General features: G+C 53.8%; 54 protein-coding genes and 1 pseudogene (2 of these 55 running past the window's edge). 21 read left to right on the forward strand and 34 right to left on the reverse strand.

Annotation, left to right across the window (positions count from 1 at the left end; genetic code table 11):
• A protein-coding gene (locus tag NC856_RS04575) for an ABC transporter permease (RefSeq protein ID WP_264089245.1) crosses the window boundary here: on the forward strand, window positions 1-952 show its 3' portion. Its footprint begins 737 nt before the window's first position; 952 of the gene's 1,689 nt are visible here — the last part of the coding sequence; its start codon lies beyond the left edge, outside the window; its stop codon occupies window positions 950-952.
• A 12-nt stretch (window positions 953-964) separates the two neighbouring features.
• Window positions 965-1,654, forward strand: coding sequence for an ABC transporter ATP-binding protein (locus tag NC856_RS04580; protein WP_264089367.1), 690 nt, complete (start codon window positions 965-967; stop codon window positions 1,652-1,654).
• 240 nt (window positions 1,655-1,894) lie between these two features.
• Here NC856_RS04580 and ypfM read toward each other — a convergent pair whose 3' ends face one another.
• Window positions 1,895-1,954 carry a protein YpfM gene (gene ypfM, locus NC856_RS04585; RefSeq protein ID WP_264089368.1) on the reverse strand — a complete coding sequence of 20 codons (60 nt, stop codon included), beginning with the start codon at window positions 1,952-1,954 and terminating at the stop codon, window positions 1,895-1,897.
• A 233-nt stretch (window positions 1,955-2,187) separates the two neighbouring features.
• Here ypfM and NC856_RS04590 point away from each other — a divergent pair, with 233 nt between their 5' ends.
• The 4 genes from NC856_RS04590 to NC856_RS04605 are packed head-to-tail and all read left to right on the forward strand — an operon-like array spanning window position 2,188 to window position 4,559.
• Window positions 2,188-2,565, forward strand: coding sequence for an ArsC family reductase (locus NC856_RS04590; protein ID WP_264089246.1), 378 nt, complete (start codon window positions 2,188-2,190; stop codon window positions 2,563-2,565).
• Window position 2,566: 1 nt separating this feature from the next.
• Complete coding sequence (gene dapE, locus NC856_RS04595; RefSeq protein ID WP_264089247.1) at window positions 2,567-3,694, forward strand: succinyl-diaminopimelate desuccinylase; 1,128 nt, start codon at window positions 2,567-2,569, stop codon at window positions 3,692-3,694.
• The gene (locus NC856_RS04600; RefSeq protein ID WP_264089248.1) at window positions 3,691-4,365 is read left to right on the forward strand and encodes a M15 family metallopeptidase; all 675 of its coding nucleotides are present in this window, start codon (window positions 3,691-3,693) and stop codon (window positions 4,363-4,365) included. Before dapE ends, NC856_RS04600 begins: the two co-directional genes overlap by 4 nt.
• A gap of 2 nt (window positions 4,366-4,367) precedes the next feature.
• On the forward strand, window positions 4,368-4,559 hold the full coding sequence (locus NC856_RS04605) for a YpfN family protein (protein WP_264089249.1): 192 nt from the start codon (window positions 4,368-4,370) through the stop codon (window positions 4,557-4,559).
• A gap of 42 nt (window positions 4,560-4,601) precedes the next feature.
• Here NC856_RS04605 and ypfH read toward each other — a convergent pair whose 3' ends face one another.
• The 13 genes from ypfH to dapA form a co-directional block, all read right to left on the reverse strand.
• Window positions 4,602-5,234 carry an esterase gene (ypfH, locus tag NC856_RS04610; protein WP_264089250.1) on the reverse strand — a complete coding sequence of 211 codons (633 nt, stop codon included), beginning with the start codon at window positions 5,232-5,234 and terminating at the stop codon, window positions 4,602-4,604.
• 196 nt (window positions 5,235-5,430) lie between these two features.
• The gene (locus NC856_RS04615; protein ID WP_264089251.1) at window positions 5,431-7,491 is read right to left on the reverse strand and encodes a tRNA(Met) cytidine acetyltransferase TmcA; all 2,061 of its coding nucleotides are present in this window, start codon (window positions 7,489-7,491) and stop codon (window positions 5,431-5,433) included.
• Window positions 7,492-7,507: 16 nt separating this feature from the next.
• Window positions 7,508-7,960 (reverse strand): DUF441 domain-containing protein, encoded by a 453-nt coding sequence (locus tag NC856_RS04620; protein WP_264089252.1) that lies wholly within the window; start codon window positions 7,958-7,960, stop codon window positions 7,508-7,510.
• A gap of 20 nt (window positions 7,961-7,980) precedes the next feature.
• Entirely contained in the window at window positions 7,981-9,183 is a 1,203-nt protein-coding gene (locus NC856_RS04625) for an amino acid deaminase (protein ID WP_264089253.1), read from the reverse strand.
• Between the two features lie 82 nt (window positions 9,184-9,265).
• Window positions 9,266-10,042, reverse strand: a complete 777-nt coding sequence (locus NC856_RS04630; protein ID WP_264089254.1) for an IclR family transcriptional regulator — start codon at window positions 10,040-10,042, stop codon at window positions 9,266-9,268.
• 36 nt (window positions 10,043-10,078) lie between these two features.
• Window positions 10,079-10,462: a RidA family protein gene (locus tag NC856_RS04635; protein ID WP_264089255.1), complete on the reverse strand. Its 384-nt coding sequence runs from the start codon at window positions 10,460-10,462 to the stop codon at window positions 10,079-10,081.
• Window positions 10,463-10,495: 33 nt separating this feature from the next.
• On the reverse strand, window positions 10,496-11,287 hold the full coding sequence (locus NC856_RS04640) for an amino acid ABC transporter ATP-binding protein (RefSeq protein ID WP_264089256.1): 792 nt from the start codon (window positions 11,285-11,287) through the stop codon (window positions 10,496-10,498).
• The gene (locus tag NC856_RS04645) at window positions 11,284-11,946 is read right to left on the reverse strand and encodes an amino acid ABC transporter permease (RefSeq protein ID WP_264089257.1); all 663 of its coding nucleotides are present in this window, start codon (window positions 11,944-11,946) and stop codon (window positions 11,284-11,286) included. The genes NC856_RS04640 and NC856_RS04645 overlap by 4 nt, the downstream gene beginning before the upstream one ends.
• Window positions 11,947-11,955: 9 nt before the next feature.
• Window positions 11,956-12,618: an amino acid ABC transporter permease gene (locus tag NC856_RS04650; RefSeq protein WP_264089258.1), complete on the reverse strand. Its 663-nt coding sequence runs from the start codon at window positions 12,616-12,618 to the stop codon at window positions 11,956-11,958.
• Between the two features lie 49 nt (window positions 12,619-12,667).
• Window positions 12,668-13,525: a transporter substrate-binding domain-containing protein gene (locus tag NC856_RS04655; protein ID WP_264089259.1), complete on the reverse strand. Its 858-nt coding sequence runs from the start codon at window positions 13,523-13,525 to the stop codon at window positions 12,668-12,670.
• Between the two features lie 393 nt (window positions 13,526-13,918).
• Window positions 13,919-14,632, reverse strand: a complete 714-nt coding sequence (purC, locus tag NC856_RS04660) for a phosphoribosylaminoimidazolesuccinocarboxamide synthase (protein WP_264089260.1) — start codon at window positions 14,630-14,632, stop codon at window positions 13,919-13,921.
• A 229-nt stretch (window positions 14,633-14,861) separates the two neighbouring features.
• Window positions 14,862-15,896 carry an outer membrane protein assembly factor BamC gene (gene bamC, locus NC856_RS04665; protein WP_264089261.1) on the reverse strand — a complete coding sequence of 345 codons (1,035 nt, stop codon included), beginning with the start codon at window positions 15,894-15,896 and terminating at the stop codon, window positions 14,862-14,864.
• A gap of 16 nt (window positions 15,897-15,912) precedes the next feature.
• Entirely contained in the window at window positions 15,913-16,791 is an 879-nt protein-coding gene (dapA, locus tag NC856_RS04670) for a 4-hydroxy-tetrahydrodipicolinate synthase (protein WP_264089262.1), read from the reverse strand.
• 232 nt (window positions 16,792-17,023) lie between these two features.
• Between dapA and NC856_RS04675 the strand changes: the two are divergent.
• From NC856_RS04675 to arsC, 4 genes and pseudogenes are all read left to right on the forward strand, one after another.
• Window positions 17,024-17,584, forward strand: a pseudogene (locus NC856_RS04675) (glycine cleavage system transcriptional repressor); the annotation flags it as partial.
• A 15-nt stretch (window positions 17,585-17,599) separates the two neighbouring features.
• On the forward strand, window positions 17,600-18,067 hold the full coding sequence (gene bcp / locus NC856_RS04680) for a thioredoxin-dependent thiol peroxidase (RefSeq protein ID WP_264089369.1): 468 nt from the start codon (window positions 17,600-17,602) through the stop codon (window positions 18,065-18,067).
• Between the two features lie 188 nt (window positions 18,068-18,255).
• Complete coding sequence (gene bepA / locus NC856_RS04685) at window positions 18,256-19,719, forward strand: beta-barrel assembly-enhancing protease (protein ID WP_264089263.1); 1,464 nt, start codon at window positions 18,256-18,258, stop codon at window positions 19,717-19,719.
• Between the two features lie 29 nt (window positions 19,720-19,748).
• Complete coding sequence (gene arsC, locus NC856_RS04690) at window positions 19,749-20,105, forward strand: arsenate reductase (glutaredoxin) (RefSeq protein ID WP_264089264.1); 357 nt, start codon at window positions 19,749-19,751, stop codon at window positions 20,103-20,105.
• Window position 20,106: 1 nt separating this feature from the next.
• On the opposite strand, the gene hda is transcribed toward arsC, so the two are convergent.
• From hda to upp, 3 genes are all read right to left on the reverse strand, one after another.
• Complete coding sequence (gene hda, locus NC856_RS04695; RefSeq protein WP_318841722.1) at window positions 20,107-20,814, reverse strand: DnaA inactivator Hda; 708 nt, start codon at window positions 20,812-20,814, stop codon at window positions 20,107-20,109.
• 112 nt (window positions 20,815-20,926) lie between these two features.
• Window positions 20,927-22,219 (reverse strand): uracil permease, encoded by a 1,293-nt coding sequence (uraA, locus tag NC856_RS04700; RefSeq protein ID WP_264089265.1) that lies wholly within the window; start codon window positions 22,217-22,219, stop codon window positions 20,927-20,929.
• Window positions 22,220-22,385: 166 nt separating this feature from the next.
• On the reverse strand, window positions 22,386-23,012 hold the full coding sequence (upp, locus tag NC856_RS04705) for a uracil phosphoribosyltransferase (RefSeq protein WP_264089371.1): 627 nt from the start codon (window positions 23,010-23,012) through the stop codon (window positions 22,386-22,388).
• 322 nt (window positions 23,013-23,334) lie between these two features.
• Between upp and purM the strand changes: the two genes are divergently transcribed.
• From purM to NC856_RS04725, 4 genes are all read left to right on the forward strand, one after another.
• Window positions 23,335-24,372, forward strand: coding sequence for a phosphoribosylformylglycinamidine cyclo-ligase (purM, locus tag NC856_RS04710; protein WP_264089266.1), 1,038 nt, complete (start codon window positions 23,335-23,337; stop codon window positions 24,370-24,372).
• Window positions 24,372-25,010 carry a phosphoribosylglycinamide formyltransferase gene (gene purN / locus NC856_RS04715; protein ID WP_264089267.1) on the forward strand — a complete coding sequence of 213 codons (639 nt, stop codon included), beginning with the start codon at window positions 24,372-24,374 and terminating at the stop codon, window positions 25,008-25,010. The genes purM and purN overlap by 1 nt, the downstream gene beginning before the upstream one ends.
• 252 nt (window positions 25,011-25,262) lie before the next feature.
• Window positions 25,263-26,369 carry an ABC transporter substrate-binding protein gene (locus tag NC856_RS04720; protein ID WP_264089268.1) on the forward strand — a complete coding sequence of 369 codons (1,107 nt, stop codon included), beginning with the start codon at window positions 25,263-25,265 and terminating at the stop codon, window positions 26,367-26,369.
• A complete protein-coding gene (locus NC856_RS04725; RefSeq protein WP_264089269.1) occupies window positions 26,362-28,479 on the forward strand; it encodes a TonB-dependent siderophore receptor in 2,118 nt (705 codons plus the stop codon). The genes NC856_RS04720 and NC856_RS04725 overlap by 8 nt, the downstream gene beginning before the upstream one ends.
• Window positions 28,480-28,578: 99 nt before the next feature.
• On the opposite strand, the gene NC856_RS04730 is transcribed toward NC856_RS04725, so the two are convergent.
• The 4 genes from NC856_RS04730 to NC856_RS04745 all read right to left on the reverse strand — a co-directional run bounded on the left by NC856_RS04730 (window position 28,579) and on the right by NC856_RS04745 (window position 33,687).
• Window positions 28,579-29,928 (reverse strand): GntP family permease, encoded by a 1,350-nt coding sequence (locus NC856_RS04730; RefSeq protein ID WP_264089270.1) that lies wholly within the window; start codon window positions 29,926-29,928, stop codon window positions 28,579-28,581.
• A gap of 95 nt (window positions 29,929-30,023) precedes the next feature.
• The gene (locus tag NC856_RS04735) at window positions 30,024-31,979 is read right to left on the reverse strand and encodes a YjhG/YagF family D-xylonate dehydratase (protein WP_264089271.1); all 1,956 of its coding nucleotides are present in this window, start codon (window positions 31,977-31,979) and stop codon (window positions 30,024-30,026) included.
• Window positions 31,980-31,988: 9 nt separating this feature from the next.
• A complete protein-coding gene (locus NC856_RS04740) occupies window positions 31,989-32,894 on the reverse strand; it encodes a dihydrodipicolinate synthase family protein (RefSeq protein WP_264089272.1) in 906 nt (301 codons plus the stop codon).
• 4 nt (window positions 32,895-32,898) lie between these two features.
• A complete protein-coding gene (locus NC856_RS04745) occupies window positions 32,899-33,687 on the reverse strand; it encodes an IclR family transcriptional regulator (RefSeq protein ID WP_264089273.1) in 789 nt (262 codons plus the stop codon).
• Window positions 33,688-33,955: 268 nt separating this feature from the next.
• Here NC856_RS04745 and speG point away from each other — a divergent pair, with 268 nt between their 5' ends.
• Window positions 33,956-34,531: a spermidine N1-acetyltransferase gene (gene speG / locus NC856_RS04750; protein WP_264089274.1), complete on the forward strand. Its 576-nt coding sequence runs from the start codon at window positions 33,956-33,958 to the stop codon at window positions 34,529-34,531.
• A 36-nt stretch (window positions 34,532-34,567) separates the two neighbouring features.
• On the opposite strand, the gene ybbP is transcribed toward speG, so the two are convergent.
• Entirely contained in the window at window positions 34,568-36,997 is a 2,430-nt protein-coding gene (ybbP, locus tag NC856_RS04755) for a putative ABC transporter permease subunit YbbP (protein WP_264089275.1), read from the reverse strand.
• Complete coding sequence (gene ybbA, locus NC856_RS04760; protein WP_264089276.1) at window positions 36,994-37,695, reverse strand: putative ABC transporter ATP-binding protein YbbA; 702 nt, start codon at window positions 37,693-37,695, stop codon at window positions 36,994-36,996. Before ybbA ends, ybbP begins: the two co-directional genes overlap by 4 nt.
• Between ybbA and tesA the strand changes: the two genes are divergently transcribed.
• The 3 genes from tesA (at window position 37,651) to NC856_RS04775 (ending at window position 40,068) form a co-directional block, all read left to right on the forward strand.
• On the forward strand, window positions 37,651-38,331 hold the full coding sequence (gene tesA / locus NC856_RS04765) for a multifunctional acyl-CoA thioesterase I/protease I/lysophospholipase L1 (protein WP_264089372.1): 681 nt from the start codon (window positions 37,651-37,653) through the stop codon (window positions 38,329-38,331). The genes ybbA and tesA overlap by 45 nt on opposite strands.
• Before the next feature lie 29 nt (window positions 38,332-38,360).
• Window positions 38,361-39,137, forward strand: coding sequence for an SDR family oxidoreductase (locus tag NC856_RS04770; RefSeq protein WP_264089277.1), 777 nt, complete (start codon window positions 38,361-38,363; stop codon window positions 39,135-39,137).
• A 70-nt stretch (window positions 39,138-39,207) separates the two neighbouring features.
• Window positions 39,208-40,068, forward strand: a complete 861-nt coding sequence (locus NC856_RS04775; protein WP_264089278.1) for a thioredoxin family protein — start codon at window positions 39,208-39,210, stop codon at window positions 40,066-40,068.
• Between the two features lie 71 nt (window positions 40,069-40,139).
• Here the strand turns inward: NC856_RS04775 and copD are convergent, their stop codons facing one another.
• The 10 genes from copD to menF all read right to left on the reverse strand — a co-directional run bounded on the left by copD (window position 40,140) and on the right by menF (window position 50,656).
• Window positions 40,140-41,024 carry a copper homeostasis membrane protein CopD gene (gene copD / locus NC856_RS04780; protein WP_264089279.1) on the reverse strand — a complete coding sequence of 295 codons (885 nt, stop codon included), beginning with the start codon at window positions 41,022-41,024 and terminating at the stop codon, window positions 40,140-40,142.
• Window positions 41,025-41,027: 3 nt separating this feature from the next.
• Entirely contained in the window at window positions 41,028-41,405 is a 378-nt protein-coding gene (copC, locus tag NC856_RS04785) for a copper homeostasis periplasmic binding protein CopC (RefSeq protein WP_264089280.1), read from the reverse strand.
• A 79-nt stretch (window positions 41,406-41,484) separates the two neighbouring features.
• Window positions 41,485-42,681, reverse strand: coding sequence for a nicotinamide mononucleotide deamidase-related protein YfaY (locus NC856_RS04790; protein WP_264089281.1), 1,197 nt, complete (start codon window positions 42,679-42,681; stop codon window positions 41,485-41,487).
• Between the two features lie 164 nt (window positions 42,682-42,845).
• Window positions 42,846-43,388, reverse strand: a complete 543-nt coding sequence (locus NC856_RS04795) for a YfaZ family protein (protein ID WP_264089282.1) — start codon at window positions 43,386-43,388, stop codon at window positions 42,846-42,848.
• 163 nt (window positions 43,389-43,551) lie between these two features.
• A complete protein-coding gene (gene menE / locus NC856_RS04800) occupies window positions 43,552-44,943 on the reverse strand; it encodes an o-succinylbenzoate--CoA ligase (RefSeq protein WP_264089283.1) in 1,392 nt (463 codons plus the stop codon).
• Entirely contained in the window at window positions 44,931-45,902 is a 972-nt protein-coding gene (gene menC / locus NC856_RS04805; protein ID WP_264089284.1) for an o-succinylbenzoate synthase, read from the reverse strand. The genes menE and menC overlap by 13 nt, the downstream gene beginning before the upstream one ends.
• Window positions 45,902-46,759, reverse strand: a complete 858-nt coding sequence (menB, locus tag NC856_RS04810; protein ID WP_264089285.1) for a 1,4-dihydroxy-2-naphthoyl-CoA synthase — start codon at window positions 46,757-46,759, stop codon at window positions 45,902-45,904. The genes menC and menB overlap by 1 nt, the downstream gene beginning before the upstream one ends.
• Before the next feature lie 5 nt (window positions 46,760-46,764).
• The gene (menH, locus tag NC856_RS04815; RefSeq protein WP_264089286.1) at window positions 46,765-47,550 is read right to left on the reverse strand and encodes a 2-succinyl-6-hydroxy-2,4-cyclohexadiene-1-carboxylate synthase; all 786 of its coding nucleotides are present in this window, start codon (window positions 47,548-47,550) and stop codon (window positions 46,765-46,767) included.
• Window positions 47,538-49,220 (reverse strand): 2-succinyl-5-enolpyruvyl-6-hydroxy-3-cyclohexene-1-carboxylic-acid synthase, encoded by a 1,683-nt coding sequence (menD, locus tag NC856_RS04820; protein WP_264089287.1) that lies wholly within the window; start codon window positions 49,218-49,220, stop codon window positions 47,538-47,540. The genes menH and menD overlap by 13 nt, the downstream gene beginning before the upstream one ends.
• A gap of 107 nt (window positions 49,221-49,327) precedes the next feature.
• Window positions 49,328-50,656 (reverse strand): isochorismate synthase MenF, encoded by a 1,329-nt coding sequence (gene menF / locus NC856_RS04825; protein WP_264089288.1) that lies wholly within the window; start codon window positions 50,654-50,656, stop codon window positions 49,328-49,330.
• A gap of 930 nt (window positions 50,657-51,586) precedes the next feature.
• Between menF and NC856_RS04830 the strand changes: the two genes are divergently transcribed.
• The 3 genes from NC856_RS04830 to rcsB are packed head-to-tail and all read left to right on the forward strand — an operon-like array spanning window position 51,587 to window position 56,100.
• Window positions 51,587-52,765 (forward strand): MFS transporter, encoded by a 1,179-nt coding sequence (locus NC856_RS04830; RefSeq protein ID WP_264089289.1) that lies wholly within the window; start codon window positions 51,587-51,589, stop codon window positions 52,763-52,765.
• Between the two features lie 3 nt (window positions 52,766-52,768).
• On the forward strand, window positions 52,769-55,432 hold the full coding sequence (gene rcsD, locus NC856_RS04835) for a phosphotransferase RcsD (protein WP_264089290.1): 2,664 nt from the start codon (window positions 52,769-52,771) through the stop codon (window positions 55,430-55,432).
• Window positions 55,433-55,440: 8 nt separating this feature from the next.
• Window positions 55,441-56,100 carry a response regulator transcription factor RcsB gene (gene rcsB, locus NC856_RS04840; protein ID WP_264089291.1) on the forward strand — a complete coding sequence of 220 codons (660 nt, stop codon included), beginning with the start codon at window positions 55,441-55,443 and terminating at the stop codon, window positions 56,098-56,100.
• 91 nt (window positions 56,101-56,191) lie between these two features.
• On the opposite strand, the gene rcsC is transcribed toward rcsB, so the two are convergent.
• Window positions 56,192-57,671, reverse strand: the 3' portion of a protein-coding gene (gene rcsC, locus NC856_RS04845) for a two-component system sensor histidine kinase RcsC (protein ID WP_264089292.1). Its footprint extends 1,382 nt past the window's final position; 1,480 of the gene's 2,862 nt are visible here — the last part of the coding sequence; its start codon lies off the right edge, out of view; the stop codon is at window positions 56,192-56,194.

Here is a 57,671-nt window from a genome sequence, read left to right on the forward strand (position 1 = left end):
CACCTGGGTCACCCGTTCCGATTTACCTGCCGCAGCGCAAATTGCCTGCACCATGCTGGCCGGGGTCATCATCCTGTTGACGCTGGAATATTACGGCAGAAAGCACCAGCGTTATGGCATCAGCAGGCATATGCGCGGTATCACGCCTGTTCGTTTAAAAGGAGGCCGAGCCTGGCTGACTACCTGCGTCACCGCACTGCCCATTCTACTGGGATTTGTTGCGCCAGCCCTTTTTTTGGCCTGGGAAAGCGCCAGAAGGCTGAATGATGGCGCCAGGCTTTCAGCCAGTTTAATACAATCATTGCAAAACTCCCTGATGCTGGCCGCTGGCGTCACGCTGGCGGTGATCCTCGTGAGTCTGATTGTTGCCTGGTATGCCCGCCATTCAGCCGTGACAAGCCGGACATTTGAACTACGCCGCACGCTGCTGAGGATCTCATCATTGGGTTATGCCGTCCCCGGCACGGTGCTGGCGATTGGCCTATTAACCCCGGCAATGACAACGGACAAATTTTTAGCCGGGCTGATGGGTTATCAGGGGCTTCCCCTGCTTTCCGCTGGTATTGTGCTGGTCGTCTGTTGCTCCATTCGTTTTATGGCGATCGCGATAGGTTCCCTGGATGCTGGGCTGACACGCATCCCACCGGTAATGGAACAGGCCTCACGCTTATTGGGCGAGAGCGAACTGATGACATTCTGCCGCGTTCATCTGCCGCTATTGCGACCGGCGCTGGTCACCAGCATACTTCTGGTATTTGCTGATGCCATGAAAGAGCTTCCCGCCACATTGTTGTTGCGGCCAGTGAATTTTGAAACGCTAGCTACCGTATTGTATGCAGAGGCCGCCAGAGGCACTTATGAAGAAGGCGCCATCGCTGCCCTGCTGATTGTCATGGCCGGGACGTTACCCGTCGTCATGCTGGCCCGCAGTCAGCTAAAAACATCAATATAAGGGAGACGAATGTTGTCTGACGCCACCTTGCTTCTGAACAATGTGCATGTATCTTATGGGCCGTCACATCGCCCCCACCTCGTGCTCAATGGGTTTTCCATGAAAATAGCCGCAGGCGAGTTAGCGTGTTTATTGGGCGCTTCCGGCTGCGGTAAAACGACGGTATTGCGCACCATTGCCGGTTTTGAGCATTTATCGCAAGGCAGTATTGATGTCGGTGGAAACTGCGTCGCCGGACCAGGCATTCATCTGCCCCCGGAGAAAAGAAAGGTGGGGATGGTTTTTCAAGATTACGCATTATTCCCTCACCTGACTGCCGCCGAGAATATTGCCTTTGGGCTGAGAAAACTGCCGAAAGATATTCAACACGAACGAGTCAAGGCGATGTTGGCGCTTATCGAACTGAGTGAACTGGCGCAGCGCTACCCCCATGAGCTTTCCGGCGGGCAGCAACAACGTATCGCATTAGCCAGAGCAATGGCGCCTGAACCTGCCGTTCTGTTATTGGATGAACCACTGTCCAGCCTTGATCCAGACAGCCGAAAACGACTGGGACAAGATGTACGCGATATTCTGCATGCGGCGGGACAGACGGCGTTGCTGGTTACCCACAGTGAGCAGGAAGCTGAGATGATGGCGAGCTTTATCGGCTATCTGAAAGCGGGTTGTCTTCAGTCACAAAAGACGGTCAACAGCAAGTAGCGCAAGCGCGCAGTTCCCTATTTCTCTGTTAAAACAGCCCTGAAACAGATTAATGTCACAAATAAAAAGGAGAAAAGTCGTAACAAGCTGATCTGAAAGAAAAAGGATAATAGCCTCTTTTATTTGCTCAGGTTTCCTCATTTTGGAGCAAAAAAAAAGCAGTATTGATGTCACTCAATGCTGCCTATTTCGTTAGCGATTTTGTTCCGGGTTTGCAATGACTGGCATAATATTTAATTATTATTTACGTAACATTGCTTCGATAAAATCTTTCCAATTACCCACTTCTACTTCTATCATGCGAACCTCTCGGTCATTAATGGCGACATATTATACGCACATTTTTTAATCAGCAGAAATACTTCTGAAAGTATAAAAAGCATACAATCCCTCATTCCCGCTTTTTAGTTCACTGTAGATCTCACCGCGCTTTTTCGGCATGCTGGATTATCACGATATCAGGCTCATCATTCCACGCTGCGCCGTTCAACGACCATCATCCAACTTAATAAACAGAAAGGATTTTAGTAACAATGACGCTGACCATGTATGGCATTAAAAACTGCGACACCATAAAAAAAGCCCGTCGGTGGCTGGAAGAACAACAGATTGCTTACCACTTTTATGATTATCGTGTGGATGGCTTAGACGAAACGCGCCTGCAACATTTTATTGATCTCATCGGCTGGCAACCGCTTATCAACACGCGCGGCACCACATGGCGTAAACTGAGCGAAGCGCGGCGCGACCTCATCAGCAGCAATACCGAGCAGAGTGAAGCGGCAGCGAAAGTCCTTATGCTTGAACAACCCGCGGTGATCAAGCGCCCCTTGCTGGTGGCAAAAAATGAAAAAACGCTGCTTGGTTTTAGCGCCGAGAGCTATCAGGAATTTATTGCGGAGAACAAATAACGTGTCTTGCCCGGTCATCGAACTCGCTCAACAACTGATCAAACGCCCGTCCCTCAGCCCCCATGATGAAGGTTGTCAGTCACTGATGATTGAACGCCTGCAAGCCATCGGCTTCACCATCGAACCCATGAATTTTGGCGATACGCTGAATTTCTGGGCATGGCGCGGCACCGGGAAAACCCTGGCGTTTGCCGGACATACCGATGTCGTCCCCAGCGGTGACGAAAGCCGCTGGCAGCATCCGCCTTTCGAACCGACTATCCGCGACGGTATGTTATATGGCCGAGGCGCCGCCGATATGAAAGGTTCGCTGGCCGCGATGGTGGTGGCGGCGGAACGATTTGTTGCCGCCAATCCCAATCATCAGGGACGTTTAGCCTTTCTGATCACCTCGGATGAGGAAGCCAGCGCCGTAAACGGCACGGTCAAAGTGGTCGATGCGTTAATGGCGCGCGACGAACGGCTCGATTATTGTCTGGTCGGCGAGCCATCCAGTACCAATGTGGTCGGCGACGTGGTGAAAAACGGTCGCCGTGGTTCCATCACCGCCAATGTGCGGGTACAAGGCGTGCAAGGTCATGTCGCTTACCCGCATCTGGCGGATAATCCCGTACACCGCGCCATGTCCGCGCTGCATGAACTGGTGGCGACGGAATGGGATCAGGGGAATGCATTTTTCCCGCCAACCAGTATGCAGATCGCCAACATTCATGCCGGCACCGGCAGCAACAATGTGATCCCAGGGGAGTTATCGGTACAATTCAATTTCCGTTTCAGTACGGAACTGACGGATGAACTCATCAAACAGCGTGTTGCGGACCTGTTTGATCGTCATCAACTGAACTACACTATCGACTGGAATCTTTCCGGTCAGCCATTTCTGACCGCTCGTGGCGAACTGGTTGATGCGGTGGTGAATGCCGTAGAACATTACAACGAAGTGACACCCACACTGCTGACCAACGGCGGCACATCCGACGGACGTTTTATCGCTCGCATGGGGGCGCAGGTCGTGGAACTCGGCCCGGTTAACGCCACAATACACAAAGTGGACGAGTGCGTCAGCGCGGCGGACTTACAGTTATTAAGCCGGATGTATCAACGCGTTATGGAGCAACTAATCGCATGATGACGCATGCCATGCTAACCGGTAAAAGCGACAGTCATCTGGCCACGTTAAGTGGCCGTCATCGTCTGCACCCTGACACCATCACCGCATTTCAGGCGATGCAGCAGGCGGCAGCCAGGGCCGGGTTTAATCTGCAACCGGCCAGCACCTTTCGTGACTTTGAGCGCCAACGTTTAATCTGGAATGGAAAATTCACCGGCGAGCGCCCGGTAATCGGCCATGATGGTCAACCATTGGATATCCTGACGTTGAATGAAGGCGATCGCTGCAAGGCGATTTTACGCTGGTCCGCGATGCCCGGCGCCAGCCGACATCACTGGGGCAGCGACCTGGATATTTACGACCCGGATTTATTGCCTGAGGGCAAAAAGCTCCAGTTGGAGCCTTGGGAATATGAGGAAGGCGGTTACTTTTCGTCGCTAAATGTTTGGTTGAGCGAGCATATGCACGAATATGAATTCTATCGTCCGTATGCGCACGATCTTGGCGGAGTCGCAGCAGAACCCTGGCACATCAGCTATTATCCACTGGCGCAGTATGCGGAAGAACAGCTTACCTCAGAGATTATCCGCTCGGCATGGCAAGGCGAAGATATCGAAGGTTCTGAGTGGTTATGCCAACATCTGCCCCTGCTGTTTACCCGTTTTATCCATAATGTTGATGGAGCTTAATTATGGCATGGCTGGCTGACTACTGGTGGATAATCCTGATTATCCTGATAGGCATGTTGATCAACGGCATTAAAGAACTGCGCAATGTTGATCACACTGGCTTTTTACTCAATAAACCGAAACTTCCCCCCCATCGCGACAATAACGATAAATGGGATGATGAAGACGATGACTGGCCGCGGAAAAAACCCTGATGTCTCCATCATCAGGGTGTCGGAATAACGCTTTTCGCCCGTTTATGCCATCATGCCTTGCCGTAAATACCCCAGCGCATGATTCAGCATGTGTTCATTAATACCATGCCCGACGCCGGGTAAGGTATCCAGCGTGAAATGGGTTCCCAACGCCTCAAAGCACTGAGCGGCGGCGCGGGCATGTTCTACCGCGACCACGCCATCCGCTTCGCCGTGAATCAGATGTACCGCGACATCCTTAAACACGTTGTCGGGCAACACGGCAAAACGTCCGCTGAAAGCCACAATCTGTCCGGCGAGTTGCGGTGCGGATTTTAATGATTCCAGCGACATAATGCTGCCTTGCGAGAAACCAATCAGCGCCGTATGGGTGAAATCCACCCCACTTTTCTGTTGCCAGAAACGGACGGTTTCCACAAACAGTGGGACAGCTGGTTCAACGCGCGCTTGACGGTTTTCTTCCGTCACGCCTTGTACGGAAAACCACTGCCGCCCGTCCCCATATCCGGTGCTGAACGGCCCGCCAATGCTGACCACCAGCGCATCAGGAAACGCCGCGGCGAAATAGCGGCCAATCGGCGCCATGCCGCCCGCCGTATCGCCGACGCCATGAAAAAGTAAAAAAAGCTGTTTTGGCGTCGTGGGGTTTTGTACAACAATATATTGCTGATTCACTCTGTTTCTCCTGCAAGCACCGCTGCGTGATGGATATCGGCAACGGCCCGGTCATGATATTTGATATTCACTATACGCCACGCGTCACAGGGATAAATCGGGATTTATTGAATGAGATGTTCCATTTTTTGCAACAAACCGGTGAAGAAATCAGGATGTTAGCAACATCGCGCCGGCGTTATTTTCGCTTATTCCATCAACCCGCCGCCGGTCCCAACAGCGCCCAGTCGCGCCAATACGTATAAGATGCAATATCCGCATCATGCAGTGCGGCGGCGGTTTCCTCACGCCACTGCCGTAATAACGCCTTTTTCCCCGATAAGCCGGACAGGGTTGTTGACGACGCTTCATCAAGCGATTTTTCAATCAGCAGACGCAATGTCGGCAACGCCAGCCGGGAACAATAAACCAACCGGCACAACGCCGCGTAACAAGACGCCATCGGGCGGCTGGCAAACGCGAATCCGGCTAATGTACGCCAGTCCTGCTCATCCAGCCCGGTGCTCTCATCCAGCGGCAGCGATAAATCAAGCGGAATGATGCGCCGCAGCCAACCCCAGTCCCGCGCCAGTTGTCCCCCCCCTTGTTCAACGCATAGCCGCCCCGCGTGACTCAGGGGAAACAACGCCATCGCATTGTAACAGCCGCTGCTGGCCTCAAGATGGCTGCCGATACGCACCAGTTGAAAGCCACATGACTGCCAGAACGCCGATAAATCCGGCTGATAACCAAAACTGACGGACAGATAATCCAGCCCCTGCGTCTGAGCCACGCGTTTTTGTTCTTCAATCAACGCGCGCCCAATGCCTTGCCGACGGTACGGCGCGGTGATGGCGATACGGCTAATACGCTGCGCCCGCAACATCGGCGCGTACCATAATCCGCCATGCGCCGCCAGCGACTGCGCCACCAGGTTTCCGCGAGGACGCCGCACCCCGGCCCAAACCGCATGCGCCAGTTCCGCGCATAACCCGCCCTCATCCACCATCCACAGCACACCGCTTACCTCTCCCGATGCGCGGGCGCTGTATACATGCATTCCGGGCGCATCCAGCAAGCGGCGCAGATCCAGCGGCGAGGTACGATAATGGGCGCTGCACAATAACGCGTAGCACTGCCGCATCCGCGACGGCTGACGCAGCCAGTCATCGGGTTGCTCTTCCGTGATGTCCCATGAAGAAATCGATTCGCCAGTCGCGCCGTTCGTCTGGTTTTGTGCATGGGGTAGCGGTTCAGCGAACAACAGCGCATTATCCAGCACTCGTTCCAGCGGATCGTGATGCGCCCAACGCAACGGTTCGTCCAGCGTAAATGCCTGCCACTGCGGTAAACCCGCACAGAACTTCAGCAGAAACCCGCGTCCGGTGCCTTCATATCCCTGCACGGTGGTCGTCATCAGGATGCGGGGAAAATAGCTGAGCAGCGCGTTCAGGAGCGGCGACGGGATCGCCGCAGCTTCATCAATCAACAGCCAGTCAATCTGCGGCGGTGGATTGAGACGGCAATATTCCAGCAGCGCATCAGGTGCCCAGAAGCGGACATCAGAGCGCGCATAGTGCTGGAGCACCGCCGTCGCCGAACGTGACGGCGCGGTTATCCAGCAGGGGCCGGCACAGCGTTGCGTCAACATGCCTGCCAGCGTCGATTTTCCCCGTCCGCGCGGCGCGGTAATCACATAAACGCCCCGCCGGGCGGCGAGCAGCCGGGCCAGAATATGTTGTTGTCCGGCGGTAGGTTCTCCGCTGACGGGCCGCCAGTCGGGTCGTCGGGTCAAGGGTTTGATCGTCAACGCCTGCCCCTGACGCCAGATCACGACCTCATCATCCGCGAGCAGATGGCGCTGGAAATGCTGAATAAATCGCGGTGCGGCGATCGGCTGCGCCTGTTCGCTCCAGCGTAGGCTGTCTTCATCCGGCAAGTGCCGCCACGTCTGCCACGGTGGAACCAGCAACAATAGCCAGCTTCCCGCCTGAAGCGTCCCGGACAACATCGCCAGCGCCTCGACATCCAATCCATTACGGGCATCAAACACCACATGGCCCAGTTCATGCCCAAGCCGTGTTCGAACTTTACCTGCCGCTAATGAGTTTACGCCTGCCGGCGCACGCTCGCTCAGCCATAGCCAGTCGCCCCCGGCAAGCGCTGTGAGGGACAACGCCTGAGCCACACTCCACTCCTGCTCGCCGCTCAGTACCAGCAAGCGGCGAACACCATAGCGGCGTTGCTGAGATTGACTGCTTAAAAAGTCACGGAACATGCCACTCACCGCGAGCTCAGTTCTTGCCGATCAGCAGAGACAGCAGACCGGCGGCGATTAATGGCCCGACAGGAACCCCGCGAAACAGGGCGACGCCCATCACTGTGCCAACCAGCAGCCCCGCCACCACCGAAGGCTGGCTGCTCATCAGGGAAACACCGCGCGCACCCAACCACGACACCGCGACGCCAATCAACATCGCCAGCAGAGATTTCCAATGCAGGAACGCGTTCATCACCTCGCTGGCGCTGATTTTTCCGCTGGCGATAGGCGCCATAACGCCAATAGTGAGTATGACGATCCCTATACTCAGGCCGTATTTTTCCACCCACGGAAAATAGGTATTCAGCGGTGTAATGCGCACTGCCAGTAAAACCAGGATCGCCAGCGTCACCGTCATGTTATGGCTGATAATACCCAGTGCGGCCAGCGCCAGTAAAATTAACAACGTCGGATCAAAATAGGCCATGAAAAGTCCTTGCCCATGAATCAGAAAAATGTCGGCATAATCTCAACAACGTTCAACTCATCATCCACCAGATTGACCTGACGCCACTTATCGAACGTCAGACACGGATGAGAGGCGCCAAACGCAATGATGTCGCCGACACGCAGGCTATGCTGCGCCGGTATCTGCAAAAAGACGTGCTGATCCATCATTGCCGTAACGCGGTAATCCGCCCCGAAAACCACGGCTTCGCGCTCATCCTCTCCTACGGGATAGTGGCGCAACGGTTCGGGATAGCCCGCGTCAAACGCGATATCTCGTTTACCCAGCGCGATAATGGCGCATCCCGCTTCGGGCAGGGATTGCACATGCGCCCATACTTCCATGGCTGGCTGCAATGCGCCGTCCATCTCCGGGTGACGGTGCAATACGCCAGCCTGCGCTACTTTATATAATCCATGATCGTGAACCAGATAACATCCGGGCCGTAACAACGGAATAAAGCGCGAATCCGCCTGTAGGCGCGTAAACTCGCCCGCAATCAAATCGTACCAGGCGGAACCGGATGCGGTGACATAAGGGTGAACGATGCCAAATTTTCCCTGTTCCTGTAACGACACCGCGGTTTCCACCAGATAAGCGGCAAACGCCTGGATCGCGCTTTCGGGTTGTTCGCCGTGGATCACGCCTTCATAGCCTTCAATGCCTGTCAGCACCAGCGCAGGCGCTGCATCGATAGCGGCCAACACCGCGTCAATCTGCTGATCGTTACGGCACCCACAGCGACCATGCGACACGCCAATTTCCAGCATCACGTTCAACTGCAATCCCTGAGCGCCAAAGTAATCTCCCAGCGCCCGCACGTTATCCGGGTTTTCCACCAGACAGTGGAATTCCAGCCCGCCCTGCTTCAGCAAATCCGCGATAATCGCCATATTGGGCTTGCCGACGAGCTGATTAGCCATCAGAATTCGCCGCACGCCGTGCTCATAAGCCACGGCGCTTTGTACCGCCGTCGCCAGCGTAATGCCCCATGCGCCCTGAGCTAACTGACGCTGAAAAAGCGCGGGCGTCATGGTGGTTTTTCCGTGCGGCGCCAGTTGCGCGCGATGTTTATCAACATAGTTCTGCATCCAGCGCAAATTGTGCTCCAGCGCCCGTTGGTGCAAAACCAGTGCAGGCAAACTTACCTGTTTCAGCAAGCTATCTCCCGGTCGGGCGATACCTTTTTCTCTATAGGGCATGTCATGTACTCCAGTTTACACTCTAAACAATTCGAGTTGCAGGAAGGCGACCAACGCACATGCGACTTGAGGTATGACGCGTTTATCGGCTTTGTTTGCCAGACAGTCGTTGTTCCATCCCCCGTGCGCACGCCATTAGCACGCTACGATAATGATCGTGGTTAGCGTAAGCATCACCACGTGGCGCCACAATACAAAACGTGGCGATACACTGACCTTGAGTATTGTAAATGCCAGCGGCAAAACAATGGGTATAAGTATCGGCAATGCTATCGAAGGAGAAAAAACCTTCCCGGTGCGAGTGACGGATCTCGCGTAAAAAGTCATCCGGCGACAATATTGCGCCATCCGGCAGCGTAAAATCATTGGCGGGAATAAAGTCGAGAATTTCTTCATCACTCATATGCCCCATCAATAGTCGCCCGGAAGCCGTCCAAGGGATGGGAATGTCCTCCCCGACGCCGGACGAGATACGGAAAGCGCGTTCACCTTCACGCATCAGCGCTACATTGTATTTGCGCCCGTTGAGCAGGCACATCTGTGCGGTTTCATGCGTTTGTTCCACGATCTGTTCCAGAAAACGATCGGCCTCGCGGGTAAAATCGAAATGACTGAGATGCGCCTGACCAAGAAAATAGAGTTCCCTGCCCAGATACACCAAACCCTCGCGCCCCACCTGTTCAAGAATTCGCCGTTCTTGCAGCAGAGCGATCAACTCATATACCGTGGATTTCGGTGCGTTAATCCCTTTGGCGATATCATGCGGTCGCAACGGTTTTCGTTGTATTTTCAGATAATCAAGTATTTCGAATGCACGATCCAGCCCACGCGCACGCCGTTTCACCTCTGGAACCGTCATGACTTCCCCCTCAGGTATTACTTATCTTTCAGCTAGTTATACTGACTTATAAGCAACACAGTCAATTTCCACTTTGCAATCCACCATCATACTGGATTGCACGCACGCCCGCGCGGGAGCATGCGCCGAGAAATAGCTGGCAAAGACGTTATTGAAGCTCCAGAAATCCCTGGGATCGTCCAGCCACACTCCCACTCTGACGACGTGCTCCAGACCATATCCCGCTTCTTCAAGAATGGCGATAATGTTTTGCATGGTTTTATGGGTTTGGGCAACAATGCCGCCCTCAATGATTTCCCCTTTCTCCATTGCCACCTGGCCGGAAACATACAGCCAGCCGTTCGCTTCCACGGCGCGCGCAAAAGGTAATGGCTGACCACCTGCGCCACGCTCGCCAGCACCATAACGGGTAATACTCATATCATCACTCCTGTGTTTGTGATTTATCGTCGGTTAAAAATGGGAATGTTTAATAAACTCAGCCAGACGTGGCGATACAGGCTGGTGAAACAACTGATTTGGCGGCCCTTCCTCTTCAATGCGCCCTTGATTCATGAAAACAATCCGGTCGGAGACTTCATAGGCAAATCGCATTTCATGCGTGACCAACAGCATGGTCATCCCGTCTTCCGCCAGACTTTTAATTACCGCCAGCACCTCACCGACCAACTCAGGATCGAGCGCTGACGTCACTTCGTCAAACAACATCAGGCTGGGATTCATGGCAATGGCACGGGCAATCGCCACACGCTGCTGCTGACCACCGGACAGTTGGCCAGGGTAGTGATCGCGGCGCGCCAGAAGACCGACACGCTCCAGCCATCGTTCCGCCGTGGCAACCGCTTCATCTTTCGACATTTTTTTCACTTTCAGCAACCCTAACGTCACGTTCTGCAATGCCGTCAAATGCGGGAACAGATTGAACTGCTGAAATGCCATGCCCGTCATGGCACGGTGTTGGGCAATGACTTTTTCAGCATGGCGAACCCGCCGATTTTGCTGCTGGTGATAACCGATGGGCTGATCGTTAAGGAGAATCTCTCCCTGCTGAAACGCCTCCAACAGATTGACGCAGCGCAACAGCGTGGTTTTCCCTGATCCACTTGCGCCGATCAACGTCACCACATCGCCGCGCGCCAGAGTGAGATCGATACCTTTAAGAACATCGACCTGACCATATTGCTTGTGCAGATTATTGATTTTCAAAAGCGGCGCGTCAGTCAATGCGCCTGGTGTCTGGTTCATGGCAATCTCACTTTCTTTTCCAGATAACGGCCCAACATTTCAATCGAAAAGTTAATAATGAAGAACAACAGTCCGGCAAAGGCATAAAACGGCAGCGTCATAAAAGTGCGGGCGATGACCTGTTGCGAACTCAGCAGGAGATCCGCCACGCCAATGACAGACAGCAAGGTGGAAGCTTTGACGATTTCGGCGGCGGAATTGACCCAGGTCGGCAGGATCTGGCGCAGCGCCTGAGGTAACTGGACATAACGGAGATCCTGAAAAAATGTCAGACCGATGGCTTTCGCCGCTTCACTCTGTCCTCGCGGCACAGCCTGCAACGCGCCGCGTACAATTTCCGCCACATGGGAACTGCAAAACATGGCGAGCGCCAGCACGCCGGCCTCAAACGCGCCAATATGCCAACCCAGCGCCGGCGCGATATAAAAACAGGCCAGCACCAACACCAATACCGGCGTGCCGCGGATCACATCAATATACAATCGAAATGTCCAACGTACCGGCAGGCGGGCATAACTCAACACTAATCCCACCACCGCCCCCAGCATCGTGCCTATCAGGATCGCCAGCACCGAACTGGATAATGTCACGACAAAACCCTGAGCCAGCGTGGTTCTGGCCTGCCAAAGCTGATACCACCAGCTAAAAGGATCGTTCATCTCTTCTCCTTAACGCGCCAGAGCCAATCGTTGTTCAAGCGCACGCAACAACGCCGCTATCAGGTAGCAGGTCGCGATATACAACAAGCTGGTCACCAGCCAGGTTTCAATAACCCGATAACTTTCCAGATTGATTTTGCGGGCATAAAAGGTCAGTTCCGGCACGGCGATAGCCGCCGCAAGCGAGGTATCTTTGAACAGGGAGATAAAATTATTGCTGAGCGACGGCAGCACATTGCGGAACATCGCCGGAATAATGATGTAACGTTTAATCTGCCATTCCTTCAGACCAATTGCTTGTCCGGCTTCACGCTGTCCTTGCGGGATCCCCAGCAAACCGGCGCGGAACACTTCAGTCAGATACGCACCGGCATACAGCGACAGCGTGACAATAAACGAGCCCAGTTGATCCAGGCGAATCCCCAACCCCGGTAAGGCGAAGTAGATCATCAGAATCAAAATCAAGATCGGCAGATTGCGTATAACGGTGACATAAAGCGTCGCGGCCCAACGCAAACCCGCATTTTTCGACAGCATGCAGAATGCGGCCACCAAGCCCAGTACACAGCCAATGGCAATGGACACCAGCGATAGTTCAAGCCCCAGCCATAACCCGGCGAGCAACAGATCGAAATTTTGCCATACAGCGGAAAAATTGAGTTGATAGCCCATGGTGTTACCTCAATACGCCAGACAGTGTCACCTATCTGGCGCGATATACTTATTTATATTCAACCGGAAAGCCAATCTGCGGGGCGTTCAAGGCGCCACCGAACCATTTTTTATAGGCGTCAGCGTAGGCGGCGAAATCAACGCCAGTCATGGATTCATGCAGCGCCGTATTCACGAAGTTAAGCCAGTCCTGATCGCCACGTTTCACTGCACAGGAATAGGTCTGCGGGCTCCATGCATAATCCGGTGAGCGGTAGCGCTCCGGCGTCTGCACCATTAACCATTTCGCCGACGACTGATCGGTCGCCACTGCATCGGCTCGCCCGGAATTCAATGCCTGGTACATCAAATCAACACTTTCATATTGTGAGACTTTGGCTTTCGGCAATGCCTGATGCACCAGTTCTTCCGCATAAACATTCTGCAATACGGCAACGTTCAGATCGCTTCCTGCGGCATCCATATCCGCCAGTTGCTGATATTTACTGTTTGCCAGTAACAGTAACGCCACGCCTTCACGATAATAAGGAATGGTAAATGCCACCTGTTGAGCCCGTTGCGCGGTGACGGTCATCGCCTGACAGGTCATATCGACTTTATCCGTCAACAAATTCGGGATTCGGGCATCCGACGATTGCTGAACGAACTGCACTTTACTGGCGTCGTTAAACAGCCCTTTGGCAATCATGTGAGCGATATCAATGTCAAACCCTTGCAACTTGCCGTCAGCGCCCTGGAATCCCCAAGGCGCGTTGGTGCTGCCCGTCCCCACAATCAGATAACCGCGCTTCAGCACGTCATCCAGTTTTGCGGCCTGCACCTGGGCGGCAAAACTGAACGCTGTCGCAGCAAGTAGCAATCCAAACACCCCATCCTTTTTCTTCTCAATCCGCCCTAATTTGAACATAATTCACCCCATTTCCGCTATAACGAACAATTAATCACAACAACGGAATTAATGCAGAAAATGAGCCAAAAATTATTCATAGGGGAAAAAGATCGTTCAGAGGAAAACAACACGGTGTTAATTAAGGATTAATTTTTACAGGTATGGAAAAGGCGTCAGGATTATTCGCTTCGTTCGATGTTCTCCAGTGGATCATTTACGCATCAATGCGCGAAGAATGTGCAACTCATGAGACAAAACGGGGCATACGTGACTCGTGCACGCTGGGCAAGAGGGTAATGGTAAATCAGGGGAGGATCATGGATCGAGGCGGTGCGGTATAGAGGGAAGAAAACAGTCAGTCTGTCAGACCCATCACCAGTCTGACAGACCGCCACGTAAACGATTGCGCTGTTAGTCCAGTTTTACACCGATACGACGTGCGACTTCTTCATACGCTTCAATCAGACCACCGAGACTCTGACGGAAACGGTCTTTATCCATTTTATTCAGCGTCGCTTTATCCCACAGCCGACTGCCATCAGGAGAAAACTCATCGCCCAAGACGATTTCGCCGTTGAATAAACCGAATTCCAGTTTGAAATCGACCAGAATCAAACCGGCATCGCCAAACAGTTTGCTCAGCACATCATTCGCTTTGTAACTCAGTTCTTTCATGCGAGCCAGATTTTCTTCACTCACCCAACCGAATGTCTTGCAGTAAGACTCGTTCACCATCGGATCGTGCATCGCGTCGTTTTTCAGAAACAGATCAAACAGCGGCGGGTTCAGTTCGATACCTTCCTCGATCCCCAGACGTTTTACCAGCGACCCGGCGGCACGATTACGCACCACACACTCTACCGGCACCATCTCCAGTTTTTTTACCAGCACTTCCGTATCGGAAAGCAGGCTTACCATTTGCGTGGGGATCCCAGCTTCTTCCAGTTTGCTCATGATGAAATGGTTAAACTTGTTATTCACCATCCCTTTACGATCAAACTGTTCAATGCGAGCACCATCCCCTGCTGACGTATCATTGCGAAACTCCAGCACCAGCAGATCAGGATCTTCGGTGGTGTAGACTGTTTTCGCCTTCCCACGATACAACTCAGCTAGCTTTTGCATCTTTATTACTCCACACAGTGAGGGCCAACCACAGACGGCCCGAGAATTTAACGCTTATCCCCTTCTTATTTGAAGCGACTAACGCCAGCGGTATCTGCGCCTCCCGCCCACTTGTCTGCGCAAGCTCGTCAGGATGCCTGGTTTACTGCCGGACAGCGACTTCAATTACTTTGGGTATCAGGTTGTTGAATAATGAAGAAGGGCCGGATAATCCGACCCTGACACGTTACTAATTAAACGCCGCCTGAAGTACGGCCACCAGCGCATCATTTTGCGATTGGCTTAGCGTATGTCCTTTGCCGTCAATAAATTGCAGACTGCTGCGGTTATCAAGATCGCCGACCTGCAATTTGTAATCACCATTCGGCAATTCAGGATCTTTCGCGCCTAAATCATCCCAGGTGCCGCTGCCGGGCGCCTTGTAGGTGAGGGAAACCGAACCCTGCGGACGACTGCGATCATTGATGGTCATGCCGACCTTGCTCAAGGCCGCGGGCAGACGATCCCACACCACGGTGTAAGGGCCGCGGACAATCAACATCGGCAGGCCGGTATCGTCCGAACCACTCTGTACATCCAGCGATCCGCTGGCGCGGTTTGCCAGCGCATTCTCGCGGGCGGTCGCCTGACTGTCCAATGCTTCGCTGAGCGTGTTCAGCATCAGTCCGGTATAACGCTGAATCTGGTCGGACGCGGCGACAGGCTCATTGTTCAACTGCAACGCCAGCAGTTTTACCACCAGCGCGATCTGATAGCCTTGCTGCTGAACCGCAATCTGGTAACGTCCCTGATACGGCACATCTTCATCCTGACGCGGCCATGAAATCCAGTCCGTCGTCAGTGTCTGGCTGGCATCCTGACGATCGGCGATAGTGAACGATTTCTCTTGTAAAACACGGATGACCTGAGACCAAAGCTGGCTGTTTTGCGCACTGTTTTCTAACAACAACGTTGCCGTATCACCCGAAATCTGGGTTCGAGAACCATTCAACAAAGCCAATGGCTGCACCGGCGGACGGATATCCAGATCTTTGCCGACAGCGCCATTCAGGGTGACCGGCGGTACATCATAGTCTCCGTTCTGAACCGGTAGAATGATCCCGGCCGGCGTATTCAGCGACTGGTGCTCCGGCGTCTCCAGATAGGATTCATCGCCGCTGACCTGACGCTTATAGCGCTGATCGCTGGAACAAGCCGCTAACAACATAACCAATGATATGCCAACGACTTTCGCCACCATCGACTTTTGTAATGAATAACTCATTAAATCTCCCTAACGATTACAGCAAACCCGCCTGCTTTAACGCTTGCCCCACCACCGTGCGACCAGAATCGGTCAACGGCGTCATCGGCAGGCGAAGCGTGTCGGTCGCCATCAGTCCCAACGCCTTGCAAGCCCATTTCACCGGGATAGGATTGGGTTCGATAAATAATTTTTTATGCAACGGCATCAGACGCTGATTCAAACGACGCGCTTCAACGAAATTGCCCTGTGCCGCCAGCTTGCAAAGCTCAGCCATTTCACGGGCCGCGATATTGGCGGTGACGGAAATGACGCCTTTGCCGCCAAGCTGCATAAAGTCCAGACCACTGGCATCATCACCGCTCAGCAAAATAAAGTCTTCTCTGACCAGTTCTTGGATCTGACTAACCCGGCTTAAGTTCCCCGTGGCTTCTTTAATCGCGACAATATTTTTAATTTCAGATAAACGCGCGACCGTCTCCGGCAGCATGTCACAGCCAGTGCGGGAAGGCACGTTATATAGGATCTGCGGTAAGTCGGTATGCTCGGCAATCGCTTTGAAATGCTGATACAAACCTTCCTGAGTCGGGCGGTTGTAATATGGCGTGACCGTCAGGCAACCCACCACCCCCGTACCATGAAAACGTTTGGTTAATGAAATACCTTCTGCGGTAGCATTGGCGCCCGTGCCGGCAATAACCGGAATACGGCCATCACTCAGTTCCAGCGTCATCATGACCACATCGCCATGCTCATCATGGCTCAATGTGGCGGACTCCCCTGTCGTTCCGACAGAGACAATCGCTGATGTGCCGCTAGCGACATGATAATCAATCAGTTTTTTCAGGCTCGCACGATCGACGGCGCCTTTGGCGTCCATCGGTGTTACCAGCGCAACAAGACTTCCCGTAAACATTGGCCATTCCCTCCACAAACAAGTGCTTCATGGTACTTTTGACGTCTATGCAAAAGCAAGCGCGCAACAGCGTTGTCAGCGTCCGGCACAGGTTTTTTTATGATACTGCGATCCACATTAAAAACGCTTCTGACGTTTTCATCCACAGGCCGCCGCAAGCAGCGTTAAAAATTGCTCCCGGCAATTTTTTATGTTTACCATGTGGTTTTGATGAAGAAGGACAGGAAGCACCATTTTGCCGAGCTCACAAGAACACTATCTGGTCATTACGGCTCTGGGCGTCGATCGCCCCGGAATTGTCAACGCCATTACCCGCCACGTCAGTAGCTGCGGATGTAATATCGAAGACAGCCGTCTTGCCATGCTGGGCAAAGAGTTCACCTTTATCATGCTACTTTCTGGAAGCTGGAACGCGATTAACCTGATCGAATCCACCCTGCCGCTAAAAGGGGCGGAAATGGATCTGCTGATCGTCATGAAACGCACCGAATCCCAGGCCCGCCCCCCCATGCCTTCCACCGTGTGGGTAAAAGTGGATGTCGCCGACTCGCCCCATATCATCGAGCGTTTTACCGACTTGTTCGATTCCCACCAGATGAACATTGCCGAACTGGTTTCCAAAACGCAAAGCGCCGAAGGCGACAAGCCTCCGCAGTTGTATATTCAAATCACCGCGCACAGTCCTGCCATGCTGGATGGTTCAATAATTGAGCCGGCCTTCCATCAGCTATGTACAGAACTGCACGCACAAGGCAGTATTAGCGTCGTGAACTATCCACAGCATGAAGAGAAAAGACGGAGAGTAGTGATGAATACACTGAAAGCCGGTGATATCGCACCGAAATTTAGCTTGCCCGACCAGGATGGCGAACAAGTAAATTTGACCGACTTCCAGGGACAGAAAGTGTTGGTGTACTTCTACCCCAAAGCCATGACGCCGGGATGTACCGTGCAAGCCTGCGGACTGCGCGATAATATGGACGACCTGAAAAAATATGGCGTTGAAGTGATGGGCATCAGTACCGACAAACCTGAAAAATTGTCCCTCTTCGCCGAAAAAGAGCTATTAAACTTCACGTTGTTGTCTGATGAAAATCATGAGGTCGCTGGCGGATTTGGCGTCTGGGGCGAAAAAACCTTCATGGGGAAAACCTATGACGGCATTCATCGCATCAGCTTCCTGATCGATGAAGACGGCAAAGTGGAAAAGGTTTTTGACGATTTCAAAACCAGCAATCATCACGACATCGTTCTCAATTATCTGAAAGGCGTTTAACCTCGCGTTTTCGGATAATCCAACCGGCACCTTTTCTCTGGGCGCCGGTTTTCATTGTGCGGCTTGCCGCCCACATTTGCTTTCTCCGCCGTGTTTTTCCCGTCCGAATATTTCTTTGTTTGCCGCTGCTGGCTAAGATGGTTAGCAACGTTCTTTCATGTTGGCTGTTGAAAAGGTTATTTTGCGTTATGTCTAACCGGTTGAGAAAAACGGTCGTCGCCGTTCTGCTTGGAACGCTACTGACCAGCCCTCAGTTTCCCGTTCAAGCCGACATACAGGATCGGCTGCCTGATATCGGCACCACTGCCGGCGGCACGCTCAGCATCAATCAGGAGCTGGCGATGGGCGATTTTTATGTGCGCCAGTTACGGGCCGGAGCGCCGCTGATTAACGATCCTTTGCTGTCCAATTACATCAATCAGTTGGGCAATCAGTTGGTAAAACAGGCGGATTCGGTGCGAACGCCTTTCCACTTTTTCCTGATCCGCAATGATGACATCAACGCTTTCGCCTTTTTTGGCGGTAATGTGGTGCTGCATTCCGCGCTGTTCCGCTACGCGGATAACGAAAGCGAACTGGCTTCGGTACTGGCGCATGAAATTTCACACGTCACACAGCGTCATCTGGCGCGAACCATGGAGTCGCAACAGCGCAACGCGCCGCTGACCTGGGTGGGCGCGCTGGGCTCCATTCTGCTGGCGATGGCGAATCCGCAGTTGGGTATGGCGGCGTTAAGCGGGACGATGGCGGGCGCCCAACAGGGCATGATCACTTTTACCCAGGCCAACGAACAGGAAGCGGATCGGATCGGTATCCAGGTGTTGCAACGCGCCGGCTTTGATCCGCAAGCCATGCCGAACTTCATGCAAAAACTGGCCGATCAATCACGCTATGCATCCAAGCCGCCGGAAATTCTGCTTACTCACCCCTTGCCGGAAAGCCGTCTGGCGGATGCGCGTAACCGCGCCAATCAGATGCGTTCCACATCGGTTCAGTCCTCACAGGATTTTCTGTTCGCCAAGGTCCGTACTTTTGGCATGTATGGCTCGCCAGACAGACCGCTTAGCGACGACCTGCTGGATGCCTGGGCAAAAGGAAATGCGCGTGAACAACTGGCTGCCCAATATGGGCGGGCTATCCGTCTGTATCAGGCCAAAAAATACGAGGAAGCCCGCAATATCTTACAGCCGCTATTGAATAAGGCCCCCAATAGCCCGTGGTTTCTGGATTTAATGACAGATATCGATCTGGGGCAAAACCGCGCGGCTCAGGCTATCGCCAGGCTGCAAAACCAGGCGGGCGTGCAAAGCAATCCGGTGCTGCAACTCAACCTGGCCAATGCCTACGTTGAAGGGAAACAGCCAGAGGCGGCAAGTAGAATTCTCTATCGCTATACCTATGCGCACCCTGACGATCCCAACGGTTGGGATTTGCTGGCGCAAGCCTCCGCCGCTAAGGGATCGCGGGCGGAAGAGTTATCGGCCAGAGCGGAAAGCATGGCGTTGACCGGACAACTGGATCAATCTATCCGATTACTTGGCAATGCCAGTTCATTGGTGAAACTCGGCAGTCTGGAACAGGCCCGCTACGATGCGCGCATCGACCAATTGCGCCAACTTCAGCAACGTTTTCGTCAATATCAGAAATCCTGACGCCAGACAGACATTGAGGATGATTTACCATGACCAAACACGTAACGATTTACCATAACCCGCGCTGTTCCAAAAGCCGCGAAACGTTGGCGCTGCTACAGCGACATGATATTAACCCTGAGGTCGTGCGCTATCTGGACACCCCGCCCGATGCCGCCACGCTAACCCGCCTGCTGCATCAGCTTGGCATGAAGAGCGCCCGCGATTTGATGCGCCGGAAAGAAGACATTTATCAGCAGTTAAATCTTTGCGATGCGTCGCTGACGGAAGCGGAACTGATTCAGGCGATGGTCGAAAATCCCAGACTGATTGAGCGCCCTATCGTGGTGGTCGGACAACAGGCTCGCCTTGGGCGTCCGCCGGAGCAGGTACTGGAGATACTGTAAATTACAGTCCGAGGATCTCTTTTACAAAAGGAATCGTCAGTTTACGCTGTGCGGTGATGGAAGCATGATCAAGCTGATCCAGCGTCATAAATAACGTGCGCATCTCACGATCCAGGCGTTTGAGCAGAAAGCGGCTGACATCTTCCGGCAGTTCAAAACCACGCAGTTTTGCCCGCAGTTTCAGCGCTTCGCCCTTTTCCTCATCGGACAAGGGTTGCAGTCTGTAAATCTGTCCCCAGTCAAGGCGTGATGAGAGGTCGGGAAGATAGAGATTAAGCTGACGCGGAGGACGATCGCCGGTAATCAGCAACCGGGTGCGTCCGGTTTCCTGAATACGGTTATAGAGATTAAAGACCGCCATTTCCCAGGCTTCGTCGCCGGCAATGGATTCAATGTTATCGATGCACACCAGCGCCAGTTGTTCCATTCCATCCAGCACTTCGGGCACGAAATAGGCCCGTTTATCCAGCGGCACGTAGCCAACCGCCTGCTCAAGACGGGATAAATCGGCGCAAGCGGCATGCAGCAGATGGCTGCGACCGCCTCCTTCCCGCGACCAGAAGTAAATGTAACTTCCGTGTTCCTGACGCAACGCGTTGGTAATAGCGGCCAGAAGAGACGCGTTTTCTCCCGGATAGAAACTGGCGAACGTTTCGTCATCCGGTAAATAAAGTGGCAATGAAAGCTGTGCCGGCGTGTTCAGAATCACCTCAAGCAAGACAGGCAGGAAAACCAGCCGAGTCTATCACAGAAACCCGCCCCTGTTGAGGGCGCGTCCTCAACAGGGAAAACAACGTGGATTGCCACGTCTGAATAGCGTTTTAACGATGAGCGGTGTCCTGCGCATCAGGCGCATCAAGAATCACTTCTTCTTTGTGAAACAGACTAATCACCTTGAATAACAGGCTCATACCGATACCCACCACGGTAGCCAGCGCCATGCCTTTCAGTTCGGTCGCGCCCAGATGAACTTTGGCGCCGCTGACGCCGATGATCAAGATCACCGAGGTCAGTATCAGGTTCTGCGCTTTGTTGTAATCCACTTTGGACTCAATCAGCACGCGGATCCCCGATGCGCCGATAACCCCATACAAAAGTAGCGACACGCCGCCCATTACCGGCACCGGCACCGCCTGAATCGCCGCCGCCAGTTTACCCACGCAGGAAAGCAGAATGGCGATAATTGCCGCACCGCCAATCACCCAGGTACTGTATACCTTGGTGATAGCCAGCACGCCGATGTTTTCGCCATAAGTGGTATTGGGCGTTGAACCAAAGAAGCCGGACAATACAGTAGAGAGGCCATTGGCGAACATGGAGCGATGCAGTCCCGGATCACGCATCAGATCTTTTTTGACGATATTGGCCGTCACAACCAGATGACCGACATGCTCGGCGATAACCACCAATGCGGCGGGGAGAATCGTCAGAATGGCAAACCATTCGAAACGCGGCGTGTAAAAGGTCGGCAACGCAAACCAGTGCGCTTCACTGATGGCAGTAAAATCCACCACCCCCATGACAAACGACAGCGCATACCCCGCCAACACGCCAATAAGAATCGGAATAATCGCCAGAAAACCACGAAACAACACCGATCCGAGGATCGTCACCACCAGCGTGGTCAGCGAAATCGTTACCGCCGTGGTATCCACAGTCGTACCGTCGGCGGGCAATAACCCCGCCATACCCGCAGCGACGCCTGCCAGTTCAAGGCCGATTACCGCGACAATCGCTCCCATGGCCGCAGGCGGAAATAACACATTCAGCCAGCCTGTCCCGGCCTTTTTGACAATCAACGCCACCAGACAAAACAGCACGCCGCACAGGATAAAACCGCCCAGCGCAACCTCATAACCCAGCGGCAATAGCAGCAACACTGGTGAAATAAAGGCAAAACTGGAACCCAGATAGGCAGGAATTTTGCCTTTACAGATAAACAGGTAGAGCAATGTCCCGATGCCATTGAACAGCAGGACGGTCGCCGGATTGATCTTAAACAGGACCGGCACCAAAACAGTGGCGCCAAACATCGCGAATAGATGTTGGAAGCTCAGCGGGATGGTTTGTAGCAAAGGCGGCCGTTCACTTACCCCGATGGCGCGACGAGTCATCTTTTATATCCTCTGTAACGTTGCTGTTTATTGTGTGCGGATTGATGTCCGCACCTGTTATGACAGCCAGACTCCCCCGCGACGCAGACGGTCCAGTCAGACTGATTATGTTGTTGCGGCGCGCTCCACGCCAAAAAAAAGCCGACTAATTCAGTCGGCCTGCCTGCTATTTAGTACCAAATATTTTATCGCCCGCGTCGCCCAGCCCCGGCATGATGTAACCATGCTCATTAAGCCCCTTATCGATCGCCGCAGTATAAAGCTCAACATCCGGGTGCGCGTTCTCCAGCGCGGCGATCCCTTCCGGGGCGGCCACCAGCACCAGCACTTTGATACTTTGACAGCCTGCTTTTTTCAGCAGGTCAATCGTGGCAATCATCGAACCGCCCGTTGCCAGCATCGGGTCAACCACCAGCGCCATACGCTCTTCGATGTTGGAAACCAGCTTCTGAAAATAGGGGACCGGCTCCAGCGTTTCTTCATTGCGGTAAATACCGACAACGCTGATACGGGCGCTGGGAACATTTTCCAATACGCCTTCCATCATCCCCAGACCGGCACGCAGAATAGGCACAACGGTAATTTTTTTGCCTTTGATTTGATCGACTTCAACCGGGCCGCACCAACCGTCAATGGTCACTTTTTCGGTGGCTAAATCAGCCGTTGCTTCATAGGTCAATAAACTGCCGACTTCCGAAGCCAACTCACGAAAACGCTTGGTACTGATATCATTCTCGCGCATTAGGCCAAGTTTATGTTTGACGAGCGGATGTTTCACCTCGACGATCTTCATCATTATTCTCCCCAGGACAGTGGACGGACAAAAACGTCCAGGACATTGCTAAACGCCGTTTACGGCGGCCCGCAGGACGGCGGGCGGGATAGCCTATCGCAAAAAAATCGCCGGATTATACCGCTTTTTTTACTTAGCGCTATACGGTTAAGCCTGATCCAGATCAACCGATAAAGGAAATTACTGCGGATGCCCGATTGATTGCAAGCCGGGAAAAATCGGCAACCAGCCACACATCACTCGCAAACGTTTGCCCACACTGCTAGAATTAGCGCGCTCAATTTTTTTAACCACAAATTGTAACCTCCGTGGGGACTCCGCAGTGACCGACAAAACCTCTCTCAGCTATAAAGACGCAGGCGTGGATATTGATGCTGGCAACGCATTGGTAGACCGTATCAAAGGTGTAGTGAAACAAACCCGTCGCCCGGAAGTCATGGGTGGGCTGGGTGGTTTCGGCGCCTTATGCGCCTTACCGCAAAAATACCGTGAACCGATTCTGGTTTCCGGCACTGACGGAGTCGGCACTAAGCTGCGTCTGGCCATGGATCTCAAACGTCACGATACGATCGGCGTCGATTTGGTCGCCATGTGCGTGAACGATCTGGTTGTTCAGGGCGCCGAGCCGCTGTTTTTCCTCGACTATTACGCCACAGGCAAGCTGGACGTGGACACGGCCGCCAGCGTGATTACCGGTATCGCGGAAGGCTGCAAACAGTCTGGCTGTGCGCTGGTCGGCGGCGAAACGGCTGAAATGCCGGGTATGTACCACGGCGAAGATTATGATGTCGCCGGTTTCTGCGTTGGCGTGGTTGAAAAATCCGAAATCATTGACGGCAGCAAAGTACAAGCCGGCGATGCGCTGATTGCCCTCGCCTCCAGCGGGCCGCACTCAAACGGCTACTCGCTGGTACGTAAAATTCTTGCGGTCAGCCAGACCAATCCAGAACAGTTTATGTTGGAAGGTAAAACCCTGGCTGATCATCTGCTGGCGCCGACCAAAATTTACGTGAAATCAATCCTGTCGCTGATTGAGCAGGTCGATGTACACGCCATCTCCCATCTGACCGGCGGCGGTTTCTGGGAAAATATTCCACGCGTGCTGCCGCAAGGCCTGCAAGCGTCGATTGATGAATCCAGCTGGCAATGGCCGGCCATCTTTAACTGGCTGCAACAGGCTGGCAATGTCAGTCGACACGAAATGTATCGCACGTTTAACTGTGGTGTTGGTATGATCATCGCAATGCCGACCGAGCAGGCAGACGCGGCCATCGCCTTATTGAACGGCAGTGGTGAAAATGCATGGAAAATCGGCGTCATTACGCAAACCGATGCCGGAGACTCAGTGGTCATTAACTGATGAAAAACATCGTTGTCTTGATATCAGGTCAGGGAAGCAACTTGCAGGCGTTGATTGACGCCTGCAAGCATGGACGAATGAAAGGGAAAATAGCCGCGGTATTCAGTAATAATCCCGATGCTTACGGTCTACAGATTGCTCAGGAAGCAGATATCCCGACACATATCCTCAGCCCGGAAGCATTTCCCGATCGCGTCGCCTATGATGCGGCGATGGCGCAGGAAATCGAGCAATATCACCCCGCGCTGGTTGTGCTGGCGGGCTATATGCGGATACTAAGTCCAGATTTTGTCGCGCGGTTTACAGGCAAAATGCTCAACATCCATCCCTCGCTATTGCCGAAATATCCCGGCCTGCATACGCACCGCAAAGCGCTGGAAAATGGCGATGCCGTACACGGCACATCGGTACATTTTGTCACCGACGATCTGGATGGCGGCCCGCTGATTATACAGGCGAAAGTGCCGGTATTTAGCAACGATACGGAAGAAACGCTGAGCGCCCGCGTACAAACGCAGGAACACACTCTCTACCCGATGGTGGTGAATTGGTTCCTGAATGGTCGTCTGGTGATGCTTGAAAACGAGGCATGGCTTGACGGCACGCGAATTCCCGCACAGGGTTATGCCGCGCAATAGCAACGTAATACAGTGGTGATATCGCCCCTTAATCTGGACACGCCAGATTAAGGGTTCGCTTTCCCCGCTCCCCGGCGCGATAGCCCCAACCCCGCACAACGCTTTCAATAGTTAATTATCCTCCCCCGCCTTACGCAACCCATCGATATAAAAAGACATTCCTTTTTCCCCACAATTCCCTTACTCAATGTACGTTGTAAACAAGAATGACAATGATTATCTTTCGCTACCTGTTTTTTTGCAGATGTCATTATGCGCACCATCTTACTCATTTCCCTGTTACTGCTAAGCCCGTTTTCACTGGCTAAAACCGTTACCGATATTCTGGGCCGACAGGTCGAGATCCCGAATAACCCTCAGCGCATCATCCTGGGTGAAAGCCGGATGTTGTACACACTGGCGCTGCTGGAACCGGGTGACCCGGCAAAAAATGTGGTGGGTTGGCCGGGTGATATGCCGCGTTACGATGCACAAAGCTGGACGCGCTACACAGAAAAATTTCCGCGAATTGCGCAGATCCCACAATTAGGTAACGGCAGCCTGCAAACCATGAACGCGGAATCACTGCTACCGCTTAAACCCGATCTGGTGATTTTACCTCGTCTGGCAAAACACGCAGCCGCCGAAGCGCAGTTGGAACAAACACTGGTACGCGCCGGGGTGCCGGTAATTTATGTCGATTTGCGTGTGGATTTGCTCAACAACACGCTGCCAAGTCTGCGCCTGCTGGGTGAAGTCCTGAATCAACAACCAAAGGCCGCCGCCTTCAGCGCATTCTATCAGCAACATATGGCGGTGATTAAAGCGCGAATCGCCCAACATAACGGCAAAAAAACCACCGTGATGCTGCATCTGCATCTTGGCCGTCGCGATACCTGTTGCACCACGGCCGTTGGTGGAAATCTTGGTGATTTACTGACGTTTGCCGGTGGTGAAAATATCGCTGCGGGCGCCATCAACAGCGTCTACGGCGAACTGAGCCCGGAACGTGTACTGGCGGCCAAACCCGATGTTTACATTGCCACTGGCATGGCGGGTCCCGAAGGCAAACGGTTCTCCAGCCTGATGCTAGGCCCCATGGTGACGAAAACGCAAGCGCAAACCAGCTTCAACAAGCTGATCCGTCAGGAACCGATTCTTTCCCATCTTGAGGCGGTACAGACAGGCCGCGCCTGGAGCATGTGGCACAACTTCTACCTCAGCCCCTACCATGTGGTGATGGTGGAGATGTTTGCCAAAGCGTTATATCCCGACCTCTTTGCCGACCTTGATCCGCAACGCACCCTACAAGAACTTTACCAACAATTTTTACCTATTGATTTTTCAGGGACTTATTGGAGTCAGCTTCCGCATGAATAACAAGACATTCCGTAACGGGTGGCCGTTGCTCGTTCTGCTGCCGTTTGGCGCTCAGGCGGCCACCGCAACCAAAGACGATACCTTGTTGGTTACCGCCGCCAGTGAAACATCGGCAGAGACAGATTACCAACCGCATAAAACCACTACCGGAACCCGTACCGAAAGCCGCCTGCTTGACATACCGCAGGCGGTCAATGTGGTGCAACCACAAGTACTCAAAGACCGTGCGGTGCGCAATATTGATGAAGCCTTGTATAACGTCAGCGGGATCACCCAATCCAACACGCTCGGCGGCACCCAGGATGCACTCATCAAACGCGGCTTTGGCGATAACCGTGATGGATCACTCTTTCGGGACGGCGTGCGCTCGATCCAGGCGCGTAATTTCACGCCTACCAGCGAACGCGTCGAGGTGCTGAAAGGGCCGGCGTCGATGTTGTACGGCATGGGAGAGCCCGGCGGGATTATCAACATCATCAGCAAAAAACCCGAACTGCAACAGAAAACCCATATTGAAGGCTGGGGCAGCAGTTTTAACGGCGGCGGCGGTCAGTTGGATGTTACCGGGCCGCTGGGCGCTTCCGGGCTGGCTTACCGTATGCTGGTCGATCATGATGAAACCGACTACTGGCGCAACTTTGGCCGTAACCGCCAGACCACTATCGCGCCGTCGCTGATGTGGTACGGCGAAGACACCGCCGTGCGGGTAGCATACGAACATATGGAATACCTGACTCCATTCGATCGCGGCACCGTTATCGACACCAACACCGGCAAGCCGGTGAATACCCCGCGTGATCGCCGTTTCGACGAGCATTACAACGCCACCCGCGGCGATCAGGACAGCCTTACCCTACAAGTCGATCGCAATCTGACCGACCGCTGGAAAAGTAGTCTGACTTACGCCTATAACCGCAACCGTTACAGCGATAATCAGGCGCGGGCCACCGCCTATAACGCCGATACCGGCATACTGACGCGACAGGCCGATGCCACCAGCTACGCCCATGCGCAGACGCAGGTCGTGCAACTGACCCTGAACGGTGATGTGGATTGGGGGAGCATCAATCACCAATTGCTTTTTGGGTTTGATTACGAAGCCGACCGCACATACCGCGGTGATATGCTGCGCGACCAGGCGAGCAGACGCTATAATTTCGATATTTATAACCCGATTTATGGTCAGCAGCCGGCCACCGCCAACGTCAGCGCCAAAGACAGCGATCAACGGGAAAATATCGACAGTACTGGCTTCTTTATGCAGGATGTGATCCGCCTGAACGAACGCTGGCAGCTATTAGGCGGACTACGTTATGACAGCTTCGATGTCATGGCCGGTAAAGGACGCCCTTTCGTGACCGCCACCGACAGTTCCTACTCTCGTTTGGTGCCGCGCGCCGGGATTATTTACAGCCTGACGCCCTATTCCTCGCTCTATGCCAGCTACAGCGAATCGTTTAAGCCCAACGCCTCTATTGCGACGCAAATTGGCGCGCTGCCGCCTGAGATCGGCACATCCTACGAAATCGGCGCCAAACTGGACTTACCTAACCGTATTACCGCTAATCTGGCGCTGTTTGATATTGAAAAACGTAACGTGATGGTCAGTGAAAGCATTGATGGCGAAACCGTTACCCGCACCGCCGGGAAAGTTCGTTCACAGGGCGTTGAACTGGATCTGGCCGGCAAACTGACCGACTCGCTCAGTTTGATTGGTTCCTACGCTTATACCAATGCGCGCGTGACTGCCGATCCCGACAATAACGGCAACAGAATGCCGAATGCCGCTCGTCATACCGCTTCTTTATTCCTGACGCAAGATTTCGGTAATATTGGTCTGGCTGGCGGCGATAACCTGCGCGCAGGCGCCGGGGCGCGTTATGTAAGCCGTCGCGCGGGCGATGCGGCAAACAGCTTCTATCTGGATGATTATACGGTGGCTGACGCGTTCGTGGCCTATAGCCTGCCGCTTAACGGCTATAAGGTAAAATGGCAGATCAACGTGAAAAACCTGTTTGATAAAACCTATTATCCGTCCAGCGGGAATAACCTGCGCGTCGCCATCGGTGAACCGCGTCAGGTGGTGCTGCGCGCCAGCGTCGATTTTTGATACTACGCCGTCCTGCATTAAGTACGGAAATTTCTGTCACCCAACAAACCCAAAGGCTGGCATAAAGCCAGCCTTTGGGTTAAGCGCCTGCTCGGTGTTTTATATCATCATGCTCGCGAGAAGAATGAAAATCAGCCCGCAGAGGGATAACAGAGTCGACATCAGCGTCCAGGACAATAATGTCTCTTTCGTGCTCAGGCCGAAGAAATCTTTAATCATCCAGAAGCTGGCATCGTTGACGTGAGAGCAAATACAGGAACCCGCGCCAGTCGCCAGCGTAATCAACGCCAGGTTGGTGTTCGGATGCACGGCCAGCAGCGGGATCACTAACCCGGCGGTTGAAATCGCGGCTACCGTGGCGGATCCCAGACAGATCCTCAGGAAAGCCGCCACACCCCACGCCATCAGGATCGGATTGATATCCATTCCTGACACCAGCGTGGAGATATACTGACCGACGCCGGAATCAATCAACACCTGCTTGAACGCGCCGCCGCCGCCGATAATCAGTAACAGGCCGGCGATTCCGGCTATCGCCTTGCTACAGGAGTCCATCAGTTCCGCAATGGTTTTCCCTCTGCCCATACCCATAGTGTAAATGGCGAAGAGCAGCGAAATGAGCATCGCAATGGTAGAGTTGCCCAGAAACAGAAATATGTTGTACAGCGCGCTGGGATCGCCGGCATCTTTTGGACGCGCCATCTGCATGATGGTCACCAGCGCCATCAGGATCACTGGCAGCATGGCGGTTAAAAAGCTGATGCCAAATCCCGGCATTTCGCTTTCATTAAAGCTTTTGGTAGCGCCAAGCGACGCGATGTTGCCTGCTTTTTTAAACGCCTCCGGGATCAGGCGCTGACATACTTTATTCAACAGCGGGCCGCAAAGAACAAAGGTGGGAATACCGACAATAATGCCGTAAATCAGCACCATACCGACATCCGCGCCATATTCTCTGGCGATAACGGTCGGCCCTGGGTGCGGCGGCAGAAAACCGTGCGCCACCAGCAAACCGGATAACATCGGCACACACATATACATCGGCGAAATTTTAGCCTCGCGCGCGATAGCGAACAAAATGGGCACCAGCAGAATCAAACCCACTTCGAAAAATAGCGCAATCCCGACAATAAAGGCTGAACAGACGACCGCCCAGTCCAGTTTTTTGGCACCGAAATATTTCAGCATCGTCAGCGCAATACGCTGCGCACCCCCGGCATCGGATAATAAACGACCAAGCATAACGCCGAAGCCGAATATCAGGCCAATATGCCCCAGCGTACCGCCAAGACCGGATTCGACCGAAGCGACAACTTTATTCAGTCCCATTCCACTGGTGATGGCGACACCGATCGAGACAATAATTAATGAAACAAATGTATTTAATTTAATTTTTATGGTTAAAAGCAGGAGTACAGCAATACCTGCCACAACAATGAATAGTGGCATAATGTCCTCTCATTATCAGATAGCAATCCGTTATCGTTCAGGCGGGGCGAGCGCGGCCGCCTGAATGATTTCAGATAAGGATATTTTTATTTCTTTTAGTGTTTATTAATATATTCGCTTATTTTATTGACATCATAAATACACCCAGTCCATGTCCCGCCGCTTACCGCCTGGAGCATTGCCCATAACCGGGTATCATCAGGTAAATCCGGGTCAGGAATTAAATCGGGATGACGACTTCTGGCATTTAAAATAGCGGTGGCCTCCTCGCGTGTGGGTAATATTTTATCGCTGCCAGCGCCCAGGAAATTCACGTCTCCTTTAAGTTGTTTGCAGTCGATTTTAATTTCAATAATATCTCCGGTGCGTAATTTACCTATTGCGCCGCCAGCCAGCGCTTCCGGCCCAACGTGGCCGATACAGGCCCCGGTGGATACGCCGGAAAAACGGGCATCGGTAATCAGCGAAACATGCTTACCGTAGGAGAGATGTTTAAGCGCACTGGTTACCTGATAGGTTTCCTCCATCCCGGTACCCGATGGACCGATGCCGATAATAACCAGGATATCGCCAGCTTTAATATTGTCGTGTTTGATATCGTAAATGGCGGTTTTCTCTGACAAATACACCTTCGCCGCACCTTTATGATAATAGATGCCCTCTTCATTAATAACGGAAGCGTCAATGGCGGTGGATTTGATCACCGAGCCTTCCGGCGCAATATTCCCCACCGGGAAGGTGATGGTCGAGGTTAATCCGTGTTTTAACGCCTGTTGCGGCGACATAATGACGTCGTCCGGCTCCACCTGCTCCTGTTTGCGCAGCAGATCTTTAAATGCCTGCCGACGCCCGGCCTGTTCCCACCAGTCGAGATTTTCTTTCAGCGTATGGCCAGTGACAGTCATCACATCTTCATGCAACAGACCCAACTGGCGCAGGTGTAGCATCACTTCCGGTACGCCGCCCGCCATAAACGCGTTCACGGTAGGATGATAGACCGGGCCGTTTGGCAGCACACTCACTAGCCGTGGCACCCGTTTATTAATGCGGATCCAATCTTCGACGGTGGGAATGCGGCAGCCCGCCTGATGCGCAATCGCCGGGATATGCAGCAGCAAATTAGTGGATCCGCCAAACGCGGCGTGCACCATCATGGCATTCTCAATGGCTTTATCGGTGAGAATCGCTTTGGTGGTAATGCCTTTTTGCATCAGGCGCAGAACCGCACGGGCGGAGGCGCGGGCAATCTCTTCCCACACCGGTTCGCCGGAGGGCGCCAGCGCGGAGTGCGGGATCGCCAGACCCAGGCCTTCGGCCACGACTTGCGACGTACCGGCGGTGCCGAGGAACTGACAGCCGCCGCCGGATGAGGCGCAAGCCTGGCAACCTGCCCGACGCGCGTCCTGCAGTGATAATTCACCGTTTGCGAAGCGCGCGCCTATGGTCTGTACTTTGCCATTATCTTCGCCGTGCCGCGCAGGTAGTGTGGCTCCACCGGGGATCAGCACCGTCGCTTTGTCATGTTGAGATGCCAGCGCCATCATGGTCGCCGGTAGCCCTTTATCGCAGGTCGCCACGCCAATCACCGCTTTCGCATCAGGCAGCGAGCGGATCAGGCGGCGCATCACCATCGACGCGTCATTGCGATAGGGCAGAGAATCAAACATGCCGGTGGTGCCCTGTGTACGCCCGTCGCAAGGGTCGGAAACATACACAGCATAGGGCAGAGCGCGGTGAGTTTTGATCACCTCTGCCGCCGCTTTCATCTGGATATCCAGCTCGTAGTGCCCCTGATGCAGCGCCAGGGCAACAGGCTTGCCGTCGGCGCCGCGCAGACCGCCAAGTGTGCTCAGCAGTAGAATGGCGTCGCGATCAAGCTCGTCCGGTTTCCAGCCCATCCCAGCATTCATCGTCATACCGAAAATATCGCCGCTGGGACGGTTGATCAGCATCTCCGACGTCAGCGGTAGCTCGCCCTGCGGGCCAGCGGCGTGGGTTCTGACGCGGTAAATGTCCGGGTTATCATCATCATAAATATCGCAAACAGACATGGTGTCCCCTTATGATTTTAAAATTTCCTGCGCGACCAACAGCTCACGAACTTTCTCTTTCGCCTCAACTGAAGCATCCAGGATTGGTGGCAGGCACCGGGTATTTACCGGCAGTCCCACACATTGCATGGCATATTTAATCAGCGAGACAAACGGGGTTTCCAACGCATAAATGGATGGCAGTTGCAGGAGTTTCTTATTGAGCGTGGCCGCCGTCGCCAGATCGCCTTCCTGCCAGGCCCGGTAAATCCCAACGGATAAACTCGGAGCAAAATTGGCGCTGGCGGTAATCGCTCCATCGCCGCCCAGTAGCAGAGTGTTGAGTAAATGATCGTCGTAACCGCAGAACACAGAAAACGTCGGGCGCACGGCTTTGACGGTGTTGATCATGGCGCGCAGATGGCCGACGCTGTCAATGGTGTCTTTAATGCCGACGATGTTTTCGTTTTGCAGCACCAGACGCTTGACGACCTCCGGCGTTAAGTCCTGTCCGGTGAGATCCGGGAAGTTGTAAAGGATCACCGGCAGGCTGACGCTATGGGCGATTTGCTGGTAATAATCATCCAGATTGCGCGGAGCTACTTTCCAGTACCAGGGGTTAATGGCGACGATCCCCTCCGCGCCGCAGGATTCGGCGTGTCGGGCCAGTTTTACCGCTTCGTCGGTTGACGTGGAGCCCACGCCAATCAACACCGGCACCCGCCCGGCAGTCACCGCAACGGCTTCCTCAGCGAAGGCCATTCTCTGCGGCGCGTTCATCTGGCTAAATTCTCCGCCTGTACCCAGATAAAAAAGGCCATCCACGCCTTTGTTAATCAGAAAATCGGCGACCTCTTTCATGGCGGCTTTATCAATATTGCCATTACTATCAAAAGTGCTGGAGACCGGCGGAATAATACCGCTAAATTTATTCATTACATCAGTTTCCTTTTCTTAAATATTCATTTTCATTACGGTATCCCAACCCATTTGATATTTGCCTGGCGCATTGCCTAAGCAGTTCGAGATAACCATTGACCTTCTTACCTGAATACACCACCGGATCGCCCGACAGTGAGATCGCGTAATTAACCCGGTTATACATATCGAAGACCGGCATACTTAAACATACGGCGCCATAGGTTGATTCTTCATTGTCGATCGCCCATCCCCGCAAACGCGTTTTCTGTAACTCTTCGCGAAATAATTTTTTATCGGTAAATGTATTACGAGTGTGTTTTTTCAGAACTAACGCATCGAGAAAATAATCGATCTCTTCGCGGCTCTTCCACGCCAGCAACGCCTTACCGAGTGCGGTGATGTGTAATTCCAGCTTTTTACCAATCCAGCTTTTCCGCGTCGGCACCGAATACGGACTTTCGACTTTATCGAGATAAATCGCGGAATAACTTTCCATCGCCCCTAAATGACAAACCAGGCCACTTTTCATCGACAGTTCCTGCATCGGGCGCTTGGTGACTTCAAAGATATTTTTCCGGTGCAGCGCCTGACAGCCAAGCTCATAAGTTTTAATGCCCAGAGAATATTGATTCTGTTCACTCTTAATTAAGAAGCCGCATTCCACCATCACATTTAATAAATTCAACAGGCTACTTTTCGGATACTGAAATTCCCTTAACAGTTCCATAAAACTCGCCATACCGACATAGGCGATATGAGTGAGTATTTTTTCCGCCCTGATTAATGAATTACAGCCTTTACCACCCATAACGACTCCCGTCCTCTGTTGAAATAAAGTTTATCCTCCCGGAAAAGCGGAAAATATGCCTGGTTCAACATGCTGAACAGAGATAGACGAATAACCGTGATCCAATACGAGTTTTGGTGAATAAATGGCGGGAATCTGGCTGTCATAATCGTTGTTTGCGGCTAAAGACAGCAAAAATATTCACCTGGTTAATGCATTGCTAACTCGAATGAGTCTATGATTGAGGCAATTTTATTGGCAGAAAAAATTGAAATTTTAAGGATTCACTATGTCCGGTACGAGCAACGCCGTTCGGCTACGACCGCTGGAACGAGACGATCTTACTTTTATCCATCAGTTGGATAACAATGCCAGCGTCATGCGTTACTGGTTTGAAGAACCTTATGAGGCGTTTGTTGAACTCAGCGATCTGTATGACAAACATATCCACGACCAGAGCGAGCGGCGTTTTATCATTGAGCACGAACAGACCAAGGTCGGTTTGGTCGAACTGGTAGAAATCAATCACATCCATCGGCGCGCCGAATTCCAAATTATTATCGATCCCGCCTATCAGGGCCACGGATACGCCAGTGCCGCGGCAAAACTGGCAATGGATTACGGTTTCTCGGTGCTGAACCTGTATAAGCTGTATCTGATCGTGGATAAAGAGAATAAGAGAGCGATTCATATCTATAGCAAGCTGGGGTTCGAAGTGGAAGGCGAACTGATCCACGAGTTCTTCATCAACGGCGAATACCGCAACACCATCCGCATGTGCATTTTCCAGCAGCAATATCTGGAGAAGCACAAAACGGCAACGGACACCAGCGGCCCTACTCCGGGTAGTTCAATCAGCCAATAATCGTAAAACAAGGCCGGTATCACCCGGCCTATGATCTTACCCCGCAAATTGCCGGAACAACGCCTTGCCGCGCAGCAATCGCACCCCCAGCCAGCCACCGCACAGCGACAACAGCAAGGCGGCGGACAACGGCAACGTCACCCACATGATGAAGTTAGGTTCCCAGGCGAAATTGAAGACCTGACGTTGCAGCGCCCACAACGCCGCTTCCGCGCCAATGGCGGCGGCGGTTCCCGCCACCAGTCCCAACACCGCAAACTCACACCACAAGGTGGCGCGCAACAAACGCAGCCCCGCGCCCAATGTGCGGTAAACCATCAATTCCTGACGCCGCTGACGCATCCCCACCTGAATTTGCGCCAGCAGCAACAGCACGCCGCAGAACAGCACCAGGATCACCATGATTTCCAGCGCCCGGCTCACCTGCTGCAATACCTGACCGACCTGACGCAAAATGCTGCCGACATCCAGCACGCTCAATGTCGGGAACTGACGATTAAGTTGCGTAATCATTTTCTCGTCGCCGTCATAACGGAAACTGGTCAGCCATGACTGCGACTGGTTATCCAGCGCGCCTGGCGGAAAGATAAAGAAGAAATTCGGGCGCAGGCTTTCCCAATCCACCCGCCGGAAACTGGTCACTTTGGCGCTGAACGGCTGTGTATCGGCGGTAAAGGTCAGCGTATCGCCGATTTTAATGCCCATTTCTTTGGCTTCTTCCCCATCCATCGACACTTCGCCCGCTTTCGGCGCTTGCCCCTCAAGCAGCACGTTGTGTTCAGGCAGGCCATCCAGCCAGGTCAGATTCAATTCACGGTTGACCGTGTTGCCGCCGGGATCATCCTCGTGGATCACGTCCGTCGCCGTCTGCTGATTAATCTCCGTCAGACGCGCACGAATAATCGGGTAAAATTGCGCCGGTTTAACCTGATGCTGTTCAAGGAAGGTTTTTACCTGCGGCACCTGCTCCGCGGTCATATTCAACAGAAAGTAATTCGGGCTGCCCGGCGGCAACTGCTGTTGCCAGCGATCCAGTAAATCTCCCCGCATCACCAACAGCAACGCCAGCAACATGAACGATAATGAAAAAGCCGCCAGTTGGCTGAGCGTCGACCAGGGTTGACGCAGCAGACGGTTAATCGCCAGCCGCATTGACAGCCGCCGCACCGTCAGGCGGCGCAACAATAGCAATCCGCCCCAGCCAATCACCCCCAGGAGCAGCGACAGCACCGCCATGCCGCCCAACACGGCCCACAGCAGCGGGCTGCCGCCGGACAGTATGGCAAGCAGACCCACCACAATCGCCAACACCACCGGCAGGTAATAGCGCAACGGCCAGACGTTCGCCACCACATCCTGACGTAACACGCGTAGCGGTTGTGTCGCCAGCAACAGGCGATAGGGACGCAATCCGACCAGTAGTGAAATCAACACCAGCGAACCCAGCGCCCATACCCACGGCCACCACCCTGCGGCGGGCAGCGCCGCGGGCAACACCGGCGCCAGCATTTTCATCAACAGCGCTTCAAATCCCAGCCCGACAAGGCCGCCGCACAACGCCGCCAACCCCAGCACCGATAGCCATTGGCCGACAATCAGCCGCTGTAGCGCCGTTCTGCCGGCCCCCAGCGTTTTCAGCACCGCCACCAGATCATAGCGACTCCGACAATAGTGGCTCATCGAAACCGCCACCGCCGCGATGGACAACAACAACGTCAACAAAGCCGAAAGCAACAGGAATTGCTGCGAACGCTTCAACGATTGACTCAGCGTGCCTTCGGAATCCTCCATGCCGTACCAGCGCTGATCGGGCTTGAGCAACGGCTTGATAAAAGCGCTGAATTCACTGATTTGCTGCTCATTTCCTGAAAACATATAGCGCCAGGTAATGCGGCCGCCGGGCTGGATGGCGCCGGTTTTTTCCACATCCTCCAGGCTCATCAGAATACGCGGCGCCGTTTGAAACGGATTAAAGCCGGCGTCAGGTTCCTGAATCAGTTCCCCGCTAATCCGCAGGGAAGTGTCCCCCACATCCAACATGTCGCCGACCTTCAACCCCAGCAACGCCAGCAATCTTGGCGCCACCAGCACTGTGCCGGGCGCAACACGCAAACCGGCTGGCCGCGTCTGCAACTCGCCGTATAACGGATAAAGCTGGTCGGTCGCTTTTACCCGCGCCAGTTGCGGCGTATCGTCCGCGAACGTCATGGTCATGAAAGAAATCTGTCGGCTGAGCGTCAATCCTTGCTGTTGCGCTTGCGCAAGCCACTCTTCCGCCACCGGACGCGCAGCCCTCAGCACCCGATCGCCCGCCAGAAAATCACGGCTCTGCTGGCTCAGCCCCTTTTCCATGCGATCGCTGATCGTCCCCAGCGCCAGCACACAAGCCACGGCCAGCGTTAACGCCAGCCAGACAATCAATAAAGAAGGAGAACGCCATTCACGCCAAAACCACCGCCAGATCATGCATCCTCCCTCAGCTTGCCATCAACCAGCCGCAAGCGGCGCTCGCAGCGGGCGGCAAGTTGTTCATCGTGAGTGACCAGAATCAGCGTGGTGGCGTAATCTCGATTGAGAGAAAACAACAGATCGACAATCCGCTCACCGGTTTTACGATCCAGATTGCCGGTTGGTTCATCGGCAAACAGCACTTTAGGACGACCGCTAAACGCCCGCGCCAGCGCGACGCGTTGTTGCTCGCCGCCGGAAAGCTGGGCCGGCAGATGATGTAAGCGTTCACCCAGCCCTAATTGCTGCAATAGTTGCGCGGCTTGCCCTCGGCTGTGGCTATCGCTCTCGCCGCGCAACAGCGCGGGAAGCTGGACATTTTCCAGCGCATTCAACGTTGGCACCAACATGAAAGACTGAAAAACAAACCCCACGTCTCTGGCGCGCAGCGCGGCGCGCCCTTCCTCATCCAGTTTGCTCAGTGATTCTCCCATCAGGCTGACTTCGCCTTCACTGCCGTCATCCAGACCGGCCAGGATCCCCAGCAGCGTCGATTTCCCCGAACCGGACTCGCCGATCAACGCAATTGTCTGCGCAGGTTTGACAATCAGCTCAACTCCGGTAAGGATGGAAAGCCGATTATCCCCTTGACCAACGTGCTTACTAAGATGATGAACTTCAAGAATGTTTTCCACAGGTCCGGTTTTGGTTGGCATAGCACTCGCTGGACTGGTTTTCGCAAACATGTATTCGTCCTTTTCCTTCTGGGATTATGCAGTGTCCGCGCTTTCGCGGCGGACACTTTATTGATTCTGGGCGATAGCCTCAGTGCGGGCTACCAGATGCCGGCGACCGAGGCCTGGCCTGCCGTGTTAGACAAACAGTGGCAGACACAGCGGAAAAACGCCAACATCGTTAATGCCAGCATCAGCGGAGATACCGCCGCCCAAGGGCTGGCGCGTCTTCCGGCCTTGCTGAAACAACATCAGCCGCGCTGGGTTCTGATCGAACTTGGCGGCAATGATGGGCTACGGGGGTTTCCCGCGCAAAATATCGAGCAGGATCTAACCAAAATCATCACGCTGGTCAGGCAGGCCAAAGCCGAACCGCTGCTGATGCAAATCCGTCTGCCGACCAACTACGGACGCCGCTATACTGAATCGTTCAGCGCCATCTATCCACGGCTGGCGCAGCAGTTTGATCTTCCGCTGTTGCCTTTCTTTATGGAGCAGATCTATCAAAAAACCGAATGGATCATGGAAGACGGCATCCATCCAACCCGTGACGCCCAGCCCTTTATCGCTGACTGGATGGCAAAACAGCTTGAACCCTTAGTTAACCATGAGTCTTGATAAATAGGGCTTTTGAATTAGGTAAAGTTATGCAAAAAACGGTTTTGATTACCGGTTGTTCCAGCGGTATCGGTCTGATTGCCGCTCAGGATCTGCAACAACGCGGCTACCGTGTGCTTGCCGCCTGCCGTCGGGCCGAGGACGCGGCGCGAATGACCGCGCTGGGTCTGGAAGGGATTGAACTGGATCTGGATGACGCCGCCAGCGTGGAGAAAGCCGCCGCGGAGGTGATCCGGTTGACCGATAACCGGCTGTATGCCCTGTTCAATAACGCCGGATACGGCGTATACGGGCCGCTGAACAGCCTCTCGCGCCAGCAGCTTGAACAACAGTTCGCCAGCAATCTGTTCGGCACGCATCAGTTGACGCAACGGCTGTTGCCCGCCATGCTGCCCCACGGCGAAGGCCGAATTATTCAGACCAGCTCGGTGATGGGGTTGGTCGCCACGCCGGGACGCGGCGCGTATGCCGCCAGCAAATTCGCGCTGGAAGCGTGGTCGGATACGCTGCGAATGGAACTGTATGGCAGCGGGTTGCACGTCAGCCTGATTGAACCCGGCCCAATCAGCACGCGTTTTACCGATAATGTCGCTCAGGCGCAAACGGATAATCCGGTCACCAACCCCGGTATCGCCCAACGATTTACGCTGCCGCCGGAAGCCATATTGCCTAAACTGCATCACGCGCTGGAAAGCCCGCGGCCAAAGCTGCGTTACCCGGTGACAGTGATTGCGCATTCGATGTCATGGCTGCGCCGTTTGCTGCCCGGACGCTTACTGGATCATGTATTACGGCTCCGTTCCTGACATTTGGCTTGAAGTGGCGCATTTCGCCCCCACCTATGCCAAAACGGACGAGGATAAGAGAGAACGCATTATGCTAGAACAACAAGCCAATATTATCGATGTCAACGAATCCAACCTGCATCAGTTGCTGGAAGATTCCGCGACCCTGCCCGTACTGTTTTATTTCTGGTCTGAACGCAGTCAGCACTGCCTGCAACTGGAACCGGTACTGAACAAACTGGCGCAGGAATACGCCGGACAATTTATTCTGGCAAAAGTCGATTGCGATGCGGAACAACGCGTCGCCGCCCAATTCGGCCTGCGCGCCATTCCCACTGTTTATCTGTTTAAAGACGGCCAGCCTTTGGATGGTTTTCAGGGGCCTCAACCGGAAGAAGCGGTGCGTGAACTGTTGCAGCGCGCGCTGCCGAAAGAAGAAGAGTTGAAAGTCGCCGAAGCGCAGCAGTTGATTCAGGAAGGCAATTTGCCGCAAGCCTTGCCGTTGCTCAGAGAAGCCTGGCAGTTAAGCCAACAGCGCAGCGACATCGGCCTGATGCTGGCGGAAGCGCAGATTCAACTTAATCGCAGCGAAGATGCCGAAGCGGTATTGGCGACGATTCCCTTGCAGGATCAGGATACCCGTTATCACGGCCTGGTAGCGCAGATTGAATTGCTCAGGCAGGCTGCCGATACGCCGGAAATTCAACAACTACAGCAGCAGTTGAATGCTGATCCGCAAAACGCGCAACTGGCGGTGCAACTGGCGTTGCAACTGCATCAGGTTGGGCGTAACGAAGAATCCCTTGAGTTGTTGATGGGCTTCCTGAAAAAAGATCTGGGCGCCGCCGAAGGCAACGCGCGCAAGACGCTGATGGATATTATGGCCGCGCTGGGCACCGGCGACGCACTGGCCGCCCGCTACCGCCGCCAGCTTTACTCTCTGCTTTACTGATTTCAGCCCGGCAGCCAGACGTAACGGCACGATATCTATTCGGATAGTCGTGCCATTGCGATCTGAATACGTCACGCCGGGTAAGGCGACAAGGTGGCGAAATAACTCACCAGCAGCAACACCAACGCCGCCAGCCCAATTTCCAGCCAAATGTAGGTCACCAGCTTAGGCAACAGCGATTCGCCCTTCACTCGTCCCAGCCGGGGAACCAGCCAATAGCGGTTGAACAATGCCAGCGCGATCATCATCAACACCAACATCACCTTAGCCAACAACAACCCGCTGTACAGGCTGACTGGCGGCGGCCAACCCAATAACAACCAGCCGCTGATCAGGCCGGTGACGATATTCAACATCACCCAGACATGGCCGTAACGGGAAAAACGCATCATGGTGGCAATGGCATCCCTGCGCGTTGCCGGATTGCGTCCCGCGACCATCAGGCAGAACAGCGGAGGCAGGCCGCCGGCCCAGAGTGCCGACGAGATCAAATGCAGCACATGATTAATCCGCTGAATCATGCCCAACCCGCCTTCCAGCGCCGCCGCGTGTCCGATATACGCCATGCCGCACCACTGCGTCACGCAGACCAGCAAGATGAGCCGATAGCGGGAAACGCCATGCGCGGCCAATCCCAGACACGCCAGCAGCGACAGCAAAACCTGCGCGCGCCATCCCCTGCCGCTCATGGTGCTCAGCATAGCCTGCCAGATAGCGCTATCCGTCAGGCTGCGCCAGTCGCCGCTCATGATGACCAGTTGCAGCGACAGAATCGCGCTGGCGCACCCCAGCGTCATCCACAGGGTAATTCGCAATACCCGCGCCAGTCGTTCAGCCAGATAATGCCTGAAATCGCCCTGAGCCAACCAGACGACATAAAACGCGCTGCCGGTGGTCAGCATCAAGGCGGAAAAATATCCCCAGCGCAACGCCACATAGAGACTGTCCAGCACCACGAACTACTTCACCGCAAAACGGTAACTGCCTTTCAGTTTATGACCGTCAACTGACAGAACATGCCAGTTAACCTGATAGCGCCCGCTTGCCAACGGTTTCGTCAGCGTTACATTCATCTGATTGCGGGTTTCAGGCATAACCGAAGTGTTGCTGACCGATAGTGATTGCCTGGCGTCATCGACGATCTCAACGCCGCTGAACGCCGGTTCGATATTTTCCGAAAAAGTGAGCATGAGCGTGTCGGGCGCGGTTTCAACAATACTGTCGGCTGCCGGGATCTGGCTTTTCAAATGAGCGTGAGCCCATACCGAGGGAGAAAATGCCATCGCCGTAACGGACAACAGCGCCCCCCCCAACCAGATCTTTAGTTTTAACGTCATATTCATTCATCCTGTAACATCAGTAATGGAAAACCAGTAAACATCCACGACAAAGCCCACCAGGGGAAAATAAAAAAAATTACGCCAACGTTTCCACCACGTTGATCCAACCGTGACCACCGTAAACCGGCCAATCATTCAGCCAGCGCCGCAACATGTTCATGGCAAGCATCGCCACCACATCCTGATGCGTGTTCAGACTATAACGGGGAACGTTGTATTGTATCATTTGAGCGAATGAACCTTGCGGCGTATGCAAGGCAATCATCAACTGGTCATCTCGTCTGCCTCCGATCCGCAACGCCAGCGGTGCGCCGTGACGCTCCGCCAGTTGACCTGTTTCCTCGGCAAACAGCGGTAAATTCAGCACATCATCGTTTACCCGTAGTTCGCCGCCCGCCAGTGGGACACTGGCCGACTGCAATCGCCAGTTCAGCAGCCCGGCGGTAAAATCCTCACTGATTGCCAATAACAGATTACGATCACGCAACCGCCGTGCTAGCTGGGCTGGCAACCCCTCAGTTCCTTCAAAGAGCGCATTTTCACCCGCAACGGCGCGAACCTGCTCCCACAACGATTCCATTGCCGCCCGTTGCGAGGCTGGCCCGGTCAGCTTCAATTCAATGATCGGCATGGCGGAGCGGTAACCCAATACGACATCCGGCGGGAGAGCCAGTCCATCTAGTTGACTAGCCAGATCGCTTTCAGAACGACCAAACGTGGTTAATCGCAAACATAGTGGCGGCGCGGAGATAGCAAAACGATCGCGCAGCCGCGGCATGATCTGTTGGTCCACCATCACCTTGAATTCCGATGGCACGCCAGGGGTAAAAAACATCAGGCATTTATTGAGTCGCAACGCAAAACCACATGCCGTCCCCACGGGATTGTCCACCATTTCGGCACTGGCGGGGATCTGCGCCTGCTTGCGGTTGCTGGGCGCCATGACCCGGCCCCGTTCGGTAAAGAAAACCTCCATCCGGGCCAGCCATTCGGCATGTTCAACCAGCCCTTCTCCCGCAGCGGTAGCCGCCGCCAACGCGCTGAGATCATCACTGGTCGGCCCCAGCCCGCCATTGACGATCAAAACATCCGCAATCCGACTCCGTTGGGTAATCGCCGTCACCAGGGCATCGAGATCGTCTCCCACCGTCATCCGGCTGGTCATCGGCAGTCCGGCCTGAAACAGGTAATCCGCCAGCCAAGCCGCATTGGTATCAATAATCTGACCATGCAGCACTTCATCGCCGGTACATAACATCTCAACCCTAAGCATCGTTTGCTCCTCGTGATTACGCCCTACTCACTTTAGAAACTCGGTTGGTGAAAGACAACTTTAGTAAAAGAAAATGTTTCTTTCCGATAGCGTTACTGACGGCTTGCAGATGTAAAAAGAGCGTGAATCGTCACGCTCTTAATGCGGTTCTTTACCGGTAACTATCAGAAATTCAGACCGACACCGACATAAGCAGAGTCAGCCAGTTTGTTATCGGAACGACCGCGTTCACCCGCCAGGTTGATGTAGCGATAGCCCACATCCACATTCAACGGGCCGAAGACCTGCCAGCGAACGCCGGCTTTGCCTTCAACGTAGTAATCGACATGGCTGGAAAAGGCATCCGGGGAATAATAGCCTTCGCCGTAGACAGAGAAGTAACGGTTAATTGGCCATTGCAGACCACCGCCCAACGCCAGCGCATGACCATCGCTGCCGCGATCCTGATTCAGATACAACGCTTTGCCGCCGAGCGTCAGTTTCAACACGCCGACAGGAACGGTATAGCCCAATCCAAATCCGTAGACGTCGTTATTGCTGTCGCCGTGCGCATAACTTACGTTAGCGCCCAATCCGGGTACGCCCAAACCAAAACCGACACTGGCGCCGGAATAGTCACGTCCCGCCTCCCCGGAAAGGCTAATGGCATGTACTGAAGCGCTGACCAGCAGCAAACTTCCAGCGCAGGCAATGACAAACTTTTTCATCTCAATATCCTTAAAATAGTAAACGCACGAACAAAACCTATTGATATCTTCAGCGATTTTACCGCAACCACCCCGACGCTCCAGCATAAAATCATCCTGAAACCCGATTTACTCTTTTAATCAACAGAAAATATCGTCATATCTGCCATGCGCCATCACCGGCTCAGATCTTTTGGTAGTTTGCCTGCGCCCACGCGCTCACCTGCTGACGGGAGATTTTAATTCCGCCATTTTTCAATTCCGCAGGCAGTAAAAAATAGGCGACCGGGCGCTGAAATCCGGCTAGCTGCGGCGCAAGCCAGTCACGGATGTCCGTCAGCGTGGCGGCGCCTGAGACGTCGAGCACCGCAACGGGCCGCTGACCAAACTCGGCGTCATCCACCGGCACCACACAGGCTTGCTGGATATCAGGATGCGCCAGCAGCACCGTTTCAATATTTTCCGGTTGAACGCCTTCCCCGCCGCTGAAAAACTGGTTATCCAGACGCCCAAGAATACGCCACTCGCCTTCATCGAAAGCGCCGCGATCCCGTGTGTGGAACCACCCCTGCGCATCCGTCAGCGGAAGCAGTCGGCCATCACGCCAATAGCCCGACGCCAGCGTGCTGCCGCGCAACAACACTTCCTCGCCGAGCAAACGAATTTCACGCCCGCGCAGCGGCAACCCGACGCCAGGCCGACCATCGGCGCGTTTGGCGCACACCGTCGACGCCAGTTCCGTCAGACCATAGCCGCACCAACAGCGCACGCCGAGGGATTCGGCCTGCCGCGTCAGCGCCTGCGGGATCATCGCGCCGCCCAGCAATACCGAGCGCAACGACGGGGGCAGCGTATTTTGCGCTAACAGTCGCCATAACTGCGTCGGCACCAGCGAAGCGTGAGTACAATCGCGCAGCGCGGATGCCAGCGATTGTTGCTCCCGCACCACAATGGCTGCCCCGATCGCCAGCCAGCGCCACACAATCCCTTGCCCGGAAACATGAAATAGCGGCAGCGACAGCAACCAGCTATCCGCCGCCGAGAAAGCCATCATCTCCAGCACGCCCTGCGCACTGGCAAGATGGGCGGAAAAAGTATGCGCGGCGGCTTTAGGCAATCCGCTGGAACCCGACGTCAGCGTCAGTGTCGCCAGTTGCGCTGGCTGCCAGCGCCGCTGAACGAATTGCAACGCAGAGGAAGGATCATCGGAAACACAGGACAAGGCGACCAAATCACCGGGCAACGGTTGCCCATCCAGACACACGCCGTACTGCATATCGAGCGAAGGCAGCAGGTCATCGATGAAGGATCCGGGCAGTTGCGGGTTAAGCGGCAACAATCGCGCGCCGCACTGCAATAGCGCCAGATAGCAGCACAACATCATGCCGCTGTTTTTGCCGCGCAGCGCCACGCCGCAACCGGGCGTCACGCCTTGCCGGGCAAAACCGGCGGCCAACTGATTGACCCGCTGAGCAAACTGCCGCCAATCCCAGCGCGTCTCTCCGTCGATTAACGCGACAGAACGCGGCGTCTGCTTAGCCCAGTAACGCCAGGGCCAGTCGGTCAGGATTGCCATACCGCTTCCAGTTGCTCAACCGCCAACAACGGCAAAGTGCTTGCCGGCCACGGACGTATGACCTGCGCCTGCATCAGATCCAGCGTATCAAGACCGGGGATAGTCTCTGGCGTCAACCAATGCGCCAACCGCGCCAGTTGCGTCAGCCCCAGACTGGATTCAATGCTGGAACTGATCACCGCCGTTAATCCCGCCTGATGCGCCTGTTGCACCAGTTGCCGACAGCGGGCGAGGCTGCCCACCAACGTAGGCTTGATCACGATCGCGCTCACGCCCGGTTCGGCCTCCACCCGGAAATCCGCTTCGCGCACGCTTTCATCCCAGGCGATGTTAATCCCGGTTTCCTGCGCAAATTCGCGGGATTCCTGACGGGTTTTGCAAGGCTCTTCCAGAAATGCAATACGGGAACGCAGGGCGGGCGCGACATAACGGGCAAAGCCATCCGCTTTGGCGCGTGTCCAGCTGCGGTTGGCGTCCAGACGCAACTTCAGATCCGGCAGCGCTTCCAGCAACACATTGACGATCATGCCATCGCGCACCGCCTCATACAGACCGACTTTCACTTTCGCCACTTTTTCACCAGGCAAGGCCTGCAACGTGGCGAACAATTCGTCAGGATCACCGTTGCACAATGGCGCTTTGCGGTAATCCGCCGTCATCGGCAAGCGTTGCTCCAGTTCGGCCTGAGCGCAACTCAGGCCGAACGCGACGGACGGCGGCAGATCGTCGGACCAGGCTTCTCCCGCCAGCCAACGCGTGAGTTGTTGGTGCGCGGCGCATTCCGCTTGCGCCAGCGTTTCCACACTGAATTCCGGCAGCGGCGCAATCTCACCCCAGCCTTGCCGTTCGCCTTGTTGCAGACAGACGATCAGCCCGTCGCGGGTTTTCAGGCGCTGGTTACGCAACACCACACCCGCTTCCATCGGCACCCGGTAACGATAAAGCTTAGCCTGGCGCATTACGGATTCCGTTTGAATTTGCTGAAATCCGGCTGACGTTTTTCATTAAAGGCATTGCGGCCTTCCTGACCTTCGTCAGTCATATAAAACAGCATGGTGGCGTTACCCGCCAGTTCCTGCAACCCGGCCTGCCCGTCGCAGTCGGCATTCAATGCCGCTTTCAGGCAACGCAGCGCCATCGGGCTGTTTTGCAACATTTCGCGGCACCAGCGAACGGTTTCTTTTTCCAGTTCGGCCAACGGAACCACGGTATTAACCAGTCCCATATCCAGCGCCTGAGCCGCATTATACTGACGGCACAGGAACCAGATTTCACGCGCTTTTTTCTGACCGACGATACGCGCCATATAAGACGCGCCCCAGCCGCCGTCAAAAGATCCCACCCGCGGCCCGGTCTGGCCGAAAACAGCATTGTCCGCCGCAATCGTTAGGTCGCACATCATATGCAGCACATGACCGCCGCCGATGGAATAACCCGCCACCATCGCCACCACTGGTTTCGGACAGGTACGAATCTGACGCTGAAAATCCAGCACGTTCAGATGATGTACCCCGCTGTCGTCCTGATAGCCGCCGTAGTCGCCTCGTACTTTCTGATCGCCGCCGGAACAGAATGCCTTATCGCCCATGCCCGTCAGAATAATTACGCCAATCCCGTCGTCGTAACGCGCATTTTCCAGCGCGTGGATCATCTCTTTTACCGTTTGCGGGCGAAAGGCGTTACGCACCTGCGGGCGGTTAATGGTGATTTTGGCGATGCCGTCCGTCGATTTGTGAAACAGGATATCGGTGAAATCGCCGCTGCAATCGTGCCATTCCACCGGGGCGTAAAGCAGTTCTTCACTGGGATAAAGCATAAGTATTAATCCTTAACGGGATGCGAAATAAAAGAAAATATCCGGGCGGCGTACTCCGCCGGATTCGCCTGATGCGCATTATGGCCGGCCTGCGCCACGCGCATTAATGGCAGACCATATTGCATTGCCAGCGTCTGAAATTTCAGGTCTCTGACGCCGCACAGATAACCAAAGGGGATAACCAACCGCCGAAGTTTGTCCACCAGCCAGGGCTGACGCCCTAACGAGGTGGCTTCCAGCATTGCCGCCACCGCCGCGCCATGATTGTGACGGCGCAAGGCGACCAGAGCATTGCGCTGTCCGGCATCCAGATCGGCGAACACCGCCTGCCGATACCAATCGTCCAGCACGGTTTCCAGCGTCTCATGACGAAAGCGCCGCGCCCAACCAAGGTCGTGCGCTAAGCGCGCCTCACGCAGATGCGCCGCGTCAAGCCCCGGATTGCCGCCTTCCACCAACAGACCTTGCATTGCGCGCGGCTGTGCGCAACAGGCATGATACATGGCAAGCCGCCCGCCCAGCGAATAACCCAGCAACCAATAACGTTCGATGCCTTGCTGCGCAATGGTCAGCGCCAGTTGTTGGCTGAGTTGCGCAAAATCACCGGCGGCCACGCGCTGCGATGCGCCGTGTCCCGGTAAATCCACCAGCAACAGCGGCCAGTCGCCACAAAACGGGATGATAGGCCGCCAGTCTTCACCGCTGCCCAGCAGTCCGTGCAGACAAACCAGCCACGGCTGTGCGGGCGATACTTTCACCGGCGTAATTCGTTGACAACTCAATACGACCATAACGCCGCCTGCGAAACCAACGCGTTGAGCGTTTCCACGCCATCTTTGGGCGGCACCACCACTTCCAGCACCGTGACGCCGCCCCGCGCCCAGCTACTGGCGACGGCATCCGCCAGCGTCTCCCAGCATTCGGCGCGCACATAATTGAGGCCGAACATGGCGGCGGCATGACCGAATTCAACGTGTTGCGGCATACAATAAAAGGCTTCCCGCTGCGCGACCGGCGTCGGCAGCAGCGAGAAAATCTGTCCGCCATTGTTATTCACGATGATCAATACCAGCGGCGCGGGCGCCTGACGCAGTAAAGCCAACGCATTGAGGTCGTACAAGGCGGAAAGATCGCCCACGATCCCAAGCGTCGCTTTGCCCGTCGCCCGCTGAACGCCGGCCAGCGTCGAGATCAATCCATCAATACCGCTGGCGCCGCGGTTACCGTATACCGGGTATTGCAAAGGCAGTTGCGCCAGCGCGTCGATCAAACGCACCACCAGACTGTTGCCCACAAACAGTTGCCCATCGGGAGGCAAGAGTTCGGGAAGTCGCTGCGCCAGTTGCGCCTCGCCAAAGCAATCACGCAGACAGGCGGCGACCTGCTGCTGGGTATGGCGAGCGATGTGGCTCAAATCATCCGCCCAGGGGGGTTGCGTCAACGCCGGGTGCGCCGTCAGCCAGTCACTGACATCGGCAACCAGGCGACGACCACGATGATGCGCGGGATCAAGTCGCCCCGGCAACGCATCCACCAGCCAGAATTCCTGCGGCTGACACTGTTCCTGCCACTGCAACAACCGCTTTCCAGTCAGGCTGCCGCCAAATTGCACCACGATTTCAGTCTGTCGCAATTGCGCCAGCGCCGCCGGATTCGCCAGCCAGATATCCGCGCAAGGCAAGGGCTGACCACTTTGCGACAGCACATCGCCAAGTAACGGCCAACCTAATTCGCACGCCCACCGCGCCACTTGCGCCCCTTGCGCCGGACTGAGCCGGCCAGCGATCACTACGCCGCGTTTTTGCCGCCATTGGCGCCAATCCGTCTGTACCGCCAACGTGATCTGACGCATTTCCCGCAGCCAGGGCGTCTCGCTTTGCCACCAGTCACCCAGCGTCAACGGCCAGTCCCGAAAAGCGTCCTCATCATCGGCGCCGTACAGCGGTTCGGCAAAGGGGCAGTTAATGTGCAACGCCCCGTGCGTCAGTTGCGCCATCGCGCTATCCAGCGAGGAAACCAACCAACTGGCGGGAATATCCGGCGTCGGGCGCGGCAAATCCAACGAGACAGTCGGGTGAGACGCATACAGTCCGTGTTGACGGATAGCCTGATTCGCGCCGCAATCAATCAATTCGGGAGGACGATCCGCCGTCAGCACCACCAGCCGCTCCCCGGTCAAACCCGCTTCGATGATCGCCGGATATAGATTCGCCGCCGCCGTACCGGAAGTCACCACAATGGCGACCGGCTCATGAGCGGCTTTTGCCAGCCCCAAAGCCAAATGCCCCAACCCCCGCTCGTCAAAATGGGTATGACACAGCAACGTACGATGATTGGCCGCCGACAGAGTCAGCGGCGTAGAACGGGAACCGGGCGCGATGCAAATGTGGCGGACGCCATGACGGGTCAGCGCTTCAAGCAGCAACGCGGCCCAGCGACGATTAAATACACTTGTTGCCATGATTTACTCAAAAGCTCAGGTTGCGGTTTCTGACGGTAATTATATTTTTTTTCATAGCGCCAACTTTGATATAAACCCGTGCCGGGTACAACAAAGATAAAACAAAACTATGACATATCGCCGTCTAACAGTGATTTGAGGCCCGCGATCTTATTTTCCAACTCCTGCCATTCTTGCTCTGGATCAGATCCGGCCACAATCCCAGCCCCGGCATACAGGGTCAACATGTTGTCATGGATTTGCGCCGAACGCAGTGCGACGCAAAATTCCGCCTGGCGACGGGACAGATAACCGGCGGAACCCGCGTACCAGCCGCGATCGAATGGTTCGTGCCCGGTAATGAAGCGCCGGGCGATGTGCCTGGGCAAACCGGCGACGGCGGCGGTCGGCTGCAAATCGTCAAGGCACGCGGCATCAAAAGACTGTCTCAGCGTTGCCTGGATCGTGCGGCGCAAATGCTGTACTTTGCGTAGCCGCACTACTTCCGGCGGCATGACATCCAGCGACAACGCCGACTGTTGTAACCGCTGACAGATGTCGTCCACCACCAACATGTTCTCACATTGGTTTTTGCTGTCTTTCATCAGCCACTGCGCCAATGCCGCCGCTTTTTCATCACATTTATCGCTGGCGACCGTGCCGGCTAACGCTTCGGTTTCAAGCTGTGTTTCGTGACGACGATAAAGCCGCTCCGGGCTGGAACCGAGAAAAGCCTGTCGCGCATCGTGCGCCAGCATAAAATGAAAACAGTGATGATTCGCCGCGCAACTGGCGGCCATAAAGGTGGTCGCCTGCAACGGCTGTTTCAGCGTCAGGGTGGTCTTTCGCGCCAACACCACCTTCTCCATTTCTCCAGCCGCGATATTGTGCAGCGCCAGTTGCAGCAGATTACGCCAGTGCTGACGATCCGGTTGATGATCGACGTTGCTCGCTTGTGCCTGTAAAGGCGGCAACGGACGCATCGGCAGCAAGAACTTGATGAACGCCGCGGCTTTATCCGCATCCTGCCTGAGTGATGTCTCACTGAATAAATTCACTCGCAGGCTTAACGTATTTCCCTGCCGCAATAGCTCCACCCGGGGCAGAAAAAGATAGCCGGGGGATATGCCGGAACGAGGATCACGCGGCGTCTGGTCAAAGGCATTCAATCCCCAGACGCGCACAGGGTGGTCGCCGCCATGCCGCACAAGAAAATCTTCCGCTTCCTGAATATGATGAAATCCACAAACCTGCCCACACACCGCGGCTTCTTCACTATCCTGGCGATGCCGCCAGTAGAACTGCGGATACGCAGGCTGCGTAGCCAGCCATGACAATAGCTCAGACGGTTCGCTGAGCGTCAATGAACGTGTTATCTGTCCGAACCCCGCTCGCTCAGGTTGTGGTTGGCGTAAATCCTGCTGCATATGACGCAACAGGTCGGAAAATTGTTTCACCCTAACCCCGGCAACTAGCGTAAAACACAGGATTATACGGCAAAAAAAAACGTTTTGGGTGAGAGGTTATTGAGGATAATGAGAGATTACTAAGGAAAAAAAGAAGATATACATCGTCGCGCTTAAGTGATGCTAATAAACGCCATTTCAAATGGAAATGTTCACTATGATATAAAATAACCATTTCAGCTATCGTTAAAATTAATTTTCGTTAAATGAACTTATTAAAAACCCATTAATAAAGCCGGTAAAACCCGACCCAACAAATATATACCTGCCACACTTCAAATTGCAGAAAAATTAGCCGCACCCAGCCGCCTGGGTCATCTATTTTAGTCAGTTAACCGCGATTTTTCCACTTGCCGCCCTCCGGCGGCTTGAATTATTTAACGTATAAATCGTGGCGCAAAAAAAACCATAACCAATTGATATTTAAAAAACAACCAATCATCTTAAAAGACTTGCCATTTTTTATATTCGCGCCCATTTTCTTTTGTTATGTAGTCACCGACAGTGATTATCCCGTTCTGGATGTCATATATCGATTAAGATCGGCATTTCGATCGCATGAAACGACAAAACAGTTTTACCTGTAAAAACTAAAATAGCTTTTCATCATTATTGCTCTAATTTTGCTTTTATTTCCCTCGCCGGTTCCTGGTAACCGGCTTTTTTTAACGCTGACAACCCTATCTCTTAAAAAAATATCGCCGAAAATAATATCGTCTCCCTGAGTTACAGCACACCGTTCAACGGGCGGCGAGGTTCACAATAATCGGTCGGCAAGTGAGCATCTTTCACGCAAGTTACGTTAACTTATCTGATAATCTATCGCGGCATCGTCGATAAAGCATGAATCCTTCGATTCAATAAGTTAATTATGGTAGAAAGAAGCCCTTATTACGTCTATCCGATAGTGTCGCCAAGGAAATGAGCACAGCGCTGAACTCCGCATCGTTATGTACCGAACAACAACCTGGCCGAAAAGCCCAGGCTGCCACCCGCATCAGTTTTTTTGTCGCAGGCTTTGCTATGGCTGCCTGGGCGCCGCTGGTTCCTTTTGTTAAACATCGGTTGGACATCAACGACGCTTCTTTAGGCATGCTGCTGCTCTCTCTGGGAATTGGCTCGCTGCTGGCGATGCCGTTTACCGGATTGCTCACCAGCAAGTTTGGCTGCCGAGCCATCATCCTGACCGCCAGCGCTTTTCTGTGTGTTATTCTGCCGATGTTGACGCAGGCCGACACCATCCCGGTCATGGCCGTTACGTTGCTCTTTTTTGGCGCGGCGATCGGCATGATTGACGTATCAATGAATATTCAGGCGGTCATTGTCGAACGCGCAAGCGGTCGGGCCATGATGTCCGGTTTTCACGGTTTCTTCAGTGTCGGCGGGATTGTCGGCGCCGGCGGCGTCAGCGCCTTGCTGTGGCTGGGGCTGTCGCCGCTGATGGCGCTATTGGTTATTGTCGCCTTGCTGCTGGTCTTGATGTCAGTGGCGCAAGCACACCTGTTGCGCGCCGCCAATAACACTGAAGGCGGCCCGATGTTTGCGATCCCGCGCGGCTGGGTCATGTTTATCGGCGTGTTATGCTTCATCATGTTTCTGGCGGAAGGGGCGATTCTGGACTGGAGCGCGCTGTTTTTAACCGCCGAACGCCATCTGAACAGCGCGCAAGCCGGAATCGGCTACGCCGCGTTTTCTGTGGCGATGACCATCGGCAGACTGAGCGGCGATCGAGTGGTCAACGCCCTCGGACGCTACGCTATCCTGGCGGGCGGGAGCCTTTGCGCCGCATTGGGTCTGCTGTTGACCATCAGTATCGACAACGCGCTGACATCGATTCTTGGTTTCATCATGGTGGGGATTGGCGCGTCAAACGTAGTGCCGATTCTGTTCAGTGCGGCGGGTAATCAGAAAATCATGCCGGCGAATCTGGCTATCGCCTCCATTACAACGGTAGGTTACGCTGGTATTCTGGTTGGCCCGACGCTATTAGGGTTTATCGCCCAACTCAGCAGCCTGTCGCTCGCTTTTGGTTGCGTCGCGTTGCTGTTGCTGATCGTGTGCGCCAGCGCACGAGCCATTACCCGTCATCAGGAGCATTAATCAATGCCAGCCATCATCATGCGTTATTTTGCTCTGCTCGCCTTACTGCTGTGCGTCGTAACCGGTACGTTTGTCTATAATCACCTCGGCAACTGGCTGGCGGAAAAGAAACTTGCCTTGACCGATCTGACGCAAGGTATGCAAAAACGCATTGATACTTATCGTTTTTTCACTTATCAGATTTATGGCGGTCTGAATAATGGATCGTCCACCGACGAAAATGATGTCAGCGCCATCAGCCTGATGCCCAATGTCTTTTACGTGGAAAAGAATGGTCAAAAAACGGACGCGCTGGTATTTGGTCAGCATGATACATCAACGCTGAATGCCGTCCGCCGCATCTCCCGGACGCTGGATATTCTGTGGGGGGCGGAAACTAACGTCTACTCCATGTATTATCTGAACGGGATAGATAACAGCCTGACGATGATTTCGACTCAAACGTTGAAGGACATCTCATCTCAATTCCGTGGCAGCTACATTACCGCTATCGCCGAGGCGCGCAGAACGGAAATGCTTCAACAGGCCAACGCGCTGGATGAGCGGGAAAGTTTCTCGCCGATCCGTAAGCTGCGTTTTTATAACGATTACTATTTCACGCTGCGCACCACGTTCAATCAGCCCGGTCATCTGGCAACCATTCTTGCTTTCGATTTACCAATCAACGATCTAATTCCGTCCACCCTGCCGCGTGAAAGTCTTCAGTTGCGGCAGGATGTGCCTTCAACCACAAGTTTTGATACCAGCAGCAGCGAAGATATGTCAGTTACCCGGTTAAGCGGCGCGCTGCTTGAAATATCGTCGCCGCTGGTGAATGCGCCGGTGAAGATTGTTTTTCAAATCCCGATAAAAACGCTGCTTACCGATACCCTGCGCAGTAATATCTGGCTGCTCTTACTCAATCTGGCGTTATTGATATTCGCCATTGCCGGTTTCTATCTTTTCCGACAGAAATATGCGCTTCCGGGAGAGGATCTCTCCCTCAAACTGAGTAAACAGCTGAATATATATCATGAGACTATCACCCGTATTCCGATGGGTGTCTTGATTTATGACTTCGGCAGCAACAAAGTGATTGTGCAAAACGAACTGGCGGAACATTTATTACCGCATCTGAGTCTGCAAAAAGTCGCTAATATGGCAGATGAACATCAAGGGGTGATTCAGGTAACAGTGAATAATGAGATGTTTGAAATTCGCCAGTTCCGTAGCCAATATTCCGCCGACTATTGCCTGTTCCTGCTGCGCGAGCAAGATAAAGAGATCCTGGTGAATAGAAAGCTCCAACTGGCCCAGCGTGAATATGAGAAAAATGTGCAGGCCAGAAAACATCTGTTTAAAAACCTGTTGCACGAATTCAAACAACCCTTGCTGTCACTGGATAAAAATCTACAGACTATTCGCCACACCGATGACGAGGGCGAGCGGCAGCAGTTGACTGAGCAACTGACGCTAGATATCGCCTGTGCCATTGAACTGCTGGACAATATCGCCTTGCAAGAAAAGCTGGAAGTTCAAGAGTGGAAACGCGTTAATGAAAGTTTCTCTCCGCTGGCGATGATAGATAGCCTGCTCTTGGAGTGGCTGCCACGAATTAACCAGAAAGGGCTTTGCCTGTTCAATCACTATAAACTTGATATCAATCAAACATTTATCGGTGATGGCGAACTACTGAAAAAGGCCTTGTCATTGTTGCTGAATTATTCCATTACCAATACGGAGTACGGCAAAATTACCGTTTCGGTCACCACCGATCCAAGCATACCGGAACAGCTTATGGTGCAAATCAGCGATACCGGCGCAGGAATATCGGGAACTGAACAGGATAACCTTCATCACCCGTTCCTTAATCCGACCACCAGTGATCGCTTCGGACAAAATTCAGGATTAACCCTGTTTCTGTGTAATCAACTGTGTCATAAACTTGGCGGTCAGTTGAATATTACTAGTAAACCGGGGCTTGGCACCCACTTTATTGTGACGGTAAAAATGACGCCCGACGCCCTTCCGGTCGAGGAAGAAAAGCTGCTGGACGGCATTACGGTAATGCTGGATATCACCGCCGATGAAGTACAGCACATTGTCAGTCATCTTCTGACAGGCTGGGGCGCCAATTATTTCATTGATGATGAACGGCAGATTAATGAGAAAATAGATATCTGCATCACTGACGATCCAGAAAGAGCCACCGATGGTTCTATATTACTCAGTAGCGATGATCTGACGATAATTTCTCTGGCCCCAAACCGGCTGCGGACAAATTACAATATCAGCCAGCTTTTGCTGGAAGCCTTATTGAAACTGATTGAACAGCAACTGGAAGCGACAGCGGATACGGAGTCGGCAGCGGATGAGCATGATACGGCGTTTTATGCTGCTCAATTGGCGTCAAGTGACTATTTTTCGCTGTTTACTGAGACAGTTCCCGATGATTTAAAGAGACTGTATACTGAAGCGGAAGATGACGATTTTATGTCACTTTCGCAAACGGCACATCGGCTGAAAGGCGTGTTTGCCATGTTGAATCTCTATCCCGGCAAACAGTTGTGTGAGCAGCTTGAACAGCATATTACCGCGCATGACAGTGTACAGATCCAAGATGACCTTCATGAAATTGAACGATTTGTCAGTGCATTACTACAGCAAGGTAGCCAACAATATGAGTAACCTAACCGATGAGTAATCTAAACGTAATTATTGCCGACGACCATCCTATTGTCCTTTTTGGCATCAGAAAGTCGCTTGAACAAATTGAGTGGGTCAACGTTGTGGGTGAATTTGAAGATTCAACCGCACTGATCAATAATCTGCCAAAACTGGACGCCAATGTATTAATTACCGATTTGTCCATGCCTGGCGACAAATATGGCGATGGCATTACCTTAATCAAATACATCAAACGTCACTTCCCCCATCTTTCCATTATCGTTCTGACTATGAACAATAATCCGGCCATTTTAAGTGCGGTTCTGGATTTGGATATTGAAGGGATTGTGCTGAAGCAGGGTGCGCCGACCGACTTACCTAAGGCATTGGCGGCACTACAGAAAGGCAAAAAATTTACGCCGGAAAGCGTCTCCAGAGTACTGGAAAAAATCAGTTCCAGCGGCTACGGCGACAAACGTCTGTCGCCGAAAGAAAGCGAAGTGTTGCGCCTGTTCGCCGAAGGTTTCCTGGTAACCGAGATTGCTAAGAAACTCAACCGCAGCATCAAAACCATCAGCAGCCAAAAGAAATCAGCGATGACCAAACTGGGCGTTGATAACGATATCGCTCTACTCAACTACCTCTCTTCCGTCAACGGCGGTCCCGCCTCAAGTGAAAAGAGCGAGTAAAGCCGTCGGTGACCGATGCGAAATCAGGCAACGGTCACCGTTGCCTGATGGGGATGGCTGGCTTTCCGCCCGCTGTTACAGGAAAGGCGGTTTATCCGGTTGCGGAGGTTGCTCTGGATTGACGCACCTCTGCGCTGTAATAGGACAGCGTTTGTTGCAGAATATCCAGTGTGACGGGTTTGGATAAACAGTTGTCCATACCCGCCTGTAGACAGCGCTGCCGCTCTTCAGCCAGCGCGTTCGCCGTCACGCCAATCACCGGGAAGCGTTGTCCCTGCTCTCGCAAGCATTGAGTCAACCGGTAACCATCCATATTCGGCATATTGACATCTGTCAGCACAATATCGGCATGATGTTTAGCCAACACGCTCAACGCATCAACCCCGTCATTGGCTGTCATCGCCATATACCCCAGTGAACCAAGCTGATCCGCCAACAACCGTCGGTTAATCGGATGATCATCCACCACCAGAATCATGATATCGCCATTTTCGGTGCGGTTATAATTGGTCAGCGGCGTGGACAATGAGGATGAGAGGTCTTTCGTTTTCGGACGATATATTCTTTCAAGCAAATCCGGCAAATACTGCGGCATGGAGGTGCTATGCAACCAGTACCCAGGGCTGATTTCCTGCGCGGATCCCATATGTGAGCCACAGATCTCGATCCGCGTAAAGGCATCGAATAATGCAGGCGCCGGATAATCGCTGATAATCACATCATGGCTGCCGATGGTCTGATGCTGATAACGGAAAGCGTACAAGCCATGTTCCTGCAAAAAGGCAAGCAGATAAGACTCCAGTCGGGTATTGCGCACCATCAGCCAGCAAGTTTTCCCTTGCAGATAGGGATTGATGGAAACCGGAACATAACGCGCTTTATAAAGCGGAATTCGGATACCAAACTGGCTGCCCAGCCCTGGCTCCGATTCGATCGAGATATCTCCGTCCATCAGATTGACCAGCTTCTCACAAATCGCCAGCCCCAGCCCGGTACCTTGAAAATGGCGCTGCACGCCGCTACCGGCCTGAAAGAAGGGATCAAACAGCTTCGCCGCTTCACGCGACTGGATACCCACGCCGGTATCACGCACTAGAAATTCCAGATAACCGTCCCGGCAACCCACCTGAAAAATAATACATCCCGTATCGGTGAACTTGATGGCATTACTTAACAAGTTGGACAGCACCTGCTGCAAACGCACCGGATCGCCCGACAAGCTGACAGGAACATTCGGATCAATAAAACAGTAGAGCGTAAGGTGTTTTTTCACTACCAACGGCAAATAGTTGCTGGTGATGTGGCTGATCACTTCGTGCGGCGCAAACTCACTGGGTTCGATTTTCAGTTGCTCTGACTCAATCTTGGAAAAATCGAGAATGTCGCTGATGATCTTCAATAACAGCGCCGAAGAGTTATTCATCGCCGCAACCAGACGGCTTACATCCTTGGGCAACGCTTTCGTCTGTAATAAATCCAGGTTACCGATGATGCCATACAGCGGCGTGCGCAATTCATGGCTCACTGTCGCCAGAAACATCGATTTAGACTGGCTGGCCTGCTCCGCGGCA

The sequence above is a fragment of the Brenneria izbisi genome, assembly GCF_025840185.1.
GTDB classification, from domain to species: domain Bacteria; phylum Pseudomonadota; class Gammaproteobacteria; order Enterobacterales; family Enterobacteriaceae; genus Brenneria; species Brenneria izbisi.

What these genes read in the sequence shown, in the direction of transcription:
- NC856_RS04605 (WP_264089249.1), top strand. Translation starts at nt 4,368, where the DNA reads ATGGCATGGCTGGCTGACTACTGGTGGATAATCCTGATTATCCTGATA.
- NC856_RS04725 (WP_264089269.1), top strand. Translation starts at nt 26,362, where the DNA reads ATGAATAACAAGACATTCCGTAACGGGTGGCCGTTGCTCGTTCTGCTG.
- NC856_RS04640 (WP_264089256.1), bottom strand. Translation starts at nt 11,287, where the DNA reads ATGAACCAGACACCAGGCGCATTGACTGACGCGCCGCTTTTGAAAATC.
- bamC (WP_264089261.1), bottom strand. Translation starts at nt 15,896, where the DNA reads ATGAGTTATTCATTACAAAAGTCGATGGTGGCGAAAGTCGTTGGCATA.
- NC856_RS04730 (WP_264089270.1), bottom strand. Translation starts at nt 29,928, where the DNA reads ATGCCACTATTCATTGTTGTGGCAGGTATTGCTGTACTCCTGCTTTTA.
- purN (WP_264089267.1), top strand. Translation starts at nt 24,372, where the DNA reads ATGAAAAACATCGTTGTCTTGATATCAGGTCAGGGAAGCAACTTGCAG.
- NC856_RS04635 (WP_264089255.1), bottom strand. Translation starts at nt 10,462, where the DNA reads ATGAGTATTACCCGTTATGGTGCTGGCGAGCGTGGCGCAGGTGGTCAG.
- copC (WP_264089280.1), bottom strand. Translation starts at nt 41,405, where the DNA reads ATGACGTTAAAACTAAAGATCTGGTTGGGGGGGGCGCTGTTGTCCGTT.
- NC856_RS04735 (WP_264089271.1), bottom strand. Translation starts at nt 31,979, where the DNA reads ATGTCTGTTTGCGATATTTATGATGATGATAACCCGGACATTTACCGC.
- purC (WP_264089260.1), bottom strand. Translation starts at nt 14,632, where the DNA reads ATGCAAAAGCTAGCTGAGTTGTATCGTGGGAAGGCGAAAACAGTCTAC.
- NC856_RS04655 (WP_264089259.1), bottom strand. Translation starts at nt 13,525, where the DNA reads ATGTTCAAATTAGGGCGGATTGAGAAGAAAAAGGATGGGGTGTTTGGA.
- NC856_RS04630 (WP_264089254.1), bottom strand. Translation starts at nt 10,042, where the DNA reads ATGACGGTTCCAGAGGTGAAACGGCGTGCGCGTGGGCTGGATCGTGCA.
- bepA (WP_264089263.1), top strand. Translation starts at nt 18,256, where the DNA reads ATGTCTAACCGGTTGAGAAAAACGGTCGTCGCCGTTCTGCTTGGAACG.
- dapA (WP_264089262.1), bottom strand. Translation starts at nt 16,791, where the DNA reads ATGTTTACGGGAAGTCTTGTTGCGCTGGTAACACCGATGGACGCCAAA.
- ybbA (WP_264089276.1), bottom strand. Translation starts at nt 37,695, where the DNA reads ATGCCAACCAAAACCGGACCTGTGGAAAACATTCTTGAAGTTCATCAT.
- tesA (WP_264089372.1), top strand. Translation starts at nt 37,651, where the DNA reads ATGAACTTCAAGAATGTTTTCCACAGGTCCGGTTTTGGTTGGCATAGC.
- speG (WP_264089274.1), top strand. Translation starts at nt 33,956, where the DNA reads ATGTCCGGTACGAGCAACGCCGTTCGGCTACGACCGCTGGAACGAGAC.
- NC856_RS04620 (WP_264089252.1), bottom strand. Translation starts at nt 7,960, where the DNA reads ATGGCCTATTTTGATCCGACGTTGTTAATTTTACTGGCGCTGGCCGCA.
- NC856_RS04790 (WP_264089281.1), bottom strand. Translation starts at nt 42,681, where the DNA reads ATGCTTAGGGTTGAGATGTTATGTACCGGCGATGAAGTGCTGCATGGT.
- menH (WP_264089286.1), bottom strand. Translation starts at nt 47,550, where the DNA reads ATGGTCGTATTGAGTTGTCAACGAATTACGCCGGTGAAAGTATCGCCC.
- uraA (WP_264089265.1), bottom strand. Translation starts at nt 22,219, where the DNA reads ATGACTCGTCGCGCCATCGGGGTAAGTGAACGGCCGCCTTTGCTACAA.
- menB (WP_264089285.1), bottom strand. Translation starts at nt 46,759, where the DNA reads ATGCTTTATCCCAGTGAAGAACTGCTTTACGCCCCGGTGGAATGGCAC.
- rcsB (WP_264089291.1), top strand. Translation starts at nt 55,441, where the DNA reads ATGAGTAATCTAAACGTAATTATTGCCGACGACCATCCTATTGTCCTT.
- bcp (WP_264089369.1), top strand. Translation starts at nt 17,600, where the DNA reads ATGAATACACTGAAAGCCGGTGATATCGCACCGAAATTTAGCTTGCCC.
- menC (WP_264089284.1), bottom strand. Translation starts at nt 45,902, where the DNA reads ATGCGCCAGGCTAAGCTTTATCGTTACCGGGTGCCGATGGAAGCGGGT.
- ybbP (WP_264089275.1), bottom strand. Translation starts at nt 36,997, where the DNA reads ATGATCTGGCGGTGGTTTTGGCGTGAATGGCGTTCTCCTTCTTTATTG.
- rcsD (WP_264089290.1), top strand. Translation starts at nt 52,769, where the DNA reads ATGCCAGCCATCATCATGCGTTATTTTGCTCTGCTCGCCTTACTGCTG.
- NC856_RS04830 (WP_264089289.1), top strand. Translation starts at nt 51,587, where the DNA reads ATGAGCACAGCGCTGAACTCCGCATCGTTATGTACCGAACAACAACCT.
- NC856_RS04600 (WP_264089248.1), top strand. Translation starts at nt 3,691, where the DNA reads ATGATGACGCATGCCATGCTAACCGGTAAAAGCGACAGTCATCTGGCC.
- NC856_RS04625 (WP_264089253.1), bottom strand. Translation starts at nt 9,183, where the DNA reads ATGCCCTATAGAGAAAAAGGTATCGCCCGACCGGGAGATAGCTTGCTG.
- NC856_RS04770 (WP_264089277.1), top strand. Translation starts at nt 38,361, where the DNA reads ATGCAAAAAACGGTTTTGATTACCGGTTGTTCCAGCGGTATCGGTCTG.
- NC856_RS04590 (WP_264089246.1), top strand. Translation starts at nt 2,188, where the DNA reads ATGACGCTGACCATGTATGGCATTAAAAACTGCGACACCATAAAAAAA.
- NC856_RS04795 (WP_264089282.1), bottom strand. Translation starts at nt 43,388, where the DNA reads ATGAAAAAGTTTGTCATTGCCTGCGCTGGAAGTTTGCTGCTGGTCAGC.
- NC856_RS04775 (WP_264089278.1), top strand. Translation starts at nt 39,208, where the DNA reads ATGCTAGAACAACAAGCCAATATTATCGATGTCAACGAATCCAACCTG.
- upp (WP_264089371.1), bottom strand. Translation starts at nt 23,012, where the DNA reads ATGAAGATCGTCGAGGTGAAACATCCGCTCGTCAAACATAAACTTGGC.
- NC856_RS04740 (WP_264089272.1), bottom strand. Translation starts at nt 32,894, where the DNA reads ATGAATAAATTTAGCGGTATTATTCCGCCGGTCTCCAGCACTTTTGAT.
- menE (WP_264089283.1), bottom strand. Translation starts at nt 44,943, where the DNA reads ATGGCAATCCTGACCGACTGGCCCTGGCGTTACTGGGCTAAGCAGACG.
- NC856_RS04650 (WP_264089258.1), bottom strand. Translation starts at nt 12,618, where the DNA reads ATGGGCTATCAACTCAATTTTTCCGCTGTATGGCAAAATTTCGATCTG.
- NC856_RS04745 (WP_264089273.1), bottom strand. Translation starts at nt 33,687, where the DNA reads ATGGGTGGTAAAGGCTGTAATTCATTAATCAGGGCGGAAAAAATACTC.
- NC856_RS04720 (WP_264089268.1), top strand. Translation starts at nt 25,263, where the DNA reads ATGCGCACCATCTTACTCATTTCCCTGTTACTGCTAAGCCCGTTTTCA.
- menD (WP_264089287.1), bottom strand. Translation starts at nt 49,220, where the DNA reads ATGGCAACAAGTGTATTTAATCGTCGCTGGGCCGCGTTGCTGCTTGAA.
- arsC (WP_264089264.1), top strand. Translation starts at nt 19,749, where the DNA reads ATGACCAAACACGTAACGATTTACCATAACCCGCGCTGTTCCAAAAGC.
- NC856_RS04645 (WP_264089257.1), bottom strand. Translation starts at nt 11,946, where the DNA reads ATGAACGATCCTTTTAGCTGGTGGTATCAGCTTTGGCAGGCCAGAACC.
- NC856_RS04615 (WP_264089251.1), bottom strand. Translation starts at nt 7,491, where the DNA reads ATGTTCCGTGACTTTTTAAGCAGTCAATCTCAGCAACGCCGCTATGGT.